This is a genomic window from Pseudomonas sp. MT3 (assembly GCF_054720805.1).
This window is the reverse complement of sequence record NZ_JBTVPY010000012.1, coordinates 110,751-168,421: the sequence shown is the minus strand read 5'-3', so window position 1 is coordinate 168,421 and position 57,671 is coordinate 110,751. Positions and strand designations below refer to the sequence as shown.

Below are 57,671 nucleotides of genomic sequence, written 5' to 3'. Positions count from 1 at the left end.
CTATCATCCGGCCCATGAGCACACCCCTGAACCTGCTGCAGCGCCTGCTCCAGCGCCCGGACGAAGTCCCTTCGGCGCTGGAAGACGAGTGTGAATACACGGTGGACGAACTGGCCCGCGAGGCCGGCAGCACCGTGCGCAACCTGCGCGCCTACCAGGATCGCGGCCTGCTGCCGCCACCCGAGCGCCGGGGCCGTGCCGGGGTGTACTTCGCCAGCCACCTGCGCCGGCTGCGGCTGATCAACCGCCTGCTGGAGCGCGGCTACAACATCGCCAACATCAAGGAGCTGCTGGAGAGCTGGGAGCGAGGCCACGATCTGGACCATGTGCTTGGCCTGGACGAAGCGATTGTCGGTCCGTGGAACCTGGAGTCCCCCGGCAGCATCGAGTTCAGCGAGCTGCAGGCACTGTTCGGCGATGAACTCGATGACACGGTGATCGATCAGGCGCTGGCGCAAGGCCTGCTGGCCTTCGACGGCGAGCGCATCAGCATTCCCAGCCCGCGCCTGTTCAACGCCGGCGTCGAGCTGTACCGCGCCGGTATTCCGCTGGCCGCGCTGCTGGATCATCTGGCCGTGCTGCGCACCGACACCGAACACCTGGCCGCCGGTATCGTGCGCCTGGTGGTGACCCATCTGGTGGACAAGCCCGGCGTCGACCTGCTGCCCGGCGCGGCCGATCTGGAGCGCCTTGCCGAAGTCTTCCAGCGCCTGCGGCCGGTGGCCGAGCAGGTGGTCCTGGTGGAGCTGGCGCGCGGCCTGAAGCGCTCGGCCAACGAGATGCTCGGCGAGCGTGTCGGGGAAATCCTGCGGCGGCTGGAAACGCCGGAGTAACGACGGCTCGCCGCCCGGCGAGTTCAGCCGGCGCTGCAACGGTTCAGTTGTCGCGTGCCGGTTTTCGCAAGTCCAGGCCGGCGGCCTGGGCCAGCTTGCCCCGCAGCCAGCGTCGCGCAGGGTCGTCCTCGCGGCTATCCGACCAGATCTGTACGAAGTCGAAGCGCGCCAGGTGCAGCGGCGGCTCGAAGCTCGCCAGCCCGTGGGCGCCGAGATCGTCCGGCAACATGCGCTCGGCGATGGTCAGGACCAGGTCGGTACCCGCCAGCAGGCTGGGGGCGACGCTGAAGTGCGGCACGGTGGCGGCCACCTGGCGCCGGCGGCCGAGGTTTTCCAGGTGACTGTCGATCTCCTCTGCCGGGCTTTGCTGCAGCGCGACCCGCAGGTGCGGCGCGGTAAGGTATTCCTCCAGCGTCAGGCGGGAGCGCCCGGCGAGGGTTTCGGCGGCGCACAGGCAGACGAAGCGTTCCTCGAACAGGCGCTGGGCGCGTACGCCCTCAGGCAGCATGGGGAAGACGCCGAGGGCCGCATCCAGCTCGCCGCTGGCCACCTGTTCGGCCATCCCCAGTCGCGAGGCCTGGCGCACGTCCAGATGAATGCCGGGCGCCTCGCGTCGAAGGATCGCCAGCAGCGAAGGCAGCACCACCCAGGCGCCGTAGTCGGACATGCCCAGGCGCAGCTCCAGTTCGGCGCTGGCCGGGACGAAGTCGTCGCCCAGCACCAGCCGGCGCACGCCACCGAGGATGTCGCGCAGCGGCCCGGCGAGGTCGAAGGCGCGGCGAGTCAACAGCATCTGGTTGCCGGCGCGCACCAGCAGCGGGTCGTCCAGCAGGTCGCGCAGGCGGTTCAGCGCATGGCTCACCGCCGGCTGGGTCATGGCCAGGCGCTCGGCGGCGCGGGAGACATGGCGTTCATCCAGCAAGGCGTCGAGGATCACCAGCAGGTTGAGGTCGATACGGCGCAAGTCATGAACTGGGTGCATGGCTTTTGTACCAATCTTTCATTTCAATGCGCCAGGTGGATAGCAGAAGCTGGGACCATCGACAAGCAATGGAGGATGATCGATGTCGAAACTACTTCTGCTGCTGCCCGCCATCGGTGTGGGTGCGCTGGTCGCCCTGCAGGCCGGCAGCAATTCGCTGCTAGGCCGTCAACTGGGCCATCCGCTGAGTGCCAGCCTGACGTCCCTGGGGGTCAGCCTCGCGGCGGTGATCGTCGCGCTGCTGGCCTTCCGCGTGCCGCTGCCGGCGGTCACCGGGATCGCCGCGACGCCCTGGTGGGGGTGGCTTGGCGGAATCTTCGGCGCGGCCTACCTGACGGTGGCGGTGATGCTGGCGCCGAAGATGGGCGCGGCGACTTTCCTGGCCTGCGTGGTGGCGGGGCAGATGCTGATGTCGGTGCTGTGCGACCAGTTCGGCTGGGCCGGTTTCCCGGTGCGGCGGCTATCGCCCGAGGGCCTGCTGGCCGTCGGGCTGATCATCGCCGGGGTGGTGTTGTTGCAGTGGCGGGGGAGGGTGGTGTGAGGTATCGCTGGCTGATGGTGTTGGGCGGGGTCGCGAGCAAGGACTAGGCGTCCCCCTCGGTCCTACGAAGAGCACCCGACTTTTCCCTGTAGGAGCGAGGGGGACGCCATCGTTATTGCTCGCGAACCGCCGCCGCTGCCGAAGCACAGCTGGACGATTTATTTCAGGCTCAGATGCCGACTCAACAGTGCCCGCAGTGCCGCCGGCTTCACCGGCTTGGGCAGGAAGTCCAGCCCGGCCGCGTGGATCTGCGCCACCAGCTCGGGGCGGGCGTCCGCGCTGATCACCACGCCCGGCACCGGTTCGCCCAGGCGGGTACGCAGCCAGGCCATCAGGTCGGTGCCCAGCTCGCCGTCGTCCAGGTGGTAGTCGATCAGCGCCAGTTGCGGGCGCGCGTCGCCTTCGAGCAGCACCTGGCACTCCTCGCGGCTGCGCGCGGTGAGCACGCGGCAGCCCCAGCGGGTCAGCAGGCTGTTCATGCCGGTGAGGATGCTGTCCTCGTTGTCGACGCAGAGCACCTGCGCGCCATTGAGCTGTTCCGGGGTTTCCACCTTGTGCCCGTTGATCGGTACCGGCGCCGGCTGGCGGGCCAGCGGCACGCTGACGCTGAAGACGCTGCCCTTGCCCGGCCAGGAGCGTACTTCCAGGCGATGGCCGAGCACCTTGCACAGCCGATCGGCGATCGCCAGGCCCAGTCCCAGGCCCTTCTCGGCGCGAGTCTGGTGGCTGTCCAGGCGTTTGAACTCCTCGAAGATCACCTGCAGCTTGTCCGGCGGAATGCCCGGGCCGTGGTCCCAGACTTCCAGGCGCAGGTGCCCGGCCTCGCGGCGCACGCCGAGCAGCACGTGGCCCTTGGCATAGCGGAAGGCGTTGGTGAGGAAGTTCTGCAGCACCCGGCGTAGCAGCTTGATGTCGCTCTCGATGCGCAGCTTGCTGCCGCGCACGTGGAAGTCGATGCCATGCTCCTGGGCCAGCACACGGAATTCGACGCCGAGGGTGTCGTACAGGTTGGCCAGCGGGAAGGCCGCCACATCCGCGCTGACGCGGCCGCCCTCGAGACGCGAGATGTCCAGCAGGTCGGTGATCAGGTCCTCCGCCGAGCGCAGCGACGAATCCAGGTGGCGCACCAGTTCGGTGGCCTCCTCGGGCAGTTTCTCCTGGTGGGAGAGGGCGGCGGAGAATAGCCGTGCGGCGTTCAGCGGCTGCATCAGGTCATGGCTGACCGCAGCGAGGAAGCGCGATTTGGACTGATTCGCCGCCTCGGCGTTGCCCTTGGCCTCGGTGAGCGCCTGGTTCAGTTGGGAGAGCTCGAAGGTGCGCTCCTGTACGCGCTGCTCCAGGCCCTCGTTGGCGTCCTTGAGACCCTGCTCGGCATCGCGGTAGGCCGTGATGTCGGTGAAGCTCATGACGAAGCCGCCGCCGGGCATCGGGTTGCCGATCAGCTCGATCACCCGGCCATTGGGGAACAGCCGCTCGGAGGTATGCGGGGTGCCCTGGCGCATCCAGTACAGGCGCTTGGCCACGTGCAGGTCCGGGTCGCCCGGCCCGCAGAGATTGCGTTCGGCGTTGTAGCGGATGATGTCGGCGATCGGCCGGCCGACGTAGATCAGTCCTTCCGGGTATTCGAAGAGCTCCAGGTAGCGGTGGTTCCAGGCCACCAGGCGCAGGGACTGGTCGACCACGCTGATGCCCTGGGTGATGTTCTCGATGGCACCCTGCAGCAGCGCGCGGTTGAACTGCAGCACTTCGGAGGCTTCGTCGGCGATCTTCACCACGTCCTCCACCTGCATCTCGCGGCCTTCGATGGCGGCCTTCACCACGGCGCGCGCCGAAGAGGCGCCGAGCACGCCGGCGAGCAGGCGCTCGGTGTGGGCGATCCACTCGCCGTTGGCGTTCTGGCTCGGGGTGAAGCCCTTGCCCTGGCGGTAGGCGAAGCGGATGAAGCTCTGCCGCGCGCGTTCCTCGCCGACGAAGCGGGCGGCGAGCATCAGCAGGTCTTCCAGCTGCACCGCGAGCATCGAGCGCGAGCTGAGCTTCTGGGAGATTTCCTGGCCGATGAAGCGGCTGGCCTGCCAGTGCTCGGAGACGCGGGTGCGGGAGAACACCGAGACCAGCCCGAACAGGGCGAAGTTGCCGATCAGCGAGAGCAGCACGCCGAGGGTCAGCGGCTCGATGGACAGGCCGAACGGCTGGCCGGCGAGCCAGGCGAGGCCGGGGAAGGTTTCCAGTGGCCAGCCCAGGCCCTTGGCGACTACCGGCAGCACCAGGGTATAGGCCCACAGTACGGAGCCTGCGGCCAGGCCGGCGAATACGCCGCGGCGGTTGGCCTGCTTCCAGTACAGGGCGCCGATCATCGCCGGGCCCAGCTGGGCGATGGCGGCGAAGGCGATCTGGCCGATGGTGGCCAGGCTCGCGGTGGAGCCCAGCAGGCGGTAGCTGACGTAGGCCAGCAGGAGGATCAGCGCGATGCTCACCCGGCGCACGGTCAGCAGCCAGTGGCGGAACACCTCGAAGGGCTGCTCGGCCTCGCCTTTGCGGCGCAGCAGCCAGGGCAGCAGCATGTCGTTGGAAACCATCGTGGACAGCGCCACGCTGGCGACGATGACCATGCCGGTGGCCGCCGAAGCGCCGCCGATGAAGGCCAGCAGGGCCAGCGCCGGATGGGCCTCGGCCAGCGGCAGGCTGATCACGAAGGAATCGGGCATTACGCCGGCGGGCAGTTGCATCTGCCCGGCGAGGGCTATGGGCACCACGAACAGCGCGGCCAGCACCAGGTAGATCGGGAACACCCAGCGGGCCTGGTTGAGGTCGCGCGGTTCGATGTTCTCCACCACCAGCACGTGGAACTGGCGCGGCAGGCACATGATGGCGGTCATCGCCACGCCGGTCTGCAGCAGCATGCTTGGCCAGTGCACGGTTTCTTCCCAGTAGTCGGCCAGTTGCGGGGCGACGCGCGCCTTGTCGATCAGGTCGCCGAAACCGTCATAGAGGCCGTAGGTGACGAAGATGCCGACCGCGATGAAGGCGGCGAGCTTGACCAGGGATTCGAAGGCGATGGCCAGGACCATGCCGCGGTGGTGTTCGGTGACGTCCAGGCTGCGGGTGCCGAAGACGATGGTGAACAGCGCCAGCACCAGCGACACGATCAGCGCGGTGTCCTGGGAGCGGATGCCGGTGGAGTCCGGGCCGGCGCCGATCAGCAGGTTGACGCCGAGGACGATGCCCTTGAGCTGCAGGGCGATGTAGGGCAGCACGCAGACGATGCAGATCAGCGCCACCACCACCGCCAGCGCCTGCGACTTGCCGTAGCGCGCGGCGATGAAGTCGGCGATGGAGGTGATGTTCTCCTGCTTGCTGATCATGATCATCTTCTGCAGCACCCAGGGCGCGAAGAGCATGAGCAGCACGGGGCCGACGTAGATCGGCAGGAACGACCACAACTGGTCGGCGGCCTGGCCGACGGCGCCGAAGAAGGTCCAGCTGGTGCAGTACACCGCCAGGGAGAGGCTGTAGACCCAGGCGCGGACGCGTGGCGAAAGAGGGGCGCGACGGCGGTCGCCATAGAACGCGATGGCGAACAGGACCGCCATGTAGAGCAGGGCGACCGTTGCGATCAACCCACTGGACAACGACATGCTGACTCCGGAAATGAACAGGCTCCCCCGCAGGAGCGCTTGCAGCAGTTTCGCACCAAAGTCCCGATGTGTCAGACGACTGCTACCAATGTCTCAGTGGTGCTGTGTCGCGCTTCTCACTTGAGCTGTACCGTCCGGGCTGATAGCGTGCCGGCCTTTTCCGAGCTGCCCGTCCGTCGTGCCCGCTCGCCGGTACGGCACTTCGGGCGGCCGCTACGCTCTGAAATGAGCGAGATTCCCGCGTCGACGTATCCAGGAGAGCGCCATGTTCAGACCGTTACCGATCACCTTGCAGCGCGGGGCCTTGCGCCTGGAGCCGATGGTGGAGGCCGACGTGCCCGAACTGGTGACGCTGGCGGAAGCGAACCGCGAGGCGTTGCAGTACATGAGCGCCCCGCAGCGCCCGGACTGGTACCGCCAGGGCCTGGCCGACCAGCGCGAAGGCCGCGCGCTGCCGCTGGTGGTGCGCCTGGGCAACGAGATCGTCGGCACCACGCGTTTCATGGACTTTCTTCCGGCGCTGCCGGCCTGCGAGATCGGCGCCACCTGGCTGGACCAGGCGCAACACGGCAGCGGCCTGAACGCCACCATGAAGTACCTGATGCTGCGCCACGCCTTCGACAGCTGGAAGATGGTCCGCGTGCAACTCAAGACCGCCGCCAGCAACCTGCGTTCGCAGCGCGCCATCGAGAAGCTCGGCGCGGTGCGCGAAGGCGTGTTGCGCAACCACCGGCGCCTGGCCGGCGGTCGGCTCGACGACACCATTCTCTACAGCATCACCGACCACGAGTGGCCTCAGGTGAAAGCCGCGCTGGAAGCCGGTTTCAACGGCTGAGTGCGCGGTGTAAGGTGATCGATCCGCTCGCTCTCAGGCGCAGCGGTGCGACATCGGGGCAGGATCATGACGGAACACCACGCGAGCGGCGAAAGAACCCGCTTCTGGCGAGCCCAGGAGCTGGGGGGCGTCGAGCTGCTGCACGCGCGCTACATCGAGCAGGTGTTTTCGCCCCACGTCCACGAGGGGTTTGCCCTCGTCATGATCGAGCAGGGCGCGCAGCGCTTCCACCATCGCGGCGCCGAGCATTTCGCCCCGGCCGGCAGTGTGGTGCTGATCAATCCCGACGAGGTTCACACCGGCTCCAAGGCCGACGAGGCCGGCTGGCGTTATCGCGGCTTCTATCCGGAGCTGGAGCAGGTCTCCGGCGTACTGGAGGAACTGGAGCTCTGCGGCGGCGGAACGCCGTCGTTCGATGCCAGCGTGGTGTTCGACCCGGAGCTGGTGCAGGCGCTGTTCGCTGCCCACCGCCTGGTTGATTCCGACGCCACCGTGCTGCAGCGCCAGACCTGCTGGCGCGAGGCGCTCCTGCTGCTGTTCCAGCGCCATGCGCGGATTCCCGAAGCGCCGCCGGCCGGCAACGAGCCGATGGCTGTGGCGCGTGCGCGGGAACTGCTCGGCGCGCGGCTGATGGAGCCGCCGTCGCTGGAAGAGCTGGCCGCTGCCGTCGGGCTGTCGCCTTTCCATTTCGCCCGCGTGTTCCGCAAGGCCACCGGCCTGCCGCCCCATGCCTGGCTCAAGCAACGCCGGCTGGAGCAGGCAAGGGCGCTGCTCAAGCAGGGCTGCATGCCGGTGAGTGTGGCGATGCAGCTGGGTTTCGCCGACCAGAGTCACCTCAGCCGGCAGTTCAAGCAGGCCTATGGCGTCGGCCCCGGCGAATACCGCCAGGCTTGTGCGCGGTCTTTCCGTCCCGTCTGATTTTTCCGGCGTCATTATCGGCCAGAGCCCGCCACCGAAGGGCTGCTGGCCTATTGCCGTGACTGATGAACAGTCGTTCGAGATGCCGAAAAGAGAATCTGAGTCAATCGGAATATTTTGTCATTTGCGATACATTTGCATTTACAAAATTTACAATCAGTTCTAATTTCCCGCCCCTTCACGAAGTACCCGGGAAGGGGGAAGCATGTCGCACGTTCGTTCGTGGTCGCGCCTGGCGATCGCCGTAGCCCTGGCCACGCCGCTGTTGCCGGCCCAGGCCGAGGAAGAGACCAAGGAGCTGGAAGCCGTCACCGTGGTCGGTGACTGGCTCGGCGAAGCCGACCAGCAGGTGGTGCAGAACCACCCCGGCGCGCGCACCGTGGTTCGTCGCGAGCAGATGATCGAAGAAGGCGCGCAGAACGTTCGCGACGTGCTGCGTGGCATCCCCGGCGTGCAGGTGCAGGACAACAACGGCACCGGCGGCAGCGATATCTCCCTCAACGTCGGCGTGCGCGGCCTGACCTCTCGCCTGTCGCCGCGCTCCACCGTGCTCATCGATGGCGTCCCGGCCGCCGTGGCGCCCTATGGCCAGCCGCAGCTGTCGATGTTCCCGCTGTCGGTGGGCAACCTCGACAGCGTCGACGTGGTGCGTGGCGCCGGTTCCGTGCGCTATGGCCCGCAGAACGTCGGCGGGGTGATCAACTTCGTTACCCGGGCGATTCCCAAGGAGTTTTCCGGCGACGTCGGCACCACCATCGAAACCGCCTCCCACGGCGGCTGGAAGAAGCTCTACAACGCCTTCCTCGGCGGCACCGCCGACAACGGCATGGGCGCCGCGCTGCTGTACTCCGGCGTGAAAGGCGCGGGTTACCGCGACGGCAACGACTCCACCGACATCGACGATGTGATGCTCAAGACCCACTGGGCGCCGACCGACGTCGACGAGTTTTCCGCCAACTTCCACTACTACGACGGCAGCGCCGACATGCCCGGTGGCCTGACCCAGGCGCAGTTCGACGACGATCCGTACCAATCCGTGCGCGACTGGGACAACTTCACCGGCCGCCGCAAGGACGTCTCGCTCAAGTACAAGCGGCAGATCGACGACCTGACCCAGTTCGAGGTGCTGACCTACTACAGCGACAGCTTCCGTGGCAGCACCATCGCCAACCGCGACCTCAAGACCCTGGCGTCCTACCCGCGCGACTACCACACCTTCGGCATCGAGCCGCGGGTGTCGAAGGTCTTCATGGTCGGTCCGACCACCCAGGAAGCCAGCATCGGCTATCGCTACCTGAAGGAGGCCATGCACGAGCGCGCCAGCCTGGTCGGCCTGGTGAACAACGTGCCCACGCCGACTGCCGACGCCGACGGCCATACCTACCAGGACCGCACCGGCGGTACCGAAGCCAACGCCATCTACCTCGACGACAAGATCGACGTGGGTAACTGGACCGTGACCCCGGGCATCCGCTTCGAAAGCATCTCCACCGACTGGCACGACCGCCCCGTGCTCGACAACAAGGGCAAGCCGGTGCAGGAGAAGAAGCGCAGCAAGGACTACAACGAGCCGCTGCCGGCGCTGGCGGTGATGTATCACCTGTCGGACGAGTGGAAGCTGTTCGCCAACTACGAGACCTCCTTCGGCAGCCTGCAGTACTTCCAGCTCGGCCAGGGCGGCAGCGGCAACGACACCGCCAACGGCCTGCAGCCGGAAAAGGCCAAGACCTACGAAGTGGGCACCCGCTACGACAACGGCGTGTGGGGTGGCGAAGTGACGCTGTTCTACATCGACTTCGACGACGAGCTGCAGTACATCAGCCGCGACGTGGGCTGGACCAACCTGGGCGCCACCAAGCACCAGGGCATCGAGACGTCGGCGCACTACGACATGGCCGCACTCGACCCGGTACTCGCCGGCCTGACCGCATACGGCACCTTCACCTACACTCGCGCGACCTACGAAGGCGAGATCCCCGGCTTCAAGGGCCGTGACCTGCCGCTGTACTCGCGCCAGGTGGCGACCGTCGGCCTGCGCTACGAGCATGACCGCTGGACCTACAACCTGGACGGCTTCGCCCAGTCGAAGCAACGTGCGCCCGGTCCGACCACCAACGCCAACGGCAGCTTCACCGGCGACTACATCACCGAGCCGAGCGCCGATGGCCGGTACGGCGACATCCCCGGCTACATGCTGTGGAACGCCCGCGTCGGTTATGACTTCGGCCCGCAGGCGTCGAACCTGAAAGTCGCCGCCGGGGTGAAGAACCTCTTCGACCAGATGAACTACACCCGCTCCAGCGACAACAACTCCGGTATCTACCTGGGCGAGCCGCGCACCTTCTTCGTGCAGGGCAGCGTCGGTTTCTAAGCGCGCGCTTCGTGGAGGAAAGAGCCCGTCTTCGCGACGGGCTTTTTCTTGCCTGCAGGAATGAGGACCCGTGGTCGCCGGGATGGACTGTGCGGAAAATGTGGCTTTTCTCCCGGTCGTCGCCGTCAAATCCGTGCTGTCATTCCGGCCACGCGGCCATCACGCAGGTAAACAAGGACGATGACTGAACATTCGCAATTCGCCCTGCTGGGCAAGAAGCGTTTCCTGCCCTTCTTCATCACCCAGTTGCTGGGTGCGTTCAACGACAACATCTTCAAGCAGTCGCTGATCCTGGCGATCCTCTACCACCTCACCGTCGGCGGTGACCGCAACCTGCTGGTCAATCTCTGCGCGCTGCTGTTCATCCTGCCGTTCTTCCTGTTCTCCGCGCTGGGCGGACAGTTCGGCGAGAAGTTCAACAAGGATGCGCTGATGCGCGCGCTGAAGCTGGCCGAGGTGGTGATCATGCTGGTGGGCGCCGCCGGCTTCGTGCTGGGCAGCCTGCCGCTGCTTTTCCTCGCGCTGTTCGCCATGGGCACCCACTCGGCGCTGTTCGGCCCGGTGAAGTACTCGATCCTGCCGCAGCACCTGAAGGAAGACGAACTGGTGGGCGGCAACGCCCTGGTTGAAATGGGCACCTTCCTCGCCATTCTCTGCGGCACCATCGGCGCCGGTGTGCTGATGTCGCGGCAGGACTATGCCGCCGGCGTCAGCATCGCCGTGGTACTGGTGGCCGTCTGCGGTTTCCTCGCCAGTCGCAATATCCCTCGCGCCGCCGCCGCGCTGCCGGACCTGACCATCGACTGGAACATCTTCCGCCAGTCCTGGAGCATCCTCCTGCTCGGCCTGCGCCAGCGTCCGGCGGTGTCGCGCTCGCTGGTGGGCAACTCCTGGTTCTGGTTCCTCGGCGCGGTCTACCTGACGCAGATCCCGACCTACGCCAAGGAACTGCTGCACGGCGACGAGAGCGTGGTGACGCTGATCCTCACGGTGTTCTCGGTAGGCATCGCGCTGGGCTCGATGCTCTGCGAGAAGCTCTCCGGCAAGAAGGTGGAGATCGGCCTGGTGCCCTTCGGCTCCATCGGCCTGAGCCTGTTCGGCATCCTGCTGTGGTGGCATTCGGGTGGCTTTCCGCAGGGCGAACAGCCGTATGACTGGCTGGCAGTACTGGAGCATTCGCAATCCTGGGCGGTGCTGGCCGACATCCTCGGCATCGGCATCTTCGGCGGCTTCTACATCGTGCCACTGTACGCGCTGATCCAGGCGCGCACCGAGGAGGACAAGCGCGCGCGGGTGATAGCCGCCAACAACATCCTCAACGCGCTGTTCATGGTGGTCGCGGCGATCGTCTCGATCCTGCTGCTGTCGGTGGCGAAGCTGACGATCCCCGAGCTGTTCCTCGTGCTCTCGCTGATGAACGTCGCGGTGAACGTGTACATCTTCAAGATCGTCCCCGAGTTCACCATGCGCTTCCTGGTGTGGCTGCTGACCCACTCGATGTACCGGGTCGACCACCGCAACCTCGACGTCATTCCCGACGAAGGGCCGGTCGTGCTGGTGTGCAACCACGTGTCCTTCGTCGATGCGCTGCTGATCGCCGGCTCCGTGCGGCGCCCGGTGCGCTTCGTCATGTACTACAAGATCTTCCGCATCCCGGTGCTCAACTTCATCTTCCGCACCGCGGGCGCCGTGCCCATCGCCGGGCGCAACGAGGATGCGCAGACCTACGAGAAGGCGTTCGCCAGGGTCGCCGAGTACCTGCGCGACGGGGAGGTGGTGTGCATCTTCCCCGAGGGCATGCTGACCCTGGATGGCGAGATGAACGAGTTCCGTGGCGGAGTGGAGCGGATCATCGAGGAAACCCCGGTGCCGGTGATCCCGATGGCGCTGCAGGGCCTGTGGGGCAGCTTCTTCAGCCGCGATCCGCAGAAGGGCTTCCTGCGCCGCCTGTGGTCGCGGGTCTGCCTGGTGGCCGGCCAGCCGGTGGCGCCGGAAGAGGCCAGGCGCCTGGTGCTGCAGGAGCAGGTGGCCGAACTGCGCGGCGCGGCCCGCTGAGCCTGCGCGACGGAAAAGAAAAAGCCCCGGCATTGCCGGGGCTTTTTTCGTGGTGCAGGACGAGGATCAGATAACCTGAACTTCGTCAGCCTGCAGGCCCTTCTGGCCTTCCACGACGATGAAGGAGACCTTCTGGCCTTCCTGCAGCGACTTGAAGCCATTGCCCTGGATGGAGCGGAAGTGAACGAATACATCGTTGCCGCTTTCCGGGGTGATGAAGCCGAAGCCTTTAGCGTCGTTGAACCACTTGACGGTGCCGGTCTGACGATTCGACATGGAATTACACCTTGAACTATTGAAGATTGTTTTGCGGAAAAGTCCGCGCTCGTCCTGAGTTGCAAGGTGCAGTCGAAGCCGGGTGGTGGGGAATGGCCCCACCAGGTCACGAGCCACAGTGACCCAAGCAAACACAGTGGACTGCAGCATACCGACAAATTTTCGGGAAAGCGACAGCCCGCCGGCATCGAAATCGATGCAGCGTCAGTGGCTCAGTTTCAGGCCGACCAGGCCGCACAGGATCAGCGCAACGCTGAACAGGCGTACCGGCGCCACGGATTCGCCGAACAGCACGATACCGACGATGACGGTGCCGACCGCGCCAACGCCGGTCCAGATGGCGTAGGCGGTGCCCAGCGGCAGGTTCCGCATGGCCAGGCCCAGCAGGCCCATGCTGGTGATAATCGCCAGCACGGTGAGTACGCTCGGTATCGGACGGGTGAAACCTTCGGTGTACTTCAGGCCGACTGCCCAGGCGACTTCGAACAGGCCGGCGACGAACAGAATGATCCAGGACATGCGGGACTCCAGGAGGGATGGATTGAAGGGCCGTCCCCCATTGGAGCACCGGAAGGTGGTGAGGTCGTCCTCACAATGTGCATTATTTTGCACAAAAGCGCGATGCCGGGCAACCCGGCATCGGAGCATGACCCCGTTACGAGGCTTGTTCCTGGGCGGATGGCTCGTCGATCATGCGGCGGAACACCGCCGCCAGGATGGAGCCGGAGAGGTTGTGCCAGACACTGAACAGCGCGCTGGGCACGGCGGCCAGAGGGGAGAAGTGAGCATTGGCCAGCGCTGCTCCCAGGCCTGAGTTCTGCATGCCGACCTCAATGGCCAACGCCTTGCGCTGGGCCAGCGGCATGCCGGTCAGGCGCCCGGTCAGGTAGCCCATCATCAGTCCGAGCGCGTTATGCAGCATCACCACTGCGAGTATCAGCAGTCCGGACTCGGCGATCTTCGCCTGGCTGGCAGCCACCACGGCGGCAATGATCACCACGATGCTGATCACTGAAACCAGCGGCAGCACATCCACCGCCACGCGGGTGCGCTCTGCGAGCACGCGCTGGGCGACGAAGCCCAGCGCGATCGGCAGCAGGACGACCTGCACGATCGACAGGAACATGGCGCCGAACGAGACCGGCAACCAGGCGGAGGCGAGCAGCCATACCAACGCGGGAGTGACCAGCGGCGCGAGCAGTGTGGTGACGGAGGTGATCGCGACCGACAGTGCTACGTCACCGCGGGACAGCCAGGTCATGACGTTGGAGGCGGTGCCGCCGGGACAGCAGCCCACCAGGATCACGCCCACCGCGATTTCGTCGGGCAGCGCCAGCAGCTTGCAGAGCAGCCAGGCCGTACCCGGCATGATGATGAACTGCGCCAGCACACCGATGATCACTCGCCCGGGATGGCGTCCGACTTCGCGGAAGTCCTCCGCCTTGAGCGTCAGTCCCATGCCGAACATCACCAGCCCCAGCAGCGGCACGATGGCCACCGTCAGTCCCTTGAACCAGGCGGGCTGGAAAAAGGCCAGAACGGCGAACAGCAGAACCCAGACTGGAAAGGTGTTGCCGCAGAAGCGGCTAAGGGAAGCGAGGGCACGCATGGGGCTTTCCTTCTTATTGTGTCAGGCGCCGCAAGCGCGGCGCCTGCCGGGGTCAGATGCCTTCCGGAATCGCCTCGCCGCCGAGCGCCTCGACCAGCGCGGGGATGAATTCGGCAAAGGTCAGCATCATCAGGGTGAAGCTGGCGTCGAGCTGGCCGAGGGCGTCTTCGCCACCGTCCTGCTCCGCCTTTTCCTGCAGCATGTCTTCGAAGCGCAGGCGCTTGATCACCACCTTGTCGTCGAGGACGAAGGACAGCTTGTCCGACCAGGCCAGGGACAGCTGGGTGACCAGCTTGCCGGCGGTCAGGTGCAGCTGGATTTCCTCGCTGGTCAGGTCCTGGCGCTTGCAGCGCACCACGCCGCCGTCTTCGTGGGTGTCGCGCAGCTCGCACTCGTCGAGGACGAAGAAGTCGCCGGCGGCTTCCTGGGTCTTCACCCATTCGGTCAGGGTGGCGGTCGGCGCGGTCTTCACGGTCAGCGGGCGCACCGGCAGTGAGCCCAGGGCTTCGCGCAGGGTGGAAAGCAGGTCTTCGGCCTTCTTCGCGCTGGAGGAATCGACCAGGATCAGGCCGAGGCTCGGGGCGATGGCGGCGAAGGTCGCCGAGCGGCGGATGAAGGCGCGCGGCAGCAGGGTCTGGACGATCTCGTCCTTGAGCTGGTCGCGTTCCTTCTTGTAGACCTTGCGCATCTGCGCGGCCTCGATTTCGTCGACCTTGTCCTTCAGGGCGTCACGCACGACGCTGCCGGGGAGGATGCGCTCTTCCTTGCGCGCGCTGACCAGGAAGAAACCCTCGCTGGCGTGGACCAGCGGTGCGTCCGGGCCCTTGCCGAACGGCGCGGAGAAACCATAGGTGGTCAGTTCCTGGCTGGCACAGGGGCGCGCCGGCTTGCTGGCCAGGGCCTTCTCCAGGGCATCGGCGTCGATCTGCAGATCCTGGGTGAGGCGGTATACGAGCAGGTTGCGGAACCACATGAGGGGCGAACTCCTGGACACAAAGACCCCATTATTCCGTCAGGCGCTTTCCAGGCCAACCCCGTTTTGTCTTTCCCGCACTTCATCTAAGCCTTTGGAACATCTGAAAATTTTTTTTATTGAGGGGCTTGCCAGTCTCCAATCTCCTCCGTAGAATGCGCCCCACTTCGAGAGTGAAGGGTGATTAGCTCAGCTGGGAGAGCATCTGCCTTACAAGCAGAGGGTCGGCGGTTCGATCCCGTCATCACCCACCACTCTCGAGTTACGACGCAGCGGTAGTTCAGTCGGTTAGAATACCGGCCTGTCACGCCGGGGGTCGCGGGTTCGAGTCCCGTCCGCTGCGCCATTTTCCCCTCCTTGGTTCCTACCCCGAACCGGCTTGTCGAGTGACTCACTCCAGGCGCAAGGAGGTTGCTGTACCGGACGCAAGTCCAACCGACACGCAGCGGTAGTTCAGTCGGTTAGAATACCGGCCTGTCACGCCGGGGGTCGCGGGTTCGAGTCCCGTCCGCTGCGCCATATTCGAAAGCCCTCAGGTAGCAATACCTGAGGGCTTTTTCGTTTCCGTCCGAAAAATCCTGCGATCTTCTGTAAGACGCTGTCACAGGTCGTTCACCTTTGCTGTCTAGCTTTTTCCTCATGGTCTTTGCTAAACCCGATCGACCGCTCAGGAGAATAGCCAATGGACGACTATCAGGAAGAATTGCTGGAGCTGCACGCCGTGGAGCAGGATCTGCCGGAGCCGGCCGACGACGCCACGGAGATGTGATCAGCCGCTGTGGCGCTGGGCGCGGCGGAACTCCCCCGGCGTTTGCCCGCTCCAGCGCTTGAAGGCGCGCTGGAAGGCTTCCGCCGAGGCGAAGCCGAGCAGGTAGGCGATCTCGCCGAAGGCCAGGTCGGTGTCGCGGATGTAGATCATCGCCAGGTCGCGGCGGGTGTCATTGAGGATGCTGCGGAACTGCGTGCCTTCCTCGGCCAGCTTGCGGCGCAGGGTCCAGGTCGGCAGCTTGAGGCGCGCGGCGACTTCCTCCAGGTCCGGCTCGCGGCCGTTGAGCATCGGCCCCAACAGTTGCGCTACGCGCTCGTGCAGGCTGCGCGTGCGGGTCATCTGGTCCAGTTCCTTCTCGCAGATCTCCTGCAGTTGCCCCCAGGTGCTCGGGCAGTGCTCCGGGTTTGCCCGCGCGAGGCTCGCCTGGTCCAGGCGCAGTTGGTTGTGCTCGGCGCCAAACTCCACCGGGCAGCCGAGCATTGCCTCGAAACGCGGCGCCCAGGCTGGCGCCGGGTACTCGATCTCGACCTTCTCCGGGCGCAGCGGCTGCGCGCCGATGCTGCCGAGCATGCTCACCCAGCCAGCCAGCACCGAATCCACCACGAAGCGGTTGTAAGCGTTGTACGGGCTGATGGAGTAGAAGCGCAGCCAGGCGCCGCTGGCATCCTCGATGAAGCTGCTCTGGCCACGGTAGTTCTGTGCATACAGTGGTTCGAAGCGGATCAGCGCGCGGGCGGCAGCACGCACATTGGGTGCCTGCGCGGCGGTGACGCCGATCAGGCCGAGCTGGCTCGGGCGGCTGAGCTGGCCCATGCGCAAGCCGAGGGCTGGGTCGCCGCTCTGCTGGATGGCCGCGTGGCCCAGGCGCATGTAGCGGGGGATCGACAGTCGCGCGCCGGGTTCGCCCAGGCGCGCGGCATCCAGTCCGTATTGCTGCAGCAGTGGCTGCGGGGCGATGCCGCTCTCCGCCAGGGCGTCGGCGAGGCTGTGGACGAAGCCTACCGAAAGATCGCCGAGGCGCATGGTCGGGCGGGTCATGGCGTCAGAGCCAGAGGTTGATCAAGCGCGCGCCGGGGCCGTCGGGCGCCAGGGTGTGGCTGTCGCCATTCACGACCAAACTGCGACCGTCGCTGCCCAGGTCCCAGAGATGGCCTCGCAGGAATACGGTGATGCCGGCGCGGGCGCCGCTTGCGCCGATGCGGCCGGCCAGGGCCAGGCGTTCCCAGGCTTCGCCTTCGGAGAGTTCGCCGGGCTTGAGGGTCACGTCGCTGGGTGTCGGTGCGCCGTTGTAGCCCTTCCACGGCTTGCTCCAGTTGCCGTTGCCAGTGAGGAAGGCAGGTACTGCAATGATGTCGGGCTTGTTCGCAGCCAGTACGCTGTAGCTCGCCGGATACCAGCTGTCGGCACAGACCAGCACGCCCAGGCGCCCAGCCGGCGTCTGCAGGACCTGCAGGTCATCCGGGTGACCACCACGGGTGAAGCCTTTCTCGTCGTCGATGGGGAACAGCTTGCGCTGCGGCTTGCCCAGCGGCAGGCCGTCGCTGCCGAAGACCTGGCTGACGTTGTAGAGGCGACCGTTGCCGGTGCGGATCTGGCCTTCGACGATCTTCGGATTGGGCAGCACGATGGAGCCGGCGACGATGGTCACGCCGAACTCCTTGGCCAGTCCGCCGAACAGGGTCTGGTAGTCGTGGGCCATGTCCACCGCCTTCATGCGGAACAGGGCGTCGGCCATGCGGTCCTCGCCTTTGGCGCCGAGCCAGCCGCGCGCTACTTTCAGCGGGTTGCTGGCGACCATCCATTCCATCGCCTCGGCCAGGTGCTCGGTCTGGTAGACCTCGGGCTTCTCGCCGGCGGCCACCAGCCAGGTGCCGACGTGCTCGGGGAACACCACCACCGTGCGCGGGTTGATCAGCCCTTCGTCGCGGGCCTTGGCCAGGTAGGCGTGGAATTTCAGGCGCAGGCGCTCGACGCTCTGGTAGTCCTGGGTGAAGAGTTCCGGTTGCACGCCCAGCAGGTTGCCGCGTTCGGACGGCTCGCCCTGGTTGAGCACGACCTGGCTGCGCAGGTCGGAGAGGTAGTGGCCCACCGGGCGACGTTCCGCCCAGCCGGCATAGCCGGCGAAGAGGATCACCAGGATGAGGAAGATCAGCTTGCGCATGAGGAACATGTACTCAGTCGGTGCGGCACAGGGTAGGGGCTGGGCCGGGTGTTGCCAAGTCGTGGTGTCATCTTCGATCAGTAAGTTGTTACTTTTGATCATTGAGCGGGGCAGGGGGGCTCCTTAGAGTCTGCCCCATACCGACCGCACCCCGTGCCTCGCGTTCCATGAGCGAACGAGCCGAGGGGGCGGCGCCACCGTGAATGCTGGAGGACGTATGACCGCCCCTTATCCGCACCTGCTCGCCCCCCTGGACCTGGGTTTCACCACGCTGCGCAACCGCACCCTGATGGGGTCCATGCACACCGGCCTGGAAGAAAAGCCGCAGGGCTTCGAGCGCATGGCGGCCTACTTCGCCGAGCGCGCCCGTGGCGGCGTCGGCCTGATGGTCACCGGCGGCATCGGTCCGAACGAGGAAGGCGGCGTGTATTCCGGCGCGGCCAAGCTGAGCACCGTCGAAGAAGCCGAGAAGCACAAGATCGTCACCCAGGCGGTGCACGAGGCGGGCGGCAAGATCTGCATGCAGATCCTCCATGCCGGCCGTTATGCCTACAGCCCGAAATCCGTCGCGCCCAGCGCCATCCAGGCGCCGATCAACCCGTTCAAGCCGCGCGAGCTGGATGAAGAGGGCATCGAGAAACAGATCGCCGACTTCGTCAATTGCTCGAGCCTGGCCCAGGTGGCCGGCTACGACGGCGTCGAGATCATGGGGTCGGAAGGCTACTTCATCAACCAGTTCCTGGCCGCCCACACCAACCAGCGCACCGACCGCTGGGGCGGCAGCTACGAGAACCGCATGCGCCTGCCGGTGGAGATCGTCCGCCGCGTGCGCGAGGCCGTTGGTCCGAACTTCATCATCATCTATCGCCTGTCGATGCTCGACCTGGTGGAAGGCGGCAGCACCTGGGACGAGATCGTCCTGCTGGCCAAGGCCATCGAGCAGGCCGGCGCCACCCTCATCAACACCGGCATCGGCTGGCACGAAGCGCGCATCCCGACCATCGCCACCAAGGTGCCGCGTGCGGCCTTCACCAAGGTCACTGCCAAGCTGCGCGGCGAGATCGGCATCCCGCTGATCACCACCAACCGCATCAACACCCCGGAAATCGCCGAACAGGTGCTGGCCGAGGGCGACGCCGACATGGTGTCGATGGCTCGTCCGTTCCTCGCCGACCCGGACTTCGTCAACAAGGCCGCCGAAGGCCGTAGCGACGAGATCAACACCTGCATCGGCTGCAACCAGGCCTGCCTGGACCACACCTTCGGCGGCAAGCTGACCAGTTGCCTGGTGAATCCGCGCGCCTGCCACGAAACCGAGCTGAACTACATCCCGACCACCCACGTGAAGAAGATCGCCGTGGTCGGCGCCGGCCCCGCCGGCCTGTCCGCCGCCACCGTGGCCGCCGAGCGTGGCCACGAGGTGACCCTGTTCGACGCCGCCGGCGAGATCGGCGGGCAGTTCAACGTCGCCAAGCGCGTGCCGGGCAAGGAGGAGTTCTACGAAACCCTGCGCTACTTCAAGCGCAAGGTGGAAACCAGCGGCGTGCAACTGCGCCTGAACACCCGCGTCAGCGTCGATGATCTGGCCAGGGGCGGTTTCGACGAGATCATCCTGGCCACCGGCATCGTGCCGCGCACCCCGGCCATCCCTGGCATCGACAACGCCAAGGTGATCAGCTACCTGGACGCGATCCTCGAGCGCAAGCCGGTGGGCAACCGCGTGGCGGTGATCGGCGCCGGCGGCATCGGCTTCGACGTCTCCGAGTACGTCACCCACAGTGGCGAATCCACCAGCCTGGACCGCCACGCCTTCTGGCGGGAGTGGGGCATCGACGAGAACCTGGAGGCCCGTGGCGGCGTCGCCGGCATCCAGGCCCATCCGCACGCCGCAGCGCGTCAGGTGTTCCTGCTGCAGCGCAAGAAGTCCAAGGTCGGCGACGGCCTGGGCAAGACCACCGGCTGGATCCATCGCACGGGCCTGAAGAACAAGCAGGTGCAGATGCTCAACAGCGTCGAATACCTCAAGGTAGACAACGACGGCCTGCACATCAGCGTCGCCGGCGGCGAGCCGCAGGTGCTGCCGGTGGACACCGTGGTCGTCTGCGCCGGCCAGGACCCGCTGCGCGAGCTGCACGACGGTCTGGTCGCCGCTGGCCAGAGCGTGCACCTGATCGGTGGCGCCGACGTGGCCGCCGAGCTCGACGCCAAGCGCGCCATCAATCAGGGTTCGCGCCTCGCCGCTGAGCTCTGAGTCGCAAGCCACACGCCGCAGGCCCCGGAAAGTTCCTCCGGGGCCTGCGTTTTTTGTTGAATGACAAACTGCGTCACAGATTCATCTTGCCGCCGACTCGCCCAACATGACCGGCAGGTCGGGTGCCAACCCAGTCACATTGCCTGCGACATTATTTCCCCTAGACTGGTCCGGATGTCGGGGGTTTCCTGCCATCAAGGTGCCACTTTCCTACGGTACCATGTCCCAGACTTCCTCCCGCACAGGCCCAGAGGTCAATCGATGAGCATGCAGAAGAAGCCTCAGATGGTGGAAGCCGTGGTCTTCTTCAATGACCGTGGCGTTTGCAAGGAAATGCTCTACCCCGAGTTCGAGGCGCTGCTCGACAACGTCGTGCAGATGCCCGACCTTGCCGAGCAACAGGTGCGGTTGGCCTACGTGCTGATCAACCCACGGCTGATGATCAAGGCGGCGGTGTTCTTCTATCTGGACTTCGACGAGAAGGGTGAGGCCGACCGTGGCTGGAACCTGCCCCTGCGCAACCTTTCCGACCGTGCCGGCCGTGGCCCCGACCTGGGCGCCGGCCCCATTCGGCTGGCCTGCCGCAGCCAGTGCCCGGTGTCCTGGCACCAGATGCACCTGTGGGACCCGATCCTTGACGGCGACAACAATCACCTGACGCTGCTGCGCGCCGCGGCGAAACGCAACAACCTCGGGGTGCTGGTGGAAGAGGAGCCGGCGGCCGTCGAGCCCCAGCGCCTGCAGATGGCCGCCGAGCACCAGTGGTATGCGCCCTCCGAGGAGGAGTCTCGCCAGACTGCCGAAAAGCTGGCCCGGGAGATGCTCCAGGAGCACCAGCAGAAGACCGCTGAACTGCTCGGCCAGCACGAAACCCGCCTGTCGCAGATCAGCCAGCAGCATGAGCAGGAGCTCAGCCGCCTGAAGCTCGGCGCGCAGGAGCAGGTCATGGTGCTGCAAGCCGAGCTTACGGCGCTGCGCGAAGGGCTCAAGCGCGAAGAAGAGATCAACGATGGCCTGCGCCGCGAACTGGAAGGCCAGGTCAATGGATTCCAGCGTGGCCGTGAAGAGCTGACCGCCCAGTTGCGGCAGATCGAGCAGAGCGGCCGTGACGAGATGGATCAGTTGCGCCAGCAGATCGAAGGCGAGGCCAAGGCGCGCATCGCCGCCGTGGAGGCCCGCTACCGGGAGCAGGTTTCCGTCCGCGACGCGGAGCTGGGTTACCGCAACGAGCTGGACCAGCAACTGCAGCGGGAAAACCAGCAGTTGCAGCAGGAGGTTCAACAGCTTCGGCAGGAAAACCAGACGCTGCACCAGGAGGCTGGGCAATTGCGTCAGGAGCTCGAGCAGGTGCGCCGGGAAGGCGTGCAGTGGCGCGAGCAGGCCGGTCAGGCCGTGCAGTTGCAACAGAGTACCGAGAGCCTGCGCCAGGAGCTGGCCATGCTGTCGGCCCGGCCGGCGGAGGGTTCGATCCTGGAGCGCCTGGCGGAGCAGGGCGTGATCTTCGTGGTTTACCACCCCGGCGCCGGTCATCTGACCTTGTCGCTGCAGGATGTCGCTCGCTATCAGGACAACCCGTTGGCCTTCGTCGCAGCCAAGTGCTTCGTCTCGGAGGACCAATACAGCCAGTGGCTGGTGCATTACCAGCAGCCCGCCTGCGAGGGGCGGCTGTCCAATGGCGACCGTTGCGCCCTGCCGATCGACCGTGTGGAGACGCCCGGACGTTTCGTCGATGGCGACAGCAACTGCTGTTCCCGCCACAAGACCGCCGGCCGCCTGCGCAGCGTGACCACGGCTTGAGCGGGCACCTTGCGTTACCCTGACTGGCGCCCCGTTGCAGCGCTGCAATCCGTTCACCTGGGGTGGCTCGAACGCGCGGGCGTCGAGCTGGCGCTGTTGCGCCTGGACCAGGTCGACGCGCTCGTTTCCGGCAACAAGTGGTTCAAGCTCGCGCCCTACCTGAAGCGCGCCGCCGATCTCGGTCTCGACGGCGTGATGAGCCTGGGCGGTGCCCATTCCAATCACCTCCATGCCCTGGCGGCGGCCGGTGCCCGGTTCGGTTTCCGTACCGTCGGACTGCTGCGTGGCGAGGCGCAGGACAACCCTACGGTCGCCGATCTGCACCAGTTCGGCATGCAGCTCCACTGGCTGGGCTACGGCGGTTATCGCCAACGGCATGAGCCGGACTTCTGGACGCCCTGGCGCGAGCGCTACCCCGATCTGCTGCCGGTGGACGAGGGCGGTGGCGGATTGCCCGGCGCGCGGGGCTGCGCAGTGCTGGTGAGGCAGGTTCGCGAACAGCTGGCGGGTATTGGCTGGAGCGACTATCAGCAGCTCTGGGTCGCCTGCGGCAGCGGCACCACCCTGGCCGGCCTGGTGCTGGGCGAGGAGCGCGCGCACCCGGTGGTGGGGGTGTTGGCGGTGCCGCCGGGGCACGGCGTCGAGGCGCAGGTGCCCGAGCTATTGACGGAGGCCGGTGTCGAGGCGTCCGGCTACCGGCTGATCGACGCCAGCCGGGGCGGCTTCGCACGGATCGACCCGGCGCTGGCGTGCTTCATCCTGGACACCGAAGCCGAGTGCGGCGTGCCGCTGGAGCCGCTGTACACCGGCAAGCTGCTGCTCGCGCTGCACGAGGAGATTGCCGCGGGGCGGATCGACCGCGGCAGCCGCATCGTCGCGGTCCACACGGGGGGACTGCAGGGGCGACGGGCAATGCAGGAGCGCCTCCTGGCGCTGGCCGCTCAGCGCGAATAGCCGCTGTGCACACGCGGCCAGCGGTCGCCTACCAGGAACAACCGTTCCTGCTCGCGCCAGCGTCCGTCCCGGAAGCCCAGACGGACCAGTAGCTGCGGAAAACCGTCCTCCGGCAATTGCGTCAACCAGTCGGCGAATTGCGCGACAGTCCAGCGTTCATCGGCGTCGCAGGCGGCCGGTGCCAGCCAGCGCTTGCGCGACAGCACCTGCCAGCCCTCGGGATGCACCTCCTGGTAACGCAGCCACTCGCGGCGGTGCAGCCAGCGGCCGTGCAGGTGGTGGTCGCTGGCGCCGGTGGGCGGCGGGCAGCGCGTCGGCCAGGGGTAGAACAGGCAGCCGCCGAGCCAGAGCCCCGCCGAGGGTGTGGCCTCGCTGAATGCACGAATCACGCTCAGCCCTTCGAGCGTGGCCGAAAGCGGCAACTGGTGCTGGTAGAAGTGTTCGATCTTGCGCAGCAGGTGATCTTCCGCGCCGGGGCCGAGCCAGGCGTTCGGTCCGTCTTCGGCGGGGCCGAGATAGAGCTTGATGGCCAGTTCGAGGTGATGCAGGCCGTCGTCGTCCTCCAGCAGCAGGTCCAGTTCGCCGAGGGTGTGGCCGTTGTCGCGCACTGGCAGGTTGGCGGCCAGCAGACGGAGGTCGGGGGCCTGTTCCAGGGCGTACTGCCACAGGCGTTCGTAGTAGCGGCCCAGGCGCTGGTGCGGTGTGCTTTCCAGTTGTTCCAGCAGGGCGGCGGGGGAGCGCTCCTGCGCCCGCAACCAATCGGCCAGGCGCGCCGGCTCGGCCAGCCAGCGGCTGGCTGCCAGCGGATGGCGCAGGGCCGGGCTGCCCGGACTCAGCAAGGGCGGTGAGAGCAGCGTCCAGGCCAGGTCGCGGACCTGCGGCTGGCGCAGTTCGGTCAACAGTTCATCCAGCAGGAGGGTGAGAGCGCTCATTCCTCTAGCCTAGTCGCTCGGGTCGCACTGTGGTTTGCCGCTGCTTCGGCGTTTCGCCCATAATTCCTGCATAGCCGTATCCCTGTATTCCCATATCCCCGCAGCGCAACGCCGTCCGGAGTCTCATGGAACCCTTTCGCAATATCGGCATCATCGGCCGCCTGGGCAGTCCCCAGGTCCTGGAAACCATCCGTCGGTTGAAGCGTTTCCTCATCGAGCGCCACCTGCATGTGATCCTCGAGGACACCATTTCCGAGGTGCTGCCCGGCCACGGCCTGCAGACCTGCTCACGGAAGATCATGGGCGAGATCTGCGACCTGGTGATCGTGGTCGGCGGCGACGGCAGCATGCTCGGCGCGGCGCGCGCCCTGGCGCGGCACAAGGTGCCGGTGCTGGGGATCAACCGTGGCAGCCTGGGCTTTCTCACCGATATTCGCCCGGACGAGCTGGAAACCAAGGTTGCCGAGGTGCTGGGCGGCCAGTACATCGTCGAGAGCCGCTTCCTGCTCGACGCCCAGGTGCGTCGCCACGGCGAGTCCATCGGCCAGGGCGATGCGCTCAACGACGTGGTGCTGCACCCCGGCAAGTCCACGCGAATGATCGAGTTCGAGCTGCACATCGACGGCCAGTTCGTCTGCAGCCAGAAGGCCGACGGCCTGATCGTCGCCACCCCGACCGGCTCCACCGCCTACGCGCTGTCCGCCGGCGGGCCGATCATGCATCCCAAGCTCGACGCCATCGTCATCGTGCCGATGTATCCGCATACCCTGTCGGGCCGGCCCATCGTGGTCGACGGCAACAGCGAGCTGAAGATCGTCGTTTCGCCGAACATGCAGATCTACCCGCAGGTTTCCTGTGACGGGCAGAACCACTTCACCTGCGCGCCGGGCGACACCGTCACGGTGAGCAAGAAGCCGCAGAAGCTGCGCCTGATCCACCCGATCGACCACAACTACTACGAGGTCTGCCGGACCAAGCTGGGCTGGGGCAGTCGCCTCGGGAGCAGCGAGTGATGGAACTCGACCCCGCACGCGGGTACGACCTGATCGGCGACGTCCACGGCTGCGCACATACCCTCGACCACCTGTTGGAGCGCCTCGGCTATCGGTTGCAGGGCGGCGTCTGGCGGCACGCCCGGCGGCAGGCGCTGTTCCTGGGCGACATCATCGACCGCGGGCCGCGCATCCGCGAGGCGCTGCACCGGGTACACGACATGGTCGCCGCCGGCGAGGCGCTGTGCATCATGGGCAACCACGAGTTCAACGCCCTCGGCTGGTCCACCCCGGCGGCGCCCGGCAGCGGCCGGCAGTACGTGCGCGAGCACACGCCGCGCCACGCGCGGCTGATCAAGGAAACCCTGGAGCAGTTCGAAGGCCATCCGGCGGACTGGCGCGACTTCCTCGGCTGGTTCCAGGGCATGCCGCTGTTCCTCGACGCCGGGCGCTTCCGCATGGTCCACGCCTGCTGGGACCACGATGTGATCGACGCGCTGCGCCAGCAGTTCCACGACGGCCGCATCGACGAGGCCTTCCTCAAGGCCAGCGCCGAGCCGGGCAGCTTCGCCCAGCAGGCCTGCGACCGCCTGCTGCGCGGCACCGACATGCGCCTGCCCAACGGGATGACCCTGACCGGCAGCGACGGCTTCACCCGCTCGTTCTTCCGTACCAAGTTCTGGGAAGAGGACCGTGCGCCGGAAACCTATGGCGACATCGTGTTCCAGCCCGACGGGCTGCCCGACGAAGTCGCCAGTGAACGCCTGAGCGCAGAGCAGAAGTCCAGCCTGCTGACCTATGGCGCCGACGAGCCGCTGCTGTTCGTCGGTCACTACTGGCGGCGCGGCACGCCGTCGCCGATCCGGCCCAACCTGGCCTGCCTGGACTACAGCGCGGTGATGTACGGCAAGCTGGCGGCCTATCGGCTGGATGACGAGCAGCGCCTGGAGCGCAGCAAGTTCGTGTGGGTGGATGTGAAGCGCCCGGAGGGTAATGAGTGAGCGTGGTTGAAGCGATACGGCTGCCGGCGGCGGTTGACCTGGGTGAGTTTGTCAACCTGCTGCGACGCCTGAACGTGCCGTTCCGGGTCAGCGAGGAATCGGGCGAGCAGGTGCTCTGGGTGCCCAATGCGCAGTTGGCGGAGCAGGTTCGCACGCTGTACGAGCGTTACCCACAGGGCGATCCGCAGTTCAGCGTGCAGGCCGAGCCACTGCGCCGGGGGCCGGGGTTCCTGGAGCAGTTGAAGCTGAGCCGGATGACCGCCACGGTGCTGCTGGTGACCAGCGTCGTCGCCGCCGTGACCCTGCTCGGCACCTACCCGGAGACATTGCGCTGGCTGACCTTCCAGGATTTCCGCATGGTCGGCGAGGATCGCCTGATGTTCCTGCCGCTCTCCGAGACGCTGGCGTCCGGGCAGTGGTGGCGGTTGCTCACGCCGATGCTGATCCACTTCGGCTGGCTGCACCTGGCGATGAACGCCATGTGGTACTGGGAGCTGGGCCGGCGCATCGAATACCGCCAGGGGGCCGGGATGCTGCTGGGGTTGAGCCTGGGCTTCGGGCTGGTGTCCAACCTGGTGCAGTATGCGGCCAGCGGGCCGAGCCTGTTCGGCGGCCTGTCCGGCGTGCTCTACGGGCTGCTCGGCCACTGCTGGATCTTCCAGCGCATGGCGCCGACGCCGGCCTACCAGTTACCCAGGGGCGTGGTGGCGATGATGCTGATCTGGCTGCTGGTGTGCCTGTCCGGGGTGATCGACCTGCTTGGCTTCGGCTCCATCGCCAACGGCGCCCATGTCGGCGGGCTGGTGGCAGGTTGCCTGAGCGGCCTGGTCGGCGGTTTGCTGGCGCGGCGATCTGCCCACTGAATTGGCAGAACCTGTAGGAGAGAGCTTGCTCGCGAACCGCTTAGCTCCGCAGCATCCCGGCGGGCCCGTTCGCGAGCAAGCTCGCTCCTACACAAGGGCAATCACCTACCGCCTGACCTCTGATCGTGCGTCAAAGCCTTCGGACCGGTAGAATGCCGGCTTCGTTTTCTCCAGCAGGAGCCGGCCCATGTCGTCCTTCGCCGAAATGATCCAGAACATCACCCCCGAAATCTACGAGAGCCTCAAGCTGGCCGTGGAAATCGGCAAGTGGCCCGACGGCCGCAAGCTGTCCCAGGAGCAGAAGGAGCTGTCGCTGCAGGCCATGATCGCCTGGGAGATGGACAACCTGCCCGAGGACCAGCATACCGGCTACATGGGCCCGCAGGCCTGCGAATCCCACGCCGAGCCGATCCCGAACATCCTCTTCTCCTCCAACTCGCTGCACTGATGCAGGAACTTGGACGCGGCGCCCTGGACAAGATGTCGGCGCGCCTGGAAAGCCCCGTGCAGTACGCCTTCCGCCTGGGCGAGGCGCAGGTCCCGGTAAACCCGCTGATCGGCAAGACGGTGCGCCTGGAATACCTGGGCGAGATCAACTGCTGCCATTGCGGGCGCAAGACCAAGAAGAGCTTCGCCCAGGGCTATTGCTACCCGTGCTTCACCAAGCTGGCGCAATGCGACAGCTGCATCATGAGCCCGGAGAAGTGCCACTTCGAGGACGGCTCCTGCCGCGAGCCGGAGTGGGGCGAGCGCTTCTGCATGACCGACCACGTGGTCTACCTGGCCAATTCCTCGGGAGCCAAGGTGGGCATCACCCGCGCCACCCAGGTGCCGACCCGCTGGATCGACCAGGGTGCGCGCCAGGCGCTGCCGATCATGCGCGTGGCGACCCGCCAGCAGTCCGGTTTCGTCGAGGACCTGCTGCGCAGCCAGGTCACCGACCGCACCAACTGGCGCGCGTTGCTCAAGGGCGAGGCCGAGCCGCTGGACCTGGTGGCTATCCGCGAGCAGATCTTCGACGCCTGCGCCGAGGGCATCGTCGCCCTGCAGCAGCGCTTCGGCCTGCAGGCGATCCAGCCGGTGATCGACATGGAGCCCATCGAGATCCGCTACCCGGTGGAGGCCTACCTGGCCAAGATCACCAGCTTCGATCTGGACAAGACGCCGGTGGTCGAGGGTACCCTGCAGGGTATCAAGGGCCAGTACCTGATCTTCGATACCGGCGTGATCAACGTGCGCAAGTTCACTGCGTACCAGTTGGCCATCAGCGCCTGATCGAACCTGCATTGAATTTCAGGTCCGGGGCTCGCATCTAGAGAAAGACGCATCCAGGAATAGATGCGTCTTGCGACTCGCCCGCGCCGTTCCCAATCGCTAGAGTCAGTATTCCTCCGGCCGGCCCATCCCGCCTGCCGCCTTCCAAGGGGCCAAAAGCCATGCGTACCGAGCAACCGAAAGTCATCTACCTCAAGGATTATCAGGCGCCCGAGTACCTGATCGACGAGACCAACCTGACCTTCGAGCTGTACGAGGATCACACCCTGGTCCACGCCCAGCTGGTGATGCGCCGCAACCCGGAGCGCGGCGACGGCCTGCCGCCGCTGGTGCTCGACGGCCAGCAACTGGAGCTGCTGTCGCTGGCGCTGGACGACCAGACACTGGAAGCCGGCCAGTACCAGCTCGACGAGAACCACCTGACCCTGCAGCCGACGGCCAAGACCTTCACCGTCGACAGCAGCGTGCGCATCCACCCGGAAAGCAACACCGCGCTGGAAGGCCTGTACAAGTCCGGCAAGATGTTCTGCACCCAGTGCGAGGCCGAAGGCTTCCGCAAGATCACCTACTACCTCGACCGCCCGGACGTGATGAGCAGCTTCACCACCACTCTGTCGGCCGAGCAGCACCAGTACCCGGTGCTACTGTCCAACGGCAACCCGGTGGCCAGCGGTTCGGAAGAGGGCGGTCGCCACTGGGCGACCTGGCAGGACCCGTTCAAGAAGCCGGCCTACCTGTTCGCCCTGGTCGCCGGCGACCTCTGGTGCGTGGAAGACCAGTTCACCACCCTGAGCGAGCGCGAAGTCACCCTGCGCATCTACGTCGAGCCGGAAAACATCGACAAGGTCCAGCACGCCATGGACAGCCTGAAGAACTCGATGCGCTGGGACGAGAAGGTCTACGGCCGCGAGTACGACCTGGACATCTTCATGATCGTCGCGGTCAACGACTTCAACATGGGCGCGATGGAGAACAAGGGCCTCAACATCTTCAACTCCAGCTGCGTGCTGGCCAAGGCCGAGACCGCCACCGACGCCGCGCACCAGCGTGTCGAAGGCGTGGTGGCCCACGAATACTTCCACAACTGGTCGGGCAACCGCGTGACCTGCCGCGACTGGTTCCAGCTGTCGCTCAAGGAAGGCTTCACCGTGTTCCGCGACAGCGAGTTCTCCGCCGACATGAACTCGCGCACGGTCAAGCGCGTCGAGGACGTGGCCTTCCTGCGCACCAACCAGTTCGCCGAGGACGCCGGCCCCATGGCGCACCCGGTGCGCCCGGATTCCTTCATCGAGATTTCCAACTTCTACACCCTGACCGTCTATGAGAAGGGCGCGGAAGTGGTGCGCATGATCCACACCCTGCTGGGCGCCGATGGCTTCCGCAAGGGCACCGACCTGTACTTCCAGCGCCATGACGGCCAGGCCGTGACCTGCGACGACTTCGTCAAGGCCATGGAAGACGCCAACGGCGTCGACCTCACCCAGTTCAAGCGCTGGTACAGCCAGTCCGGCACCCCGCGCCTGGCGGTGGAGGAGCGCTTCGACGCCGCCGCGCAGAGCTACACCCTGACCTTCCGCCAGAGCTGCCCGGCCACGCCGGGACAGAGTGAGAAGCAGCCCTTCGTCATCCCGGTGCAGATGGGCCTGATCGACAAGCTGGGCAACGCCCTGTCGCTGCGCCTGCAAGGTGAAGAGCACGCCCACGGCAGCGATCGCGTGCTGCAGGTCACCGAGGCCGAGCAGTCCTTCACCTTCGTCGGTCTCGCGGAGAAGCCGCTGCCGTCGCTGCTGCGTGGCTTCTCCGCGCCGGTGAAGCTGAGCTTCCCCTATGACCGCGACCAACTGATGTTCCTCATGCAGCACGACGAGGATGGTTTCAACCGCTGGGAAGCCGGCCAGCAACTGTCCGTGCAGGTCCTGCAGGATCTGATCGGCCAGCACCAGCGTGGCGAGAAGGTTGTCATGGATGATCGCCTGATCAGCGCCTTGCGCACCCTGTTGCTGGATACCGGGCTGGACCAGGCGATGGTTGCCGAGATGCTCTCGCTGCCCAGCGAGGCCTATCTCACCGAGATCAGCGAAGTGGCCGACGTCGAGGCCATCCACGCGGCCCGCGAGTTCGCCCGCCAGCAGATCGGCGCGGCGCTGCATGAGCAGCTATGGGAGCGCTACCAGGCCAATCGCAAGCAGTCCCGAGAGACCGCCTACGTTGCCGAGGCGAGCCACATTGCCCGACGCAGCCTGCAGAACATTGCGCTGTCCTACCTGATGCAGAGCGGCAAGGCCGAAGTGCTCGCCGCCTGCCAGGAGCAGTACAAGGATTGCGACAACATGACCGAGCGCCTCACCTCGCTGGCCGTGCTGGTCAACTCGTCGTTCGAGAGCGAGAAGGCCGAGGCGCTGGCGATGTTCGCCGACTACTTCAAGGATGACCCGCTGGTGATGGACCAGTGGTTCAGCGTGCAGGCCGGCTGCACCCTGCCGGGCGGGCTGGAGCGCGTGCAGGCGCTGATGAATCATTCGGCCTTCACCCTGAAGAACCCGAACAAGATCCGCGCGCTGATCGGCGCCTTCGCCAACCAGAACGCGGTGAACTTCCACCGCGCCGACGGCGCCGGCTACCGCTTCCTGGCGGACCAGATCATCACGCTCAATGCGCTCAACCCGCAGATCGCCTCGCGCCTGCTGACCCCTCTGACCCGCTGGCGCAAGTACGCGCCCGAGCGCCAGGCGCTGATGAAGGCCGAGCTGGAACGCATCCTGGCGTCCGGCGAACTGTCCAGCGATGTATACGAAGTGGTCAGCAAGAGTCTGGCCTGATCCCCTCCGGCGCCCCGTTCGGGGCGCCTTCTGTCTCTTTGAAGGTGTTACTGGCGCTGTCTGGTAACACCTTTTTGTTACTTATCGAAATTAAACGATGGTTTCCTTATCGCCCGGCTGCATTGGCGCCAGGGTGCCGCGCTGTCTGCGTCGGGCCTTCCAGGGGCGGATCGCGCCATTCGGATAGGCGGATGGCGCAATCAGTCAGTGGATTTGATCAGTGGACGACCAGTCACAAAAGGTAGCGGGACTGATCTTTAAATTTTGTAAGGATATTCAGGGTATTTACAGCAATTGGCATCGGGGTTGCACCGGCCGACCCGCTTAGCCTTTGCCTGGCCATTGGGTCGGGGGCACGTCGAGCACCTTGAGGGAGTTTCCTTCAGATCGACAACAACAAGGCCGTGGAATAACGGCTGACAAGGCGAACCGCCCGCAGTGGTGGCGCCCTTACAGAATGATCAGTCCATGGAGTGAGTCCTAATGGAAATCCCGGTTCGCAAGAGCGTCTTGCGTTTGGCACCTGCTCGCGCGGGTTTTGCTCTGGCAGGCGTCCTGCCGCTGCTGATGCCGGCGCAGGCCGGCGCCGTCGAGTTCAGCTTCCTCGACAACGAGGTCAGCGGCTCGCTGGATACCACTGTCTCCTACGGCGCCTTGTGGCGCGTTCAGGGGCAGGACAAGACCAACAACGACATCAACGGCAACGACGGCAATCGTAACTTCGACACCGGTCTGGTTTCCGAGGTGTACAAGATCACTTCCGACCTGGAAGCGACCTACAAGAACTACGGCATGTTCGTGCGCGGTTCGGCGTTCTATGACACCCAGATCATGGACAAGCGCAACGACTACCTGGACCACAACCAGCCGCCGCAGCCGAGCCAGACCTACCCCTACAACGACCGCTTCACCGATGAAACCCGCGATGCCGCCGGCAACCGCGCGGAAATCCTCGACGCCTATGTCTATGGCAACTGGGATGTGGCCGACCACCCGCTGACCGCGCGCCTGGGTCGCCAGGTGTTCAACTGGGGGGAAGGCGTCTTCTACCGCGGCGGCGTGAACACCACCAACCCGGTGGACGCCGCCAAGTTCCGCCTGCCGGGCTCCGAGCTGAAGGAAGTGCTGATGCCGGTGGAAGCGGCGAGCTTCAACATCGGCCTGACCGACAACCTGTCGATGGACGCCTTCTACCAGTGGAACTGGAAAGAGACCCGTCTCGACCCGGTGGGGACCTACTTCTCCGAGACCGACCTGTTCGCCGATGGCGGCAATACCGCCTACACCACCGTTGACGCGCTGGCCAACCCGCTGTTCCAGAGCCTCTATCCGCAGCTCTCGGCAGCGCATCTCGGTGGCCTGCAGGGTACCGACTATCTGGACTCCAACGGCGTATTCAAGGTCGCCAGCGTCGGCAAGGACATCAACGCCAAGAACGACGGCCAGTTCGGCGTGGCCTTCCACTACATTGCCGAAGAACTGAACTCCACCGAGTTCGGCTTCTACTTCGTCAACTACCACGCCAAGGAACCGACCATCTACGCCGACCTCAACCAGGATTATGCCGGCCTGGATATCGACCAGCTGGCGGGCCTGGGCGGCTTCTCGTCCTATGACCAGTTGATGGCCGCCGCCGGCAGCGGCAACGCGATGGCCGGCCAGGTGCTGGGGCTGGTCAACGGCGCGGCGGCGGTGGACGTGGCCAACCAGGTCAACGCCCGTCGCGAGTACGTCGAGAACATCCGCATGTACGGCTTCAGCTTCAACACCACCGTGGGCGACGCCTCGGTGTTCGGCGAGCTGGCCTACCGCCCGAACCTGCCGATCGGCATCGCTACCACCAACGACCTGCTCGGCGACCTGCTCGGCCAGGCGCCGCAGCTGGGCAGCGGGCAGAGCGTGAACATCGGCGGCCGTCCGGTGGCGATGACCGACCAGATCCACAACTACGAGCGCGTCGAGGCCTTCAACACCTCGCTGGGCACCATCTACAACTTCGGCCCGTCGCTGTCCTTCGACTCGCTGATGGGGGTGGCGGAGCTGGCCTCCGAGCACCTGCGCGGCAGCAGCCTGCAGTACACCGCCTACGATGGCTCGACCCGCTACTACTCCGGCCGCGGCAACGGCGCCTACATCTCCGGCTACGACCGCGACGACCAGGTGAACAAGAACTCCTACGGCTACACCCTGTTGCTCTCGGGTACCTGGAACGACGTATTCGCCGGGGTCAACGTCTCGCCGTACGCGGTCTACAAGGATGACTTCGAAGGCAACTCCTACCAGACCGGCAACTTCATCGAAGGCCGCAAGGCGTACACCCTGGGCGTCAAGGCCTCTTACCTGAACGCTCTGGAAGCCGAGCTGCAATACACCGAGTTCTACGGAGCAGGGCAGAACAACGCCGGGCGTGACCGCGACAACGTCGGTTTCAACGTCAAGTACTCCTTCTAACGAAAAAATCGCACGCCGGGTGCCGACGCACCTGGCGCGTGAACTCACGGAGAATCACCATGCGCAACATGCGTACCCTGGTCGGCGCGGCAGTGGCCCTGGCCCTGGCCCTGTCCGCCGGCAGCGCCCTGGCGGCGGTTTCCGCGCAGGACGCGGCCAAGCTGCAATCGACCCTGACCCCGCTGGGCGCGGAAAAGGCCGGCAACGCCGCTGGCACCATCCCGGCCTGGACCGGTGGCATCACCCAGGCGCCGGCCGGCTACAAGCCGGGCCAGCACCACATCGATCCGTTTGCCTCGGACACGCCGCTGTTCACCATCACCAAGGCCAACCTGGACCAGTACAAGGCCAACCTGACGCCGGGCACCCTGGCGCTGTTCGCCACCTACCCGGACACCTTCCAGATGCCGGTTTATCCGAGCCGCCGCAGCGGTTCGGCGCCACAGTGGGTGTACGACAACACCTTCAGGAACGCCACCAGCGCCAAGCTGGCCGAGGGCGGCAACGGCTTCGTCGATGCCTTCGGCGGCATTCCGTTCCCGATTCCGGCGAATGGCGTGGAAGCGGTGTGGAACCACATCGCCCGTTATCGCGGCACCTACGTCGTGCGCCGCGCCTCGGAAGTGGCCGTGCAGCGCAACGGCGACTATTCGCTGGTGACCTCGCAGCAGGAAGCGCTGTTCAAGTACTACATCCAGGGCAAGAGCTTCGCCGACCTGAACAACCTGCTGTTCTACTACCTGTCCTTCACCAAGAGCCCGGCCCGCCTGGCAGGCGGCGCCGCGCTGGTACACGAGACCCTGGACCAGGTGAAGGAGCCGCGCCAGGCCTGGGGCTACAACGCCGGCCAGCGCCGCGTGCGCCGTGCGCCGAACCTGGCCTACGACACCCCGATCGCCGCCGCCGACGGCCTGCGTACCGCCGACGACACCGACATGTTCAACGGCTCGCCGGATCGCTACGACTGGAAACTGGTGGGCAAGAGGGAAGTCTACATCCCGTACAACAACTACAAGGTTTCCAGCCCTGAGGTTAAGTACAAGGACCTGCTGACCCCGAGCCACCTCAATCCCAAATACACCCGCTACGAGCTGCACCGCGTGTGGGTCGTCGAAGGCACCCTGAAGCCGGGCGCGCGCCACATCTATTCCAAGCGCGTGCTGTTCCTCGACGAGGACAGCTGGGGCGCCGCCGAGGTCGACCAGTACGACGGCCGTGGCGAGCTGTGGCGCGTGTCGCTGGCCTACCTGAAGAACTACTACGAGCTGCCCACCACCTGGACCGCCCTGGATACCTTCCACGACCTGCAGGCCCGCCGTTACCACGTGCAGAACCTGGACAACGAAGAGCCGAGCACCATCGACTTCGGCCAGGCCGTGCCGGACGATTCTTACTTCAGTCCGTCCGCACTGCGTCGCCGCGGTACCCGCTGAGTCCGTCGCCAGAGTGCAGACAGAGCCCCGCCTTGGCGGGGCTTTTTCATGCTCTCGCGAAGGTACCTGTTCGCAAAAGTGTTACCGCTCCAACCGCGAAAAGCCCCTAACCTCGGGCCTTTCGGGTGAGATGGCAAAGCGCGATCATCCTTTTGGGTGACGCTGCCGGCGCTTAACAAAAGATAACGTGCCGTCAATTGTCAGTCCCGGAAAAGGCTGGCTATATAGCCACCACACTCGATACCGCCTGTAATAAGAACAAAGAGGTAAAGGCATATGCGTGAGCCCCAGTGGCGCACTATGAGCGAGCAGTCCGTGTCGGAGACTTCGCGCTCCTTCCCGATGTCGCGCAAATCGATTTCCCTGCTCGGCGCACTTTCCTTCCTGATGCTGTCCGTTGCCCCCTTGCCCGCCTTCGCGGCGACCGAGGCGGCCAGCGACTCCAGCTCCATCCCGTCGGCCAAGGCTGCCAGCAGCCTGCTGCTGAGCGTCGCCCATGCCGGCCAGCGCCTGGTGGCGGTGGGGGATCACGGACACATCCTTTACTCCGACGATGCCGGCAAGAACTGGGTCCAGGCCAAGGTGCCGACCCGCCAGTTGCTGACGTCGGTGTTCTTCATCAATGACAAGAAGGGCTGGGCCGTCGGCCACGACGCGCAGATCCTCGCCTCCACCGACGGCGGCAGCACCTGGACCCGTCAGTTCGAAGACCTCAAGCGCGAAGCGCCGCTGCTGGACATCTGGTTCCAGGACGACAACCACGGCATGGCCGTGGGTGCCTACGGCGCGCTGCTGGAAACCACCGATGGCGGCCAGCACTGGGAAGACGTCAGCGACCGCCTGGACAACGAAGACCAGTACCACCTCAATTCCATCGCGGCCGTGAAGGACTCCGGCCTGCTGGTGGTCGGCGAGTCCGGCAGCATCTTCCGTTCCAGGGACTGGGGCCAGACCTGGGAGAAACTCGAAGGTCCGTACGAAGGTTCGCTGTTCGGCGCGGTCGGTACCCGCCAGGCGGGCACCGCGCTGATCTACGGCCTGCGCGGCCACCTGTTCCGCACCACCGACTTCGGTGACAACTGGCAGCAGATCGAACTGCCCACCGCCAACGGCGGCGAGCTGGAGTTCGGCCTTTCCGAAGGTTCGCTGCTGGCGGACGGCACCATCGTGGTCGTCGGGCATGGCGGCAGCGTCCTGGAAAGCCGGGACGACGGCCAGAGCTTCAAGGTCTACAACCGTCCCGACCGCCTGTCCCTGGCGGGCGTGAGCGGCGCCGGCAACGGCAACCTGGTGCTGGTCGGCCAGGGCGGTATCCACCTGGCTACGGCGACCGGCGCCGAGCTGACAGAACAACAATAAGCCGGGAGCCTTCATGAACGCTTTGAATACCCATCACCAGGACAAGGCGACTTTCCTGGAACGCATCATCTTCACCCACCGGCCATTGGTGATCCTCGCCTGCCTGCTGGTGACCATCTTCCTCGGCTACCAGGCCACTCAGGTGCGTCCGTCCACCAGCTTCGAGAAGATGATTCCGCTGCAGCACCCGTTCATCCAGAACATGCTGGAGCACCGCAACGACCTGGCCAACCTCGGCAACACCGTGCGTATCTCGGTGGAAGCGGTGAACGGCGACATCTTCACCAAGGAGTACATGGAGACGCTGCAGAAGATCCATGACGAGGTCTTCTACATTCCCGGCGTCGACCGCTCCGGCATGAAGTCGCTGTGGAGCCCCAGCGTGCGCTGGACCGAGGTGACCGAGGAAGGCTTCGCCGGTGGCGAAGTGATCCCGCAGACCTACGACGGCTCGCCCAAGGCGCTCGACCTGCTGCGCAACAACGTGCTGAAGTCCGGCCAGATCGGCCGCCTGGTGGCCAACAACTTCAAGTCGAGCATCATCGACGTGCCGCTGCTGGAGGTCTATCCGGACCCGAAGGACCAGGGCAAGCTGTTGAACCTGGACTACCGCCAGTTCTCCCATGAGCTGGAAGAGAAGATCCGCGACAAGTACCAGTTGCAGAACCCGAACGTGAAGATCCACATCGTCGGCTTCGCCAAGAAGGTCGGCGACCTGATCGACGGCCTGCTGATGGTGGTCGGCTTCTTCGGCATCTGCTTCGTGATCACCCTGGTGCTGCTGCTGTGGTTCACCAAGTGCGTGCGCTCCACCATCGCCGTGCTCTCTACCACCCTGGTGGCGGTGATCTGGCAACTGGGCCTGCTGCACTCCATCGGTTTCGGGCTGGACCCGTACTCGATGCTGGTGCCGTTCCTGATCTTCGCCATCGGTATTTCCCACGGCGTACAGAAGATCAACGGTATCGCCCTGCAGTCCAGCGACGCGGAAACCCCGTTGCTGGCCGCGCGCCGTACCTTCCGCCAACTGTTCCTGCCGGGCATGATCGCGATCCTGGCGGACGCCGTCGGCTTCATCACCCTGCTGGTGATCGACATCGGCGTGATCCGTGAACTGGCCATCGGCGCTTCCGTCGGTGTGGCGGTGATCGTGTTCACCAACCTGATCCTGCTGCCGGTCGCCATTTCCTACATCGGCATCAGCAAGAAGGCGGTGCAGCGCAGCAAGGAAGACGCCGTGCGCGATCATCCCTTCTGGCGCCTGCTGTCCAACTTCGCCAGCCCGAGCGTGGCGCCCATCTCCGTGGTCATCGCCCTGGCGATGTTCGCCTTCGGCATGTGGGAAGGCCATCACCTGAAGATCGGCGACCTCGACCAGGGCGCGCCGGAACTGCGTCCGGACTCGCGCTACAACCTGGACAACGACTTCATCATCCGCAACTACTCGACCAGCTCCGACGTGCTGGTGGTGATGGTGGAATCCGGGGCCGAAGGCTGCTCCACCCACAAGACCATGTCCGCCATCGACGATCTCGCCTGGCGACTGGAAAACACCGAGGGCGTGCAATCGGCCATCTCCCTGGTCACCGTCTCCAAGCAGATGATCAAGGGCATGAACGAGGGCAACCTGAAGTGGGAGTCGCTGTCGCGCAACCAGGACGTGCTGAACAACTCCATCAGCCGCGCCGAAGGCCTGTTCAACAGCAACTGCTCGCTGGCGCCCCTGCTGGTGTTCCTCAACGACCACAAGGCCGAGACCCTCGACCGTGCGGTTGGCGTGGTCCAGGAGTTCGCCAAGAGCAACGAGAAGGATGACCTGAAGTTCAAGCTCGCCGCGGGTAACGCCGGCATCGAGGCGGCCACCAACGAGGTGATCAAGCAGTCCGAGCTGACCATCCTGATCCTGGTGTACATCTGCGTGGCAGTGATGTGCCTGATCACCTTCCGCTCCTTCGCCGCGACCCTGTGCATCGTGCTGCCGCTGATCCTCACCTCGGTGCTGGGCAACGCGCTGATGGCCATGCTCGGCATCGGCGTGAAGGTGGCGACCCTGCCGGTGATCGCACTGGGCGTGGGCATCGGCGTGGACTACGGCATCTACATCTACACCCGCCTGGAGTCCTTCCTGCGCCAGGGCCTGTCCCTGCAGGAGGCCTACTACGAGACGCTGAAGTCCACCGGTAAAGCCGTACTGTTCACCGGCCTGTGCCTGGCCATCGGCGTCGCCACCTGGATCTTCTCGGCGATCAAGTTCCAGGCCGACATGGGTCTGATGCTGACCTTCATGCTCCTCTGGAACATGTTCGGTGCCCTGTGGCTGCTGCCGGCCCTGGCGCGCTTCCTGATCAATCCGGAGAAGGTGCGTGCGCGGAAGGCTTCGATCCTGGTGCACTGATCGACGACTGGAGCGTTGAACGAAAACCGCAGCCCAAGGGCTGCGGTTTTTTATTGCTCTCATGCAGGAGCGGGGACACCTGGTGCTTGCTCTCGAACAGCTTCGCAGTCGCGAGCAAGCTCGCTCCTGCAGGTGGGCCCAGGTGTTCTTCCTGTAGGAGCGAGCTTGCTCGCGAATCCACGCCGCCGCCGACCTCTCAAGGCGCCGGCGTCGACAACCGCAGGATCGACTTCACCGGCGTTCCATCGTTCCAGCGTCCCATCGACAACTGCGCCGGCGTGCCGCCCAGCGCGTAGTCGCGGTCCTGGCCGTAGAAGGCGGCATCGCATAGCGCGTCGAATAGCTTCCAGGTGCCGTACCAGTCCAATGCGTCGGTGGCCAGTGCGTTATGGGCCGACGACTGGCCCTGCTTGAGGCGCTGGCGCACCCGTTCCTGCACGCGATTGAGCAGCCAACTGGACGAGTCGCTGGGCGGATAGCGCGGGTCGAAGCGCGGCGCGGTCGGTGCGGCATGGTTGGCCAGCAGGGGCGGGCTGCCGTGGCGGTCGCTGCGCAACAGCAGCAGGTCCTTGTCCCGCGTGGCGACCTGGGTGCTTTCCTGGTAGATGCGCCGGGCGTCATCGCAACCCACGCGCTCGTCCTCATCGCCACAGACGGCCAGCAGCAAGGTGCCGACGGGGATGTTCAGCAACGGCTCCAATGGCACCTGCCACCAGCGCGGGCCGCTGCTTTTGCCCGGTTCCACCGCCATCAGCGCGTACGGCTTCGGTACGCCCAGGCGCTGCCAGGAGGCGGCAAGCCCGCTGGCAATCAGGCCTCCGGCGGAGTGCCCGACGTAGGCGACGTGCTCCAGCTCCGGCTTGACCCCCAGTTTGCCCGCCTGCAGATCGGCAATGGCGTGCCGCACGGAGTCGGCGGCGTTGGACAGGAACTCCGCCGCGGGCGTCTTCAGCGTCGCCTGGTAACGCGGGTAGATGAGGATCGCGCCGCGCCGGACGATGTGCTCGATCCACGCCCGGTACAGGTCCGGCTGCATGGCGCTCCAGCCGTGGGCGAACACCACCAGCGGCGCGCTTTCCGGTTCTGGGCGGGAGGGGGTGAAGACCCAGTATTCGTTGCCGTCGACGTTGAAATGCCATTGGCGCACGTCGGCGTGGCTGTAGCCCGAACCGCCGGGTCCCTGCAGCGGCGGGGTCGGCGGCAGGGCCGGCTCGGCGTGCAGGGCGCGGATGAGCAGCAGGCCGCTGATCAGTGCCGGAAGGTATCTGCGGTGGTGAGAGCGGGGCATCGCGGCGCCTCTTGGCGGGGCTTGCCAGCAAGCATAGCCCCGCCTGTGCGTCAGCGCGGGTAGAGCGGCGGCAGGCTGCCCGGGTCGACTGCGGGGGCGGCTTCCGGGTCGGCGCCGGGCAGGCTGCGGACGGCGCGCCAGAGGTCATCGCCCTGCCAGTTGCGGCCACCTTCGCTGTCGCTGTACAGCGCGCCGTTGAGGCTGTCCAGGGCATCGGACAGCGGCACGAAGCGCGCCGCCATGTCGGCCAGGGTTTCCGGCTGCTGGCGCGCCCAGGCGTCCAGTGCCTGGCGGGTGGCATGCGAGTCGTTGGCCTGGCAGGCGCGGCGCAGCTCGTCGAGCAGGGTACGGGCACTGGGGCCGGCGACCGCGGCGCGGATCACCGCCGGCAAACGTCGCGCGCGCCACCACAGGCCGAAACCCAGCAGCGTGGTGAAGGCGAGAATGGCGCAGGCCAACTGCCAGGGCCACAGGCGGGCCTGTGTCTGGAGCAGGGCGCCGGTGGACGGCGTGACGGGCGTTTCGGCCGGGGTTTCCAACTGCGGATTGGCGGCGACGTCCAGGGTGCGCGCCGGCAGGCTGGTGTGTTCCACGCGATTTTCCCGCGTGTTCCACCAGACCACTTCGATGGGCGGCAACTGCACCTGGCCGGCATGGTCGGCAATCAGCGCCTCGCGCTCTTCGCGGCTGCCTATCACGCCTTGTTCGGTGCTCTGGTTGGCCAGTTGCGGCTGGTCCGGGTAATGGCGCAGGCTGCCAGGCAGCGTTTGCGGCAACGGCGGCAGCTGGGCACTGGAAAGCCCTTCCACACGCAGCATCACGTTGCGGGTCAGCGCTTCGCCGGCGCGGGCCTGCTCCGGCTGCGGGCTCCAGGTTTCGCTCAGGCTCAGCGAGCGGGCCGGCAACCAGGGGGTGTCCTTGGGGTAGTCGGCGGGCTTGGCTTTGATGTGCAGCGGGATGGTCGGCGAGATCACCCGGATCTGCTTGCCTGGCGGCGGACCGAAGGGGTTGTAGTCGGGATTGCGCTGCTGGGCGACCTGGGTGGCGTTGAAGGTCTGGCCGGGGATTTCCAGGGTGCCGCTCTTCTGCGGGAAGATGGCGTAGCGCACTTCGATGACGCCGTGTCGCACGCCGTTGATTTCCTTCTCGTAGGTGCGTGCCTCGCCCAGCGGTTCGACGCGCGCGTCGGCGATCTGCAATGGGCTGAGGCTGCTGTCGTCGTACAGCGACACCGAGTGGTAGATGCGCAGGGTCAGGATCACCTGGGCCTGCACGTAGCTTTCCTCGTGGTCGACGTTGGCGTCGATGAACACCGGGGCGAGTTTCTGCACGCCGTCGTTTTCCTCGGCCTCGAGCACGTGCAGGCTGATCGACTCGGTTGCACTGTCGCCCAGGTGGATCGGCGGAATCACCACAGTGCCCTCGTTGCGCGGCTGCAGGGTGACGATCCAGCGGGTGGTGGCCTGGGCCTTGCCGTTCAGGGTGGTGAGGCGGTTGACCTGGCGGGTGCCGAGCACCACGAACTGTTCGTCCAGGGGCTTCAGGTCCGGCTTGCCGAACAGGGTCGGATCGTCGGACTCCAGCGTCAGGTCGATGCTTTCGCCTTCGGCCAGGCGCGTGCGATCGACACTGGCGGTGAAGCTGGCCTGGGCCTGGGCGGCGGCGAGGCAGAGCAGGGTCAGGCAGATCAGCCTTTTCATTGCGTGGGTTCCTGGCGCTGCTGCTGTTGCTGGTACCAGAACTTGCGGCGCAGCAGTTCGGATGGGTCGTCGGGGATCTGGCGCAACCATTGTTCCAGGGCCTGGCGGCGCTCGTCCGTCAGTGGACCGGTCGTCGCCGGGTTGGTTTCGCTTTCTTCGCGCTGGGTCGACTGTGGCGTGCCGCTCTGGCTGGCCGCCGGTTTGCCGGTGTCGCGTTGTTCCGGCGTCTGGGCCGACGGGGTCGGCTGCGAGTCACGCTCCTCGGACTGCTCGTCCTCGGGCCTGGCATCTTTCGGCTGCAACGACTGGGGCTCGCTGCTTTCACCGTGGGACGGATTCTGCTGCGGGGAGGCCTGGCTTTCGTCGTTGCCGGAGGATTTCTGTCGCTGGCGCAGCAGTTCCTCCAGCAGCGCCTTGTTGCGCTGCGCGGCGGCCAGGTCGGGGGCGCGCTCCAGGGCCTGGTCGTAGGCGTCGATCGCGGCTTCCAGCTCGTTCTGCCGGGCCAGGGCATTGCCGCGATTGTAATGGTCGGCGGCGCTGTCGCCCTGGGCGAAGGCCTGCGCGGCATCGGCGTAGTCGCCGGCCTCGAAGAGTGCCAGGCCACGCCAGCGGAAGTCCTCGAAGCGTTCGGCGGCTTCGGCCGGGCGTCGAGCGTCGAGCAGGCGCTGGCCCTGTTGGTCGGGGGTCAGCCAGAGGTCGGCGAGCTCGAAGGCGTTGGCGGTTTGCGGCGGCGACCACAGCAGCGGGAGCAGCAGCGGCAGGCTGAACAGCCAGCCCCGGCGGCCGGCGCAGGCGGCGAGCAGCAGCAGGGGCAGCAGTAGCCAGTAGCCCTGGTCGGCCCAGCGTTGCAGGCGCAACAGGGTGTCTTCCTCGCGGGTCTGCAGGCCTTGGCTGGTGTTCAGCAGACCCAGGGCGCGGAGGTCGCCGCTGCCCGGGCGCAGACGTTGGAAGCGGCCGTCGAGGTCGGCGGCGAACTGGCGCAGGGCGCTTTCGTCCAGCCGTGGGACCAGGATGTTGCCCTGTTCGTCCTTGAGGAAGGTGCCGTCCTCCTGGGCGATCGGCGCGCCACCGGCGGTGCCGGCAGCGAGCAGCAGCAGGTCCTTGGCCTTGCCCCTGAGCGCCTTGCGGATGCCCTGGCGCTCCTGGGCATCCAGGGCGCCGGTGATCAACAGGATATGCCCGCTGCCCTCGGCGCCTTGGTTGAGCAGTTGGCGCGCCTGTTCGATGGCGAGGTCGGCGCGGCGGCCGGGCTCGGGCATGATCGACGGCTTGAGCGCATCCAGCAGGTTGCGCGCGGTGCCCAGGTCATTGGAGAGGGGCACCAGGGTATGTGCACTGCCGGCGTAGACGACGATGGCGGTTTGCGCGTCGCTGCGTGCCTGCAGCAGGTCGAGCACCTTGCGCCGCGCTTGCTCCAGGCGGCTGGGCGGCAGATCGGTGGCGAGCATTTCCGGGGTCAGTTCGAGGACCACCACCAGTGGGTCGCTGCGTTCCATTGCCGGCTGTTCCAGTTGCTGCCAGCTCGGCCCGAGCAGCGCGAGCAGCGCCAGCAGCCAGGCCAGGCCGAGGAAGATCCAGGGGCGCCGCTCATGGCGACCGTTGCCGCCGGACAGCAACCAGGGGTGAAAGGCCGGCGGCAGCAGCAACTGCCAGCGGCCGGCGCGGCGTTGGCGGTGCCAGAGCCTCCACAGCAGCCAACCGAGCAGCGGCAGCAGAAGCAGCGACCAGGGGCGCAGCAGGTGGGGCCAGAGCGCGCTCATGACTGCCGCTCCCGACGCCGGCGTGCCAGCCAGGCCGGGCGCGCCGGCCAGCGCCAGTCCTCCGGCGGCCAGAGTTCGCGGACTACCAGGATCACGCTGATCAGCAGCGCCAGCAGCAGCGGCCAGCTGTAGAGGGCGAGGGCGGGGCGCGCCTGGGTGGGGTTCTGTTCCACCGGTTCCAAGGTGTCGAGGCTGTCGGAGATGCGTTGCAGTTCCTCGCCATTGCGGGCGCGGAAATACTCGCCACCGGTGGTTTCGGCGATTGCCTTGAGCGTCGGCTCGTCCAGGTCCAGCCCGGGATTCAGCCCGAACAGCCCGGCGACGCCGCCCTGCTGCGGATCGGCGCCGATGCCGATGGTGTAGACCTTCACCTGTTCCTCGGCGGCGAGGCGGGCGGCGGTCAGCGGCTCGATCTCGCCGGCGGTGTTGGCGCCGTCGGTGATCAGCACCAGCACGCGGCTCTGCGCCGGGCGCTGGCGCAGGCGCTTGACCGCCAGGCCAATGGCGTCGCCCAGCGCGGTGTCCTTGCCGGCGATGCCGATCATTGCCTCGTCGAGCCAGATGCGCACGGTGTCGCGGTCGAAGGTCAGCGGCGCCTGCAGGTAGGCGTGGGTGCCGAAGAGGATCAGGCCGACGCGGTCGCCTCGGCGTGTCTCGACGAAGCCGCCGAACAGCTTTTTCACCAGTTCCAGACGACTGATCTCGTCGTCCTCCCAGCGCATGTCGGCATAGTCCATCGAGCCGGAGACATCCACGGCGAGCAGCAGGTCGCGGCCGCTGGCGGGGATCGGCAACGGCTCGCCGACCCACTGCGGGCGCGTCGCCGCCACCAGCAGGCAGAGCCAGAGCAGGGCGAAGGGCGCCTGTTGGCGCCAGGCCGGCAGGCGGGCGCGGGCGCGGCGGCCGGCGAGGCCTTCGAGCTCCTGGAGGAAGCTGACCTTGAGCGCGGCTTCGCCGCTGTCCGCCGGCGGCAGGATGAGGCGCATCACCCAGGGCAGCGGGGCGAGCAGGAAGAGCCAGGGCCAGGCGAACTCAAACATGCTTGCGCACCCAGGTTTCCACGGCGGCGGCGAGGCCGTTGATGGCCTTGTCGTCGAGCCGGCATTCGGCACGGTAGCCGCCTTCCACCAGGATCATCCAGCGGGTCAGGCCGGCGGCGGGGCAGCGGTTGTCGAGGAAGGCCAGCCAGGCGCGGCCGCTCAGCGTATGGCTGTGGCTGTCGGGCCAGCGCGCCCGCGACACGCGCTTGAGCACGCCGTTGAGCGCCTGCAGCCAGGGGCCGGCGGGGGCGCGGTCGTAGGGGCGTGGCAGGCGGGCGAGCTCGTCCAGCGCAGCCTGGCGCACAGGATCGAGCGGAGCCTCGGCGGACTGCTTGGGTTTGCGCCTTGGCTGCCAGTGCTGGCGTGTCAGCCAGAGCCCCCACAGCGCGATTGGAATCAGTGCGGCGACTACCCACCAGCCGGGGGCCGGCGGCCACCAGGCGACCGGGGCGGGCGGGATCAGCGGTTCCAGCTGGTCGAGCGGGCTCACGGCGCGTACCCCGGCTGGTGCTGTTCCAGCAGGTTGCGCAATTGCTCGACCAGGTCTTCCTGGGTGGACAGCGGCAGCAGTGGCACGCCCAGGCGCTGGGCCAGACGCGTCCAGCGTTCGCGGCGTGCTTCACCCAGGGCGCGATAGGCCAGGCGTTGTTCGTCGATGTGGGTGTCCAGTTCCAGCTGCGCCGATCCTTCGGCGAACCGCAGCAGGCCGGCTGCCGGCAAGGCGTGGTCGAGCGGGTCGGAAACGGGCAGCAGCACCAGGTCGGTGTGCCGCGCCAGCAGCGCGAGTTGCTGCTCGGCGACCTCGCCCAGGGCGCGTTCGTCGCACACCACCATGATCAGGCTGCCCGGACGCAGCACTTCGCGGGCGCGGCGCAGGGCCATGCCGAAACCGTCACCGCTATGGCTGAGAGTGGAGCCGGCGAGCAGCCCGCGATTGGCGCGCACGATCAGGTTGAACAGCTGCAGCAGGCTCTGCTTGCTGCGGCGCGGCTTGATTTCATGGCATTCGCTGTCGGTGAACACCAGCCCGCCGATGCGGTCGTTGTGCGCCAGCGCGGCCCAGCCGATGAAGGCGGCCGCGCGGGCGGCGAGCACCGACTTGAGGCATAGCCCGGAGCCGAAGAACAGCCGGGCGCTCTGTTCGACGAGGACGAACACCGGACGTTCGCGTTCTTCGTGGAACAGCTTGGTGTGCGGCTCCTGGGTGCGCGCGGTGACGCGCCAGTCGATGGTGCGCACGTCGTCGCCGGCCTGGTAGACACGCACCTGGTCGAAGTCCACCCCGCGCCCGCGCAGGCGCGAATGGTGCAGGCCGATCAGCGGGCTGCGCCGCGACGGCGTGGAGAACAGCTGGACTTCGCGCAGGCAGTGGCGGATCTCGATCAGTTCGCCGAGAGTCACCGCCACGCCGGGCTGCGGGTCGCTGTGCATCAGGCCACGGCGACCACGTCGAGGATGCGCTGGACCACGCGGTCCTGGTCGATCCCGGCGGCTTCGGCCTCGAAGGACAGGATCAGGCGGTGGCGCAGCACGTCGAACAGCATCGCCTGGATGTCTTCGGGGCTGACGAAGTCGCGGCCCGCCAGCCAGGCATGGGCGCGCGCGCATCGGTCGAGGGCGATGGAGCCGCGCGGGCTCGCACCGTAGGACAGCCACTCGCCCAGCTCGGGGTCGAACTTCGCCGGGTTGCGGGTGGCCATGATCAGTTGCACCAGGTATTCCTCCACGGCGTCGGCCATGTACAGGCCGAGGATTTCCTGGCGCGCGGCGAAGATGGATTCCTGGGTGACCTGGCGCTCGGGCTTGGTCTCGCCGTGCAGCGCTTCTCCACGGGCCTGCTGGAGGATGCGGCGTTCCACGGAGGCCTCGGGGTAGCCGATCTTCACGTGCATGAGGAAGCGGTCGAGCTGGGCCTCGGGCAGCGGATAGGTGCCTTCCTGCTCGATGGGGTTCTGCGTCGCCATCACCAGGAACAGCGGCGGCAGGTCGTAGGTGCTGCGGCCCACGCTGACCTGGCGCTCGGCCATCGCTTCGAGCAACGCCGACTGCACCTTGGCCGGGGCGCGGTTGATTTCGTCGGCCAGCACCAGATGGTGGAAGATCGGCCCTTGCTGGAACACGAAGGTGCCGTTCTCGGGTCGGTAGATCTCGGTGCCGGTGATGTCCGCCGGGAGCAGGTCGGGGGTGAACTGGATGCGGTGGAACTCCGCTTCCAGGCCTTCGGCCAGGTCCTTGATCGCCTTGGTCTTGGCCAGGCCCGGCGCACCTTCCACCAGCAGGTGGCCGTCGGCGATCAGGGCGATGAGCAGGCGCTCGATGAGCTTTTCCTGGCCGAGGATCTGGCTGGAGAGATACTGACGCAGCGCAAGCAGCGACTCACGATGTTCCATCGCGTGGGGTTCCTGGACGAGGGTGGGGCTGTCGGGGCCCATACTTTACTGCATCGGCAGTTTCTCGGGGAGCGCCGGGGTTCTCACCTGTGGCGGCGTCGGGTCGCCGGGCAGCGGTGTCAGGCAGCGCAACGTGCCGTTCGGGTTGCGTGCCTGGCGCAGGTCGCGGGCGCCGCCCAGGACCACGGCGCGGTAATAGACCCAGGCCAGCGGGCGCGGCATGCCGGCTTCCAGCAGCATGCGGTGGAACAGCTCGTCCGCCTCGGCCTTGGTCACCGGGGCGACGTTGAGGAACTGGTACAGCGCGTCGTGCACCAGGCTCGCGTGGTGGGCCACCGGCCAGAACATCAGGCGTTGCTTCTGCTGGCCGTGGCGCAGGCACTGCACCGGCTCCAGGTGGTCCCACCAGTCGGGTGTGCCGAAGGTGGCGATCCAGTAGAAGGGCACCTTGGGCGAGCAGCCGTCCCAGGCGTAGGTCCGCTGGCAGGCGAGGTCGTAGCTCACGGTACCGGCGATCAGGTCCACGTTGGCCGGGCCGGGGTTGATGATGATCCGGCCGTCGTGCACCACCAGCCATTCGCTATAGAAGAAGCGGCCGCCGAAGACGGCGTCCTCGCGTACCAGCGGGAAGTCGATGTAGTTGATCCAGGGGCCGCAGCGGTCGCGGCTGCAGAAACCCCATTGTTCGATCGAACGCTGGCGCGCCTCGGCGACCCGGCGCAGGCGCTCGCGGCGACCGATGCAGCGTGGCAGCAGCACGCCCAGGTAGACCGGTATCGCGCCCAGCAGCAGCGGGCGGATCGCCAGCGGCAGGAATACCCAGGCCAGGGCCACCAGCACGCAACCGAGTAGCGTGACCAGCAGGTTGTCCAGGTGGCGCAGCAGCGGGCGGCGCAGGGGCGGCGAGGTTGCATGGCATCCGTTCCGGAGAGTCGTGTGCGGCAAAATAGCAGTTGGCTATCATGCTCGCATCTGGAACGAGTGGATGGGCAGGACTAAAAAGGCCGCCCGGGAGCGGCCGAAGGCAGGCGGGGCAGGGGTGCCCCGCACTGTGGAGAAGAACCCGCGCAGCGGCTTACTTTGCCGCCCAGGCGTTGAAGCGCTGTTCCAACTGCTCGCCGTGGTCGGCCCAGAAGCCGGCGTTCATGGCAACCTGGTTTTCCAGGTTGGCGGCGTCGGTGGGCATGTTCTTGCGCCGTTGCGGGTCGACCAGTTGCACCGCCTGGGTGTTCACCGGGCCGTAGGCGATCTGCTCGGCATAGGCCTTCTGCTGCTCGGTCTGGAGGACGAAGGAAATGAACTTCAGTCCTTCGTCGCGATGCTTCGCGCCCCTGGGAATGGCGAAGGCGTCCATGTCGTAGATACCGCCGTTCCAGACGATGCGCAGGTTGCTCTCATCCTGTACCGCGGCGATACGGCCGTTGTACACCGAGCTCATCACCACGTCGCCGGAAGCCAGGTACTGCGGCGGCTGGGCGCCGGCTTCCCACCACTGGATGTTCGGCTTGATCTGGTCGAGCTTCCTGAAGGCGCGGTCCTGGCCTTCCTGGGTCGCCAGTACCTTGTAGACGTCCTTGGGCGCGACGCCATCGGCCATCAGGGCGAATTCCAGGGTGTACATCGCGCCCTTGCGCAGGCCGCGCTTGCCGGGGAATTTCTTTACGTCCCAGAAGTCGGCCCAGCCGCTGGGGGCGGTCTGCAGCTTGTCGGCGTTGTAGGCGAGCACCGTGGACCAGACGAAGAAACCGACGCCGCAGGGCTGCACGGCGCCTTCAAGCAACCCGGTGGCGGACTGGGCGATGGCCGGGAGGTCGCCGATCTCCTCCAGCAGGCCTTCATCGCAGGCGCGGGTGAGCTCGGGCATTTCCATCTCGACGACGTCCCAGGACACGCTGCCGGTGTCGACCATCACCTTGACCTTGGCCATCTCGCCGTTGAACTCGCCGGCGACGATCTTCGAGCCGTGCTGCTGCGAATAGGGTTCGTAGAAGGCCTTGACCTGTGCCGCCTTGTTGGCGCCGCCGTGGGAGACCACGGTGAGGTTGGCGAGGGCCTGGCCGGAAGCGGCACAGCCCAGGGCGAGGGCAAGGGAAAGACTCAGCGACTTGTGCATTGTTGTATTTCTCCGTCGAGCGGTATTACAGCGGCTGAAGGACTCGGCGCCGGTGGCCAGGCAGAAGATGGCGCGGCGATCCCTGAAAAGTCTCGGCGGCGCGGCGAGGGGCGGGCAATCAGACGGAACCAAGAATCGCCAGCCACGGCTCGTACCTACGTACAAAGGTACCGCTCGCCGCGACAGATCATGCTGCGCAATGCCATGCTTGGCTTCTTCGCCGAACGCCTTCCGACCAGCCGGGACCGACGCCCCATGCCTCTCTGCATCCAGGACATCATCGACAGCGAACCCCTGCGGACCCGCCTGCTCTGCGGTGCCGCGGGAACGACCCGGCGGCTGCGCTGGGCGCATGTCTGCGAACTGGCCGATCCGACCGAATGGCTCGGCGAGGGCGACCTGCTGATGACCACCGGTATCGGCATTCCCGCCGACCCGCAGGCGCAGCGAAACTATCTGGAGCGTCTGGCTCGGGCCAATGTCGCCGGGCTGATGATCGGCGAGAACATGCAGGCGCCGGACGATCTGGAGGCGCTGCGGGCTACCGCCGAACAGCTTGGCTTCGCGGTACTGATGACCCATTATTCGGTGCCGTTCTCCGCCGTGACCCGCAGCATTCTCGATGCAGGGCGCCAGGAGGAATTCGAGCGCCGCACCGCCATCAGCCGTATCTACGAAAGTGCGCGCATGGGCTTGCGCGGCTTGGGCCTGGCCGATCTGGTCCAGCGCCTCGGACGCGATGTCCAGGCGCGACTGTTCCTCTTCGATCCGCTCAGCCTGGAGCCCTGGCAGGCTGAGTTGCCGGCGTTGCCCAGCGCGTGGCGCGAGGTGCTGCTGGTCCGCCGGCAGGAACTCAAGGGCGGCTCGCCTGCGGTACTGCGCTGTGCCGGAGCGGAGGGCGAGGCGTTGGTGATGGTGCTGCCTTCGCAGGTGGATTGCGCCATCCTCGCCTGCGGCGGCGAGCTGCTCGACTACGGTCTTCTGCATCACCTGGTTGCGGTGCTCGGGATCGAACTGGAGCGTCTGCAGGTGGAGCGCGAGCGCTGCTTGCGCCTGGGCTCCGAACTGCTCGACGACCTGCTCCAGCAGCGTCTGTCCGAGCGTGCGGCGGCGGAGCGCCTGGCGCAGCTGCTGGGCTCGCCGGAGAGCGTGGTGCTGGCCGTTACGCATGCCGATGCGACGGCGCCTGCCGAATGGCAGCGGCGCCTGCGCCGGCGGAACGTGCAGTTCCTGGTGCGCAACCAGGGGCAGGAGCTGGTGATGCTGCTGGCTGAGCGCAGCTCGGCGCCGGAAGTGCAGGCCGGGCTGGCGGGCATGCTGGGGGTGAGCGCGCCGCTGGGACATGCGGGGCGGGCAGCGGAGGCACTGCGCGAAGCGCGCCTCGCCCTGGCGCACGCTTGTGCGGCACGGCCGCTGGTGGACTACGCCGAAGCGCGGACCGAGCAGCCCTGGCTGCCCGGAAGCCTCGACGAGGCGCTGCGCGTTCATCGCAATGTGCTCGGCCTGCTGGCCGACTACGACCAGCAGCAGGGCGCGCAACTGCAGCGCACCCTGCGGGTCTTCCTCGCGCACAACCGCTCCTGGCAGAAGGCGGCGCAGGAGCTCAACGTGCACAAGCAGACGCTGGTCTACCGGATTCGCCGCATCGAGGAAATCTGCGGCCGTTCGCTGGATTCCACCGAAGACGTCGCGGTGCTCTGGATCGCCCTGCGCGCGGCCGAGATCGCCGGCCTCAGGGAATGATCACGAAGCTCTTGCGTACCGTCTCGCGGATATCCCAGGTCCCGGCACAGTTCGCCGGGAACAGCACGGCATCACCCGCGCGCAGTTCGATCGGCTCGCCATCGTCGGGAATGAAGAAGCAGTGCCCGGCGATGAAATGGCTGAACTCGCTGGCCAGCACCTGACGCCGCCAGCGTCCCGGCGAGCATTCCCAGACGCCGGTGAGCAGGCCGTTGGCGGCTTCCCGGGCATGGGTCGCGGCGGCGGCGACGGGCTCGCCGAGAGGCTCCTTCACCGGTGTGGCGGACGGCAGGGCGAGGCTGGCGGTGGCCGCCAGCAGGATGGGTTGCGGCATGGTTGTCTCCTGAGGATTCACAGGCTCTTGTCTTCGAGGCCGGAGGGGGCGAGGCCGGCCAGCGTCTTGTCCAGCCAGGCCGGCTGGCGGCCTTCGGCCTCCGCGGCTTCCTTGCGCTGTACGGCGTTGCGCACCGACAGTCCGCCGACATAGCGCAGCGGTTCGGGAGGGAAACGCTTGGGCTGGCGGCCGACCAGGCCGCAGCGGCTCCATTCGTCGTCGAGGCCCAGCGCCAGGCTGGCGAGGATGCGTCCGCCGAGGCGGCTGGGGCCGACGCCGTTGCCGCTCCAGCCGACGCCGTAGACGATGTGCGGTGCGCCGTCCAGATGGCCGAACACCGGCAGGCTGTCATAGGTGCGGTCGATCGGGCCACTCCAGGCATGGGTGATGGGCACGTCCGCCAACTGCGGGTAGCTGCGGCGGAAGTCCCGCTCGGTGTCCTCGTTCAATTGCGGGTTGTCGTCATAGCTGCCGTCGACCCGGCTGGCATAGCTGATCATGCCGGTGCCCTTGCCGAAGGCGATGCGCCCGTCGTGGGTGGTCCGGTAGTAGTCGACCATCAGTTGCGAGTCAGTGATCGCTTCGCCGCCGGTCCAGCCGATCTGCTCCAGGCGTTGCGGGATCGGCGCCGTGGCGACGATGGTGCTGGTGACCGGCAGGATGGTCCGGCGCAGTTCGGGGATCGCCGCCGCCCAGGCGTTGTGCGCGAGCACCACACGCCGGGCCCTGACGCAGCCCTCGGGGGTGCGCAGTTGCGCGGGCTGGCCGCGCTGGAAGTCCAGCAGGGGGGTGTTCTCGTAGATCCGTACGCCCTTTTCCAGCGCCACGCGGCGCAGGCCCCTGGCCAGGCGCGCCGGCTGCACCGTGGCGTTGCTGGCTTCGATCACTCCTTCGAGATGGCGCGGAGAGCCGCTGCGGCGAGCGACTTCAGCGTCGGGCAGCGACTGGAAGACCGGCTCGCCCAGGCGCTCGCAGGTACGCTGGACATCCTTCCAGGCGCCGCGCTGGGCATCGCTGGTGGCGGTCCACAGCCAGCCGTTGCGGCGGAAGTGCGCATCGATCCGGTGCTCGGCGCAGAACTCGCCGATCTCGCCGATCGCCGCCGCCGAGGCCCGCGCCAGGCGCAGCGCTTCCTCCTTGCCGCACTGTGCGGCCAGCGAACTGATCTTCGGCCACCAGGACATCACGAAGCCGCCGTTGCGCCCCGAGGCGCCGCCGCCGCAGATGTCGCGCTCGATGATCGCCACCCGGCAGCCAGGCTCCAGTTCCAGCAGGCGCAGGGCGGTCCAGAGGCCGACGAAGCCACCGCCGACGATCGCCACATCCACCTCCAGCTCGCCGTTCAGGGCGGGCGTCGGGTCCAGTTCGGCGGCAATTTCCTGCAGCCACAGAGAGCGTTTCATCAGTCTGATCCCATGCATGTCTCGATGCGGCACTCTGGTCCGGGCGGCGCCTGGCGGACAATCGTGCATTGCATGGAATTTCCCGGCGCAGCTCATACAAACGTACGAGCGTCATCCGCTCCGGGCTGCCGCAGGCTGAACGAATATGTCGCAGCCCCGTAAGCGGACAGTGGCCGAGTCCCGATAAGCTCGGCGGACCGATGACCGCCCGGTCGGGAGGGTCAATCGAGGGTCACACTGCCCGGTTGTACCTGTGATCCGCACCAAGACGCGCAAGCGAACTACGCTCAATCCAATAATTCGAGCCAAGCGGAGTAACACCATGGCGTTCTTCACCGCAGCCAGCAAAGCCGACTTCCAGCAACAACTGCAGGCGGCCCTGGCGCAGCACGTCGACGACAAGGGTCTGCCACAAGTGGCCCTGTTCGCCGAACAGTTCTTCGGCTTCATCTCCCTCGACGAATTGACCCAGCGCAGGCTGTCCGACCTGGTCGGCTGCACCCTGTCGTCCTGGCGCATGCTGGAGCGGTTCGACCCCGCCCAGCCCGAGGTGCAGGTGTACAACCCCGATTACGAGAAGCACGGCTGGCAATCCACGCACACCGCCGTGCAGGTGCTGCATCCGGACCAGCCGTTCCTGGTCGACTCGGTGCGCATGGAACTGAACCGCCGCGGCTACAGCATCCACACCCTGCAGACCAACGTGCTGAGTGTGCGCCGCAACGCCAAGGGCGAGCTGCTGGAAGTCCTGCCCAAGGGCACCCACGGCAAGGACGTGCATCAGGAATCGCTGATGTACCTGGAGATCGACCGCGCCTCGCATATCGGCGAGCTGCGCACGCTGGAGAAGAGCCTGCTCGAGGTGCTGGGCGAGGTGCGCCTGGCGGTGGCCGACTTCCCGGACATGCGCGCCAAGGCCGAAGACCTGCTGGCCTGGCTGGGCAAGTCCAAGTCCAAGGCCCGCGCGGAAGAGACCACCGAGGTGCGTGCCTTCCTCGAATGGCTGCTGGACAACCATTTCACCTTCCTCGGCTACGAGGAGTTCACCGTCGTCGACGAAACCGACGGCGGACGCATGATCTACGACGAGAAGTCCTTCCTCGGCGTGGCCAAGCTGCGGCGTACCGGCCTCAGCCAACAGGAGCTGCACATTGAGGACTACGCGGTGGCCTACCTGCGCGAACCGCTGCTGCTGTCCTTCGCCAAGGCCTCGCACCCCAGCCGCGTGCATCGCCCGGCCTACCCGGATTACGTGTCGATCCGCGAGATCGACGCCAAGGGCAAGGTGCTGCGCGAGTTCCGCTTCATGGGCTTGTTCACCTCGTCGGTCTACAACGACAGCGTGACCCAGATCCCGTCGATCCGCGGCAAGGTGCTCGAAGTCGAGCGCCGCTCCGGTTTCGACGCCAATGCCCACTTGGGCAAGGAACTGGCCCAGGTACTGGAAGTGCTGCCGCGCGACGACCTGTTCCAGACCTCGGTGGACGAACTGTTCGCCACCGCCATGTCCATCGTGCAGATCCAGGAACGCAACAAGATCCGCCTGTTCCTGCGCAAGGACCCATACGGCCGCTTCGCCTACTGCCTGGCGTACGTGCCGCGCGACATCTATTCCACCGAGACGCGCATCAAGATCGAACAGGTCCTGCGTGAGCGCCTGAAGGCCAGCGACTGCGAGTTCTGGACCTTCTTCTCCGAATCCACCCTGGCGCGCGTGCAGTTCATCCTGCGCGTCGACCCGAAGAACCGCATCGACGTCGACGCCGCGCAACTGGAGCAGGAAGCCATCCAGGCCTGCCGCTCCTGGCAGGACGACTACGCCGCGCTGGTGCTGGAAAACTTCGGCGAAGGGCAGGGCAACAACCTGCTGGAAGACTTCCCGAAAGGCTTCCCGGCCGGCTACCGCGAGCGCTTCGCAGCGCACTTCGCGGTGGTGGACCTGCAGCACCTCTCCAGCCTGTCGGACAAGCGTCCGCTGGTGATGAGCTTCTACCAGCCGCTGGCCCAGGGTGAGCAGCAACTGCACTGCAAGCTTTACCACGCCGACACGCCGCTGGCGCTGTCGGACGTCCTGCCGATCCTGGAGAACCTCGGCCTGCGCGTGCTCGGCGAGTTCCCCTATCGCCTGCGCCACAGCAACGGCCGCGAATACTGGATCCACGACTTCGCCTTCACCTACGCCGAAGGCCTGGACGTCAACATCCAGGAACTCAACGAGACCCTGCAGGACGCCTTCGTCCACATCGTCAACGGCGATGCCGAGAACGACGCCTTCAACCGCCTGGTGCTGACCGCCGGCCTGGCGTGGCGCGACGTGGCGCTGCTGCGTGCCTACGCCCGCTACCTCAAGCAGATCCGCCTGGGCTTCGACCTGGGTTACATCGCCAGCGCGCTGAACGCCCATGTGGACATCGCCCGCGAACTGGTGCGCCTGTTCAAGACCCGCTTCTACCTGGCCCGCAAGCTCACCGCCGAGGACCTGGGCGACAAGCAGCAGAAGCTGGAGCAGGCCATCCTCGCCGCGCTGGACAACGTTCAGGTGCTCAATGAGGACCGCATCCTGCGGCGCTATCTCGACCTGATCAAGGCGACCCTGCGCACCAACTTCTACCAGCCGGATGCCGCCGGGCAGAACAAGAGCTACTTCAGCTTCAAGTTCAACCCCAAGGCCATCCCGGAAATCCCGCGGCCGACGCCGAAGTTCGAAATCTTCGTCTACTGCCCGCGCGTGGAAGGCGTGCACCTGCGCTTCGGCGACGTGGCCCGTGGCGGCCTGCGCTGGTCCGACCGCGAGGAAGACTTCCGCACCGAAGTGCTGGGCCTGGTGAAGGCGCAGCAGGTGAAGAACGCGGTGATCGTACCCACCGGCGCCAAGGGCGGCTTCATTCCGCGCCGGCTGCCGGTCGGCGGCAGCCGTGACGAGATCCAGGCCGAAGCCATCGCCTGCTACCGCATCTTCATCTCCGGCCTGCTGGATATCACCGACAACCTCAAGGAAGGCCAGGTCGTGCCGCCGGCCAACGTGGTCCGCCACGACGCCGACGACCCCTACCTGGTGGTGGCGGCCGACAAGGGCACCGCAACCTTCTCCGACATCGCCAACGGCATTTCCGCCGAATACGACTTCTGGCTGGGCGACGCCTTCGCCTCCGGGGGCTCCGCCGGCTATGACCACAAGGGCATGGGCATCACCGCCCGTGGCGGCTGGGTCTCGGTGCAGCGTCACTTCCGCGAGCGCGGCATCGACGTGCAGAAGGACAGCGTCAGCGTCATCGGCATCGGCGACATGGCCGGCGACGTGTTCGGCAACGGCCTGCTGATGTCCGACAAGCTGCAGATGGTCGCGGCCTTCAACCATATGCACATCTTCCTCGACCCCAATCCGGACCCGGCGGCGAGCTTCGCCGAGCGCCAGCGCCTGTTCAACCTGCCGCGCTCCAGCTGGGCGGACTACGACGCCTCGCTGATCTCGGCCGGCGGCGGCATCTTCCTGCGCAGCGCGAAGAGCATCACGCTGACCCCGGAAGTCCGCGCGCGCTTCGACATCGACGCCGAGCGCCTGACTCCGACCGAGCTGATCCACGCGTTGCTCAAGGCGCCGGTGGACCTGCTGTGGAACGGCGGCATCGGCACCTACGTGAAGTCCAGCAAGGAATCCCACGCCGACGTCGGCGACAAGGCCAACGACGGCCTGCGCGTGGACGGCCGCGACCTGCGGGTGAAGGTGGTGGGCGAGGGCGGCAACCTGGGCATGACGCAGCTGGCGCGGGTCGAGTTCGGTCTCAGCGGCGGCGCCTGCAACACCGACTTCATCGACAACGCCGGTGGCGTGGACTGCTCCGACCACGAAGTGAACATCAAGATCCTGCTCAACGAGGTGGTGGCCGCCGGCGACATGACCGGCAAGCAGCGCAACAAGCTGCTGGCGGAGATGACCGACCAGGTCTCCGGGCTGGTGCTGGGCAACAACTACAAGCAGACCCAGGCGCTGTCCCTGGCCGAACGCCGTGCCCGCGAGCGCATCGCCGAGTACAAGCGGCTGATGACCGACCTGGAAGGCCGCGGCAAGCTGGACCGCGCGCTGGAATTCCTGCCCAGCGACGACGCCCTGGCCGAGCGCATCGCCGCCAACCAGGGGCTGACCCGCGCCGAGCTGTCCGTGTTGATCTCCTGGAGCAAGATCGACCTGAAGGAACAGCTGTTGGGTTCCCTGGTGCCGGACGACGACTACCTGACCCGCGACATGGAAACCGCCTTCCCGCAGACCCTGGTCGAAACCTTCGGCCCGGCCATGCGCAAGCATCGCCTGAAGCGCGAGATCGTCAGCACGCAGATCGCCAACGATCTGGTCAACCACATGGGCATCACCTTCGTGCAGCGCCTGAAGGAGTCCACCGGCATGACGCCGGCGAATGTGGCCGGCGCCTACGTGATCGTGCGTGATGTCTTCCACTTGCCGCACTGGTTCCGCCAGATCGAGGCGCTGGACTACCAGGTGCCGGCGGAAGTGCAACTGACCCTGATGGACGAACTGATGCGCCTGGGTCGCCGTGCTACCCGCTGGTTCCTGCGCAGCCGCCGCAACGAGCAGGATGCCGCTCGCGACGTGGCGCACTTCGGACCGCGCATCGCCGCCCTCGGCCTCAAGCTCAACGAACTGCTCGAAGGCCCGACCCGCGAGCTGTGGCAGGCGCGCTACCAGGCGTATGTGGATGCCGGCGTGCCGGAGCTGCTGGCGCGCATGGTCGCCGGCACCAGCCACCTCTACACCCTGCTGCCGATCGTCGAGGCGGCGGATGTCACCGGCCGCGACCCGGCCGACGTGGCGCGCGCCTACTTCGCCCTGGGCAGCGAGCTGGAATTGACCTGGTACCTGCAGCAGATCAGCTCCCTGCCGGTGGAGAACAACTGGCAGGCGCTGGCCCGCGAAGCCTTCCGCGACGACCTGGACTGGCAGCAGCGGGCGATCACCGTCTCGGTGCTGCAGATGCAGGACGGCCCGGCGGAAATCGATCAGCGCGTGGCCCTCTGGCTGGCGCAGCACGCGCCGATGGTCGAGCGCTGGCGCACCATGCTCACCGAGCTGCGTGCCTCCAACAGCACCGACTATGCGATGTACGCCGTGGCCAACCGGGAACTGCTCGACCTGGCGCAAAGCAACCAGCACGGCGTGTGCATCCCCTGATGCGCACCGCCAACTGATCTTTCGATGCTCCAGCCCCGCCTTGTGCGGGGCTTTTTTTCAGACACGAGCCACCCGGCTCACGGCAGAGCGAGACGCTATACAGGTAGGAGCGAGCTTGCTCGCGAACCGCACCCTGCCGTGGCTTGGGCACGTCCCCGGCCACGAGCGCCCATGAAACGCTTCGTATGGCGCGGAAAAAATCGAGATGAGGAAAGTTGCTACCGCAGCCTCACCG

At 66.4% G+C, this 57,671-nt stretch carries 40 protein-coding genes, 3 tRNA genes and 1 pseudogene; 24 read left to right on the top strand and 20 right to left on the bottom strand.

Going from position 1 to position 57,671, the window contains the following annotated elements; genetic code table 11:
- Positions 1–134 precede the first annotated feature (134 nt).
- Positions 135–833: a MerR family transcriptional regulator gene (locus ACYCAX_RS14590; protein WP_460248309.1), complete on the top strand. Its 699-nt coding sequence runs from the start codon at positions 135–137 to the stop codon at positions 831–833.
- A 43-nt stretch (positions 834–876) separates the two neighbouring features.
- Here the strand turns inward: ACYCAX_RS14590 and ACYCAX_RS14585 are convergent, their stop codons facing one another.
- Positions 877–1,815: a LysR substrate-binding domain-containing protein gene (locus ACYCAX_RS14585; RefSeq protein WP_460248297.1), complete on the bottom strand. Its 939-nt coding sequence runs from the start codon at positions 1,813–1,815 to the stop codon at positions 877–879.
- Between the two features lie 82 nt (positions 1,816–1,897).
- Between ACYCAX_RS14585 and ACYCAX_RS14580 the strand changes: the two genes are divergently transcribed.
- Entirely contained in the window at positions 1,898–2,356 is a 459-nt protein-coding gene (locus ACYCAX_RS14580; RefSeq protein ID WP_294977879.1) for a DMT family transporter, read from the top strand.
- Positions 2,357–2,514: 158 nt separating this feature from the next.
- Here ACYCAX_RS14580 and ACYCAX_RS14575 read toward each other — a convergent pair whose 3' ends face one another.
- Positions 2,515–5,991, bottom strand: a complete 3,477-nt coding sequence (locus ACYCAX_RS14575; protein ID WP_460248296.1) for a PAS domain-containing hybrid sensor histidine kinase/response regulator — start codon at positions 5,989–5,991, stop codon at positions 2,515–2,517.
- 248 nt (positions 5,992–6,239) lie between these two features.
- Here ACYCAX_RS14575 and ACYCAX_RS14570 point away from each other — a divergent pair.
- From ACYCAX_RS14570 to ACYCAX_RS14555, 4 genes and pseudogenes are all read left to right on the top strand, one after another.
- Positions 6,240–6,826, top strand: a pseudogene (locus ACYCAX_RS14570) (GNAT family N-acetyltransferase); the annotation flags it as partial.
- 66 nt (positions 6,827–6,892) lie between these two features.
- Entirely contained in the window at positions 6,893–7,744 is an 852-nt protein-coding gene (locus ACYCAX_RS14565) for an AraC family transcriptional regulator (RefSeq protein ID WP_460248295.1), read from the top strand.
- 205 nt (positions 7,745–7,949) lie between these two features.
- The gene (locus tag ACYCAX_RS14560; RefSeq protein WP_460248294.1) at positions 7,950–10,115 is read left to right on the top strand and encodes a TonB-dependent receptor family protein; all 2,166 of its coding nucleotides are present in this window, start codon (positions 7,950–7,952) and stop codon (positions 10,113–10,115) included.
- 180 nt (positions 10,116–10,295) lie between these two features.
- Positions 10,296–12,170, top strand: a complete 1,875-nt coding sequence (locus tag ACYCAX_RS14555; RefSeq protein WP_460248293.1) for an MFS transporter — start codon at positions 10,296–10,298, stop codon at positions 12,168–12,170.
- Positions 12,171–12,236: 66 nt separating this feature from the next.
- On the opposite strand, the gene ACYCAX_RS14550 is transcribed toward ACYCAX_RS14555, so the two are convergent.
- From ACYCAX_RS14550 to rdgC, 4 genes are all read right to left on the bottom strand, one after another.
- On the bottom strand, positions 12,237–12,446 hold the full coding sequence (locus ACYCAX_RS14550) for a cold-shock protein (protein ID WP_015478234.1): 210 nt from the start codon (positions 12,444–12,446) through the stop codon (positions 12,237–12,239).
- A gap of 204 nt (positions 12,447–12,650) precedes the next feature.
- Positions 12,651–12,965 carry a quaternary ammonium compound efflux SMR transporter SugE gene (gene sugE, locus ACYCAX_RS14545; RefSeq protein ID WP_460248292.1) on the bottom strand — a complete coding sequence of 105 codons (315 nt, stop codon included), beginning with the start codon at positions 12,963–12,965 and terminating at the stop codon, positions 12,651–12,653.
- 136 nt (positions 12,966–13,101) lie between these two features.
- Positions 13,102–14,055, bottom strand: a complete 954-nt coding sequence (locus ACYCAX_RS14540; RefSeq protein WP_015478232.1) for a bile acid:sodium symporter family protein — start codon at positions 14,053–14,055, stop codon at positions 13,102–13,104.
- 52 nt (positions 14,056–14,107) lie between these two features.
- Positions 14,108–15,028, bottom strand: coding sequence for a recombination-associated protein RdgC (gene rdgC / locus ACYCAX_RS14535; RefSeq protein WP_015478231.1), 921 nt, complete (start codon positions 15,026–15,028; stop codon positions 14,108–14,110).
- A gap of 178 nt (positions 15,029–15,206) precedes the next feature.
- Here rdgC and ACYCAX_RS14530 point away from each other — a divergent pair.
- From ACYCAX_RS14530 to ACYCAX_RS14520, 3 genes are all read left to right on the top strand, one after another.
- Positions 15,207–15,282 (top strand) — tRNA-Val (locus ACYCAX_RS14530).
- Positions 15,283–15,297: 15 nt separating this feature from the next.
- Positions 15,298–15,374: transfer RNA gene (locus ACYCAX_RS14525), tRNA-Asp, on the top strand.
- Positions 15,375–15,470: 96 nt separating this feature from the next.
- A tRNA-Asp gene (locus ACYCAX_RS14520) sits at positions 15,471–15,547 on the top strand.
- A gap of 250 nt (positions 15,548–15,797) precedes the next feature.
- Here the strand turns inward: ACYCAX_RS14520 and ACYCAX_RS14515 are convergent.
- Both ACYCAX_RS14515 and ACYCAX_RS14510 read right to left on the bottom strand, forming a co-directional pair.
- Positions 15,798–16,835, bottom strand: coding sequence for an AraC family transcriptional regulator (locus ACYCAX_RS14515; RefSeq protein ID WP_460248291.1), 1,038 nt, complete (start codon positions 16,833–16,835; stop codon positions 15,798–15,800).
- A gap of 4 nt (positions 16,836–16,839) precedes the next feature.
- Positions 16,840–17,958, bottom strand: a complete 1,119-nt coding sequence (locus tag ACYCAX_RS14510) for a carbon-nitrogen hydrolase family protein (RefSeq protein ID WP_460248308.1) — start codon at positions 17,956–17,958, stop codon at positions 16,840–16,842.
- A gap of 217 nt (positions 17,959–18,175) precedes the next feature.
- On the opposite strand from ACYCAX_RS14510, the gene ACYCAX_RS14505 reads away from it, so the two are divergent.
- The 3 genes from ACYCAX_RS14505 (at position 18,176) to ACYCAX_RS14495 (ending at position 22,960) form a co-directional block, all read left to right on the top strand.
- A complete protein-coding gene (locus tag ACYCAX_RS14505) occupies positions 18,176–20,209 on the top strand; it encodes an oxidoreductase (RefSeq protein ID WP_460248290.1) in 2,034 nt (677 codons plus the stop codon).
- A 261-nt stretch (positions 20,210–20,470) separates the two neighbouring features.
- A complete protein-coding gene (locus ACYCAX_RS14500; protein WP_015478045.1) occupies positions 20,471–22,006 on the top strand; it encodes a coiled-coil domain-containing protein in 1,536 nt (511 codons plus the stop codon).
- Positions 22,007–22,015: 9 nt separating this feature from the next.
- Positions 22,016–22,960, top strand: a complete 945-nt coding sequence (locus ACYCAX_RS14495; RefSeq protein WP_460248288.1) for a 1-aminocyclopropane-1-carboxylate deaminase/D-cysteine desulfhydrase — start codon at positions 22,016–22,018, stop codon at positions 22,958–22,960.
- On the opposite strand, the gene ACYCAX_RS14490 is transcribed toward ACYCAX_RS14495, so the two are convergent.
- On the bottom strand, positions 22,948–23,892 hold the full coding sequence (locus ACYCAX_RS14490) for a DUF1853 family protein (protein ID WP_015478043.1): 945 nt from the start codon (positions 23,890–23,892) through the stop codon (positions 22,948–22,950). The genes ACYCAX_RS14495 and ACYCAX_RS14490 overlap by 13 nt on opposite strands.
- Before the next feature lie 125 nt (positions 23,893–24,017).
- Here ACYCAX_RS14490 and ACYCAX_RS14485 point away from each other — a divergent pair, with 125 nt between their 5' ends.
- From ACYCAX_RS14485 to ACYCAX_RS14440, 10 genes are all read left to right on the top strand, one after another.
- The gene (locus ACYCAX_RS14485; protein ID WP_015478042.1) at positions 24,018–24,905 is read left to right on the top strand and encodes an NAD(+) kinase; all 888 of its coding nucleotides are present in this window, start codon (positions 24,018–24,020) and stop codon (positions 24,903–24,905) included.
- Complete coding sequence (locus ACYCAX_RS14480; RefSeq protein WP_460248287.1) at positions 24,905–25,885, top strand: metallophosphoesterase; 981 nt, start codon at positions 24,905–24,907, stop codon at positions 25,883–25,885. The genes ACYCAX_RS14485 and ACYCAX_RS14480 overlap by 1 nt, the downstream gene beginning before the upstream one ends.
- Positions 25,882–26,748 carry a rhomboid family intramembrane serine protease gene (locus tag ACYCAX_RS14475; protein WP_460248286.1) on the top strand — a complete coding sequence of 289 codons (867 nt, stop codon included), beginning with the start codon at positions 25,882–25,884 and terminating at the stop codon, positions 26,746–26,748. Before ACYCAX_RS14480 ends, ACYCAX_RS14475 begins: the two co-directional genes overlap by 4 nt.
- Positions 26,749–26,935: 187 nt before the next feature.
- Complete coding sequence (locus tag ACYCAX_RS14470) at positions 26,936–27,196, top strand: YeaC family protein (protein WP_015478039.1); 261 nt, start codon at positions 26,936–26,938, stop codon at positions 27,194–27,196.
- On the top strand, positions 27,196–28,023 hold the full coding sequence (locus ACYCAX_RS14465; RefSeq protein ID WP_460248285.1) for a DUF2797 domain-containing protein: 828 nt from the start codon (positions 27,196–27,198) through the stop codon (positions 28,021–28,023). The genes ACYCAX_RS14470 and ACYCAX_RS14465 overlap by 1 nt, the downstream gene beginning before the upstream one ends.
- A gap of 161 nt (positions 28,024–28,184) precedes the next feature.
- A complete protein-coding gene (pepN, locus tag ACYCAX_RS14460) occupies positions 28,185–30,842 on the top strand; it encodes an aminopeptidase N (protein ID WP_460248284.1) in 2,658 nt (885 codons plus the stop codon).
- A 483-nt stretch (positions 30,843–31,325) separates the two neighbouring features.
- A complete protein-coding gene (locus ACYCAX_RS14455) occupies positions 31,326–33,293 on the top strand; it encodes a DUF1302 domain-containing protein (protein ID WP_015478036.1) in 1,968 nt (655 codons plus the stop codon).
- Positions 33,294–33,352: 59 nt separating this feature from the next.
- Positions 33,353–34,726, top strand: a complete 1,374-nt coding sequence (locus tag ACYCAX_RS14450) for a DUF1329 domain-containing protein (RefSeq protein WP_460248283.1) — start codon at positions 33,353–33,355, stop codon at positions 34,724–34,726.
- 276 nt (positions 34,727–35,002) lie between these two features.
- The gene (locus tag ACYCAX_RS14445; RefSeq protein WP_015478034.1) at positions 35,003–36,085 is read left to right on the top strand and encodes a YCF48-related protein; all 1,083 of its coding nucleotides are present in this window, start codon (positions 35,003–35,005) and stop codon (positions 36,083–36,085) included.
- Between the two features lie 13 nt (positions 36,086–36,098).
- Complete coding sequence (locus tag ACYCAX_RS14440; protein WP_015478033.1) at positions 36,099–38,480, top strand: efflux RND transporter permease subunit; 2,382 nt, start codon at positions 36,099–36,101, stop codon at positions 38,478–38,480.
- A gap of 196 nt (positions 38,481–38,676) precedes the next feature.
- On the opposite strand, the gene ACYCAX_RS14435 is transcribed toward ACYCAX_RS14440, so the two are convergent.
- The 9 genes from ACYCAX_RS14435 to ACYCAX_RS14395 all read right to left on the bottom strand — a co-directional run bounded on the left by ACYCAX_RS14435 (position 38,677) and on the right by ACYCAX_RS14395 (position 48,771).
- Positions 38,677–39,768 (bottom strand): alpha/beta hydrolase fold domain-containing protein, encoded by a 1,092-nt coding sequence (locus ACYCAX_RS14435; RefSeq protein WP_294976826.1) that lies wholly within the window; start codon positions 39,766–39,768, stop codon positions 38,677–38,679.
- A 50-nt stretch (positions 39,769–39,818) separates the two neighbouring features.
- Positions 39,819–41,468: a BatD family protein gene (locus tag ACYCAX_RS14430; protein ID WP_015478031.1), complete on the bottom strand. Its 1,650-nt coding sequence runs from the start codon at positions 41,466–41,468 to the stop codon at positions 39,819–39,821.
- Complete coding sequence (locus tag ACYCAX_RS14425) at positions 41,465–43,228, bottom strand: vWA domain-containing protein (RefSeq protein WP_460248282.1); 1,764 nt, start codon at positions 43,226–43,228, stop codon at positions 41,465–41,467. The genes ACYCAX_RS14430 and ACYCAX_RS14425 overlap by 4 nt, the downstream gene beginning before the upstream one ends.
- A complete protein-coding gene (locus tag ACYCAX_RS14420; protein ID WP_460248281.1) occupies positions 43,225–44,268 on the bottom strand; it encodes a vWA domain-containing protein in 1,044 nt (347 codons plus the stop codon). Before ACYCAX_RS14420 ends, ACYCAX_RS14425 begins: the two co-directional genes overlap by 4 nt.
- Positions 44,261–44,758, bottom strand: coding sequence for a DUF4381 domain-containing protein (locus tag ACYCAX_RS14415; RefSeq protein ID WP_015478028.1), 498 nt, complete (start codon positions 44,756–44,758; stop codon positions 44,261–44,263). The genes ACYCAX_RS14420 and ACYCAX_RS14415 overlap by 8 nt, the downstream gene beginning before the upstream one ends.
- Positions 44,755–45,699: a DUF58 domain-containing protein gene (locus tag ACYCAX_RS14410; RefSeq protein ID WP_015478027.1), complete on the bottom strand. Its 945-nt coding sequence runs from the start codon at positions 45,697–45,699 to the stop codon at positions 44,755–44,757. The genes ACYCAX_RS14415 and ACYCAX_RS14410 overlap by 4 nt, the downstream gene beginning before the upstream one ends.
- On the bottom strand, positions 45,699–46,658 hold the full coding sequence (locus ACYCAX_RS14405; protein WP_015478026.1) for an AAA family ATPase: 960 nt from the start codon (positions 46,656–46,658) through the stop codon (positions 45,699–45,701). Before ACYCAX_RS14405 ends, ACYCAX_RS14410 begins: the two co-directional genes overlap by 1 nt.
- Positions 46,659–46,703: 45 nt before the next feature.
- Positions 46,704–47,603 carry a DUF1353 domain-containing protein gene (locus ACYCAX_RS14400; protein ID WP_460248280.1) on the bottom strand — a complete coding sequence of 300 codons (900 nt, stop codon included), beginning with the start codon at positions 47,601–47,603 and terminating at the stop codon, positions 46,704–46,706.
- 130 nt (positions 47,604–47,733) lie between these two features.
- Positions 47,734–48,771 carry an ABC transporter substrate-binding protein gene (locus tag ACYCAX_RS14395; protein ID WP_294973749.1) on the bottom strand — a complete coding sequence of 346 codons (1,038 nt, stop codon included), beginning with the start codon at positions 48,769–48,771 and terminating at the stop codon, positions 47,734–47,736.
- Between the two features lie 255 nt (positions 48,772–49,026).
- Between ACYCAX_RS14395 and ACYCAX_RS14390 the strand changes: the two genes are divergently transcribed.
- Positions 49,027–50,514 carry a PucR family transcriptional regulator gene (locus tag ACYCAX_RS14390; RefSeq protein WP_294973747.1) on the top strand — a complete coding sequence of 496 codons (1,488 nt, stop codon included), beginning with the start codon at positions 49,027–49,029 and terminating at the stop codon, positions 50,512–50,514.
- On the opposite strand, the gene ACYCAX_RS14385 is transcribed toward ACYCAX_RS14390, so the two are convergent.
- Both ACYCAX_RS14385 and ACYCAX_RS14380 read right to left on the bottom strand, forming a co-directional pair.
- Complete coding sequence (locus tag ACYCAX_RS14385) at positions 50,504–50,848, bottom strand: cupin domain-containing protein (protein ID WP_460248279.1); 345 nt, start codon at positions 50,846–50,848, stop codon at positions 50,504–50,506. The genes ACYCAX_RS14390 and ACYCAX_RS14385 overlap by 11 nt on opposite strands.
- A gap of 17 nt (positions 50,849–50,865) precedes the next feature.
- A complete protein-coding gene (locus tag ACYCAX_RS14380) occupies positions 50,866–52,251 on the bottom strand; it encodes an NAD(P)/FAD-dependent oxidoreductase (RefSeq protein WP_294973744.1) in 1,386 nt (461 codons plus the stop codon).
- Positions 52,252–52,573: 322 nt separating this feature from the next.
- On the opposite strand from ACYCAX_RS14380, the gene ACYCAX_RS14375 reads away from it, so the two are divergent.
- The gene (locus tag ACYCAX_RS14375; protein ID WP_460248278.1) at positions 52,574–57,436 is read left to right on the top strand and encodes an NAD-glutamate dehydrogenase; all 4,863 of its coding nucleotides are present in this window, start codon (positions 52,574–52,576) and stop codon (positions 57,434–57,436) included.
- Positions 57,437–57,671: the final 235 nt, after the last annotated feature.

Bases quoted from the DNA above. Each gene is read 5' to 3' on its own strand.
- ACYCAX_RS14585 (WP_460248297.1), bottom strand. From the start codon at position 1,815: ATGCACCCAGTTCATGACTTGCGCCGTATCGACCTCAACCTGCTGGTG.
- ACYCAX_RS14580 (WP_294977879.1), top strand. From the start codon at position 1,898: ATGTCGAAACTACTTCTGCTGCTGCCCGCCATCGGTGTGGGTGCGCTG.
- ACYCAX_RS14575 (WP_460248296.1), bottom strand. From the start codon at position 5,991: ATGTCGTTGTCCAGTGGGTTGATCGCAACGGTCGCCCTGCTCTACATG.
- ACYCAX_RS14565 (WP_460248295.1), top strand. From the start codon at position 6,893: ATGACGGAACACCACGCGAGCGGCGAAAGAACCCGCTTCTGGCGAGCC.
- ACYCAX_RS14560 (WP_460248294.1), top strand. From the start codon at position 7,950: ATGTCGCACGTTCGTTCGTGGTCGCGCCTGGCGATCGCCGTAGCCCTG.
- ACYCAX_RS14555 (WP_460248293.1), top strand. From the start codon at position 10,296: ATGACTGAACATTCGCAATTCGCCCTGCTGGGCAAGAAGCGTTTCCTG.
- ACYCAX_RS14550 (WP_015478234.1), bottom strand. From the start codon at position 12,446: ATGTCGAATCGTCAGACCGGCACCGTCAAGTGGTTCAACGACGCTAAA.
- sugE (WP_460248292.1), bottom strand. From the start codon at position 12,965: ATGTCCTGGATCATTCTGTTCGTCGCCGGCCTGTTCGAAGTCGCCTGG.
- ACYCAX_RS14540 (WP_015478232.1), bottom strand. From the start codon at position 14,055: ATGCGTGCCCTCGCTTCCCTTAGCCGCTTCTGCGGCAACACCTTTCCA.
- rdgC (WP_015478231.1), bottom strand. From the start codon at position 15,028: ATGTGGTTCCGCAACCTGCTCGTATACCGCCTCACCCAGGATCTGCAG.
- ACYCAX_RS14515 (WP_460248291.1), bottom strand. From the start codon at position 16,835: ATGACCCGCCCGACCATGCGCCTCGGCGATCTTTCGGTAGGCTTCGTC.
- ACYCAX_RS14510 (WP_460248308.1), bottom strand. From the start codon at position 17,958: ATGCGCAAGCTGATCTTCCTCATCCTGGTGATCCTCTTCGCCGGCTAT.
- ACYCAX_RS14505 (WP_460248290.1), top strand. From the start codon at position 18,176: ATGACCGCCCCTTATCCGCACCTGCTCGCCCCCCTGGACCTGGGTTTC.
- ACYCAX_RS14500 (WP_015478045.1), top strand. From the start codon at position 20,471: ATGAGCATGCAGAAGAAGCCTCAGATGGTGGAAGCCGTGGTCTTCTTC.
- ACYCAX_RS14490 (WP_015478043.1), bottom strand. From the start codon at position 23,892: ATGAGCGCTCTCACCCTCCTGCTGGATGAACTGTTGACCGAACTGCGC.
- ACYCAX_RS14485 (WP_015478042.1), top strand. From the start codon at position 24,018: ATGGAACCCTTTCGCAATATCGGCATCATCGGCCGCCTGGGCAGTCCC.
- ACYCAX_RS14480 (WP_460248287.1), top strand. From the start codon at position 24,905: ATGGAACTCGACCCCGCACGCGGGTACGACCTGATCGGCGACGTCCAC.
- ACYCAX_RS14470 (WP_015478039.1), top strand. From the start codon at position 26,936: ATGTCGTCCTTCGCCGAAATGATCCAGAACATCACCCCCGAAATCTAC.
- ACYCAX_RS14465 (WP_460248285.1), top strand. From the start codon at position 27,196: ATGCAGGAACTTGGACGCGGCGCCCTGGACAAGATGTCGGCGCGCCTG.
- pepN (WP_460248284.1), top strand. From the start codon at position 28,185: ATGCGTACCGAGCAACCGAAAGTCATCTACCTCAAGGATTATCAGGCG.
- ACYCAX_RS14455 (WP_015478036.1), top strand. From the start codon at position 31,326: ATGGAAATCCCGGTTCGCAAGAGCGTCTTGCGTTTGGCACCTGCTCGC.
- ACYCAX_RS14450 (WP_460248283.1), top strand. From the start codon at position 33,353: ATGCGCAACATGCGTACCCTGGTCGGCGCGGCAGTGGCCCTGGCCCTG.
- ACYCAX_RS14445 (WP_015478034.1), top strand. From the start codon at position 35,003: ATGCGTGAGCCCCAGTGGCGCACTATGAGCGAGCAGTCCGTGTCGGAG.
- ACYCAX_RS14440 (WP_015478033.1), top strand. From the start codon at position 36,099: ATGAACGCTTTGAATACCCATCACCAGGACAAGGCGACTTTCCTGGAA.
- ACYCAX_RS14435 (WP_294976826.1), bottom strand. From the start codon at position 39,768: ATGCCCCGCTCTCACCACCGCAGATACCTTCCGGCACTGATCAGCGGC.
- ACYCAX_RS14430 (WP_015478031.1), bottom strand. From the start codon at position 41,468: ATGAAAAGGCTGATCTGCCTGACCCTGCTCTGCCTCGCCGCCGCCCAG.
- ACYCAX_RS14425 (WP_460248282.1), bottom strand. From the start codon at position 43,228: ATGAGCGCGCTCTGGCCCCACCTGCTGCGCCCCTGGTCGCTGCTTCTG.
- ACYCAX_RS14420 (WP_460248281.1), bottom strand. From the start codon at position 44,268: ATGTTTGAGTTCGCCTGGCCCTGGCTCTTCCTGCTCGCCCCGCTGCCC.
- ACYCAX_RS14410 (WP_015478027.1), bottom strand. From the start codon at position 45,699: ATGCACAGCGACCCGCAGCCCGGCGTGGCGGTGACTCTCGGCGAACTG.
- ACYCAX_RS14405 (WP_015478026.1), bottom strand. From the start codon at position 46,658: ATGGAACATCGTGAGTCGCTGCTTGCGCTGCGTCAGTATCTCTCCAGC.
- ACYCAX_RS14395 (WP_294973749.1), bottom strand. From the start codon at position 48,771: ATGCACAAGTCGCTGAGTCTTTCCCTTGCCCTCGCCCTGGGCTGTGCC.
- ACYCAX_RS14390 (WP_294973747.1), top strand. From the start codon at position 49,027: ATGCCTCTCTGCATCCAGGACATCATCGACAGCGAACCCCTGCGGACC.
- ACYCAX_RS14385 (WP_460248279.1), bottom strand. From the start codon at position 50,848: ATGCCGCAACCCATCCTGCTGGCGGCCACCGCCAGCCTCGCCCTGCCG.
- ACYCAX_RS14380 (WP_294973744.1), bottom strand. From the start codon at position 52,251: ATGAAACGCTCTCTGTGGCTGCAGGAAATTGCCGCCGAACTGGACCCG.
- ACYCAX_RS14375 (WP_460248278.1), top strand. From the start codon at position 52,574: ATGGCGTTCTTCACCGCAGCCAGCAAAGCCGACTTCCAGCAACAACTG.